This window comes from Actinoplanes sp. TBRC 11911 (assembly GCF_012933445.1).
In the GTDB taxonomy this organism is placed as follows: Bacteria; Actinomycetota; Actinomycetes; order Mycobacteriales; family Micromonosporaceae; genus Actinoplanes.
Window position 1 is genome coordinate 171,137 of the sequence record NZ_JABBNC010000008.1, and the last position, 57,671, is coordinate 228,807.

Here is a 57,671-nt window from a genome sequence, read left to right on the forward strand (position 1 = left end):
TAGCCTGTCCCCAACGGCGTGAAGGGGATGGCGATGGACCCTCGTGAAGGTGGGCTGCGACGGCTGAAGGGCGTCGCCGACGCCGCCGGACGAAAGGTCGCCGACGGCACGAGTGCCGCGAGGCAACGTGTCGCCGACGCCGCCGGCGACGCCCAGGAGAGGGTGAAGCAGTCCGCCGAGCAAGTGCGGGCGAAGGTGTCGGCGCGGTCGTCGCGCAATCGAGACAGCCCCGCCGACCTGTCCGCGCTCGGCACCGATGCGAAGGTGCTCTATTGCCGAGTGCTGGTGAGCTTGGCGCTGGTCGACGGAGTTCTCGATCCCCGCGAGATCGCGAATCTGTACCTGTTCGCATCGACGATCGGTCTCGGCGCCGAAGCGCGATCAGAATTGCGCAACGAGATAACCGAGGCGCAGCTCGACGCCGGAGCCCCCGACGTCACGATGAAGCTGTCCCGGGAATTGCACGACCTGCTCGCGGAAGACCAACGCGAGCCGGTGTTCACGGTGTTGGTGCGCGATCTGGTGCGAATCTCGCGGGCCGACCGGCATGCAGCGGACGTCGAGCGCGAGCGGATCGTGCTGGTTGCCGGACTCGTGTTCCCCGACTCGGCCGACAAGGTCGTACAGGCGACCGAACGGCTGGTGATTACCGAGGAGGGTTTCGCCTCCGGGCAGATCACTACCAGCCAGCTGGAGAGCGCTACCAAGGACATTGCCGCCAAGGCGGCCGCGTTCGGCGCCCCGGTCGCCGCGGTCAGTCTTGCCGGTAGCGTCTCCGGCCTCGGCGGGGCGGGAATCACCTCTGGTCTGGCCGCCCTGGGGTTCGGTGGCCTGCTGGGCCTGAGCGCGATGGTCACCGGGATCGGCACGGTCGTCATTCTCGGGGTCGCGGTCCATCAGGGCACGCGTTATGTGCTGGCCACCAATGAGCGTGAACGCGAGAAGCGGCGCGAACATCTGATTCAGCAGGTCATCAAGAATCACCAACAGGCGATGGCCGAGCTCACCGACGACATCGCGCGGCTCGCTCATCGGATGGAGGCCTGCCTTGGTCAGACCACGAGGAACGAAGAACGAATCGCCACGCTCCGGGCCGAGCTGGACGCCTTTCAGCTGGCCCTGATGAATCTGCAGACCAGTCAGGAGGCCTTCGAACGGCGGGAGCCACTCAGTGTCGGGTGACCAGCTTTCGGACGTTGCCGCGGTGGTGGCTTATCAGGCCGTCACGCTGACCGAACTGCGGGGCTTGTTCGACCACGTGGAATTCGACCTCCAGGATGTCCTCGAACGCGAACTACGCGTCAGCGACACCCTGGGCTCGCTCGAATCCGACCTCGACGCGATGCGAGCCGGACTCCGCGCGATGGGCGTCTCCTTACCGGCCCAGGAGACCCAGTCGAGCACAACAGAATCGAACTTCTCCCGCTACGCCGTGCCCGTCGTCCCGGCTGGCGAAGACTTCGATCAGCTCGTCAGGCTCGCCGAAGCCAGGTTGGACCGGCTGGGCATCGATCTGACCCGGGACCCGCTCCAGCAGGTTCTTCCCGGCGGCCAGATAGCTCGCAGCCTGCGCGGCTACGCCGACGAGCATGGCGACGTGCGCTGGGACAAGACGGACTGGACGGTCGTCCTCGTCGCCGGACTCCTCGCCACCCTCCTCGACGTCATCCTGGTCCGCATCCCGCGCGATTCCACGTTCCTGGGCACGAAGTACGCCGGATCGCCGCTGACCAAGTGGCTCCAGGACCGGGACCGTGCCGGCGACATTCACGCCCACTTCTTCAAGAGGTTCGAGAAGCTGGCCAAAGTGCCCTTTGACGCCTCCACCACCAAGGCCACCGGGGGCCTGGTCAGCGGCATGCGCCCGGCCGTTCATCGGCTGCAGGGCCTCGGCCACGATCCGGCAGCGGGCTTCCTCGTCGGCGTGGCGGATCTCATGCACGCCACCGGCACTTACATCGACAAGGCCGGGCAACTGGTCCAGGTCGCCACCGATGCCGCCCCGATCGACCTGATCAACGCCTTCATCACCCAGGTACGCCATCTGCTCTCGGACGTCTACACTCCGGCGGGCCTGCCGCCCCCGTTCTTCAGCCTGCTCCAGCTCGGCCAGGTCGATTCGCCGTTCGCGTTGGGCCCCTCCGGCGTCAAGGTGCCCTGGACCGACGTCTCCCGCTACATGTATACGCACGGATACGATCTGCGCCATTTCTTCACGATGGGCATCACTCCCGGCGTCGTGTCCGCGGTCATCCGCGGGTACTGGCTTCTCCAGAGCTATGCCACCGGCGGCACCGCGGAACAACGGAAGCGGGAGCACGCCAAGCTCACCTCCATGCTGCTGATGGGTCATACCATCGCCACGTCGGGCACGCTTCTGAAGACCGGACTGCTGTTCGGCATGAACCCGGCCGCCCTCAACTACAACCAGATCCTCGCCATGGCGCCCGCCACGATCGCCTGGTTCAAGGAAGCCATCGCCCGCGACCATCGCATCGATCAAGCGCTCGACAAGGAATGGAAACTGCTCCTCATCGAATCCGAGGCACATCGTGACCGCTGACGCCGAGGGTGAACGACGGAAGCGCCACGACTGGTGGGGTGTGGTCGTCGACTGTGCCGACGTCGAGCAGCTCGCCCACTTCTATGCCGAGCTGCGGGGATGGAGGATCGCGCACCTGGACGACAAGGACGGGTGCCTGGACGCCGGGGAAGGGGTGGCGTACCTCAACATCCAGTACAACAGCGATTACGTACGCCCGTCCTGGCCCGCCAAACGCGGGGAACAGCAGATGCAGCTGCACCTGGACTTCGAGGTCTCGGATCTTGCCGCCGAGACCGCCCGGGCCATCGCTCTCGGCGCGGCGCTCGCCGAATACCAGCCGCAGACCAACGTCCGGGTGCTGCTGGACCCGGCCGGCCACCCCTTCTGCCTATATACGAGCTGAGCAAACGCCCCGAACGCGCGAGGATGGCCGGCATGACACTTCCTGCTCTTCCCGAGGAGTCCTTTCAACGGGTGCTCTGCGTCGTCGCGCACCCTGACGACATGGAGTACGGCACGTCCGGGGCGGTCGCGCGCTGGACTGCGCGTGGCATCGAAGTGGGCTATCTGCTGCTCACGCGCGGCGAGGCCGGTATGCCGAACCCTCCGGAGGAAACGGCACGCCTGCGCCTCGCCGAGCAGCAGGCCGCCTGCGCCGTCGTCGGCGTGGAGCAGCTGACCGTCCTCGAGCATCCGGACGGTGTGCTCGTCTACGGTCTCGACCTGCGCCGCGACATCTGCCGGGAGATCCGCCGGTTCAAGCCGGACGTCGTGCTCGGTTCCGGCTACCAGATCGAGACGCCGTTCGGCTTCGACCAGGCCGACCATCGCGCGGCCGGGTTGGCGACCCTCGACGCGGTGCGCGACGCGGGCAACCGGTGGGTCTTCCCGGAGCAGATCGACGACGACGGCCTGGAACCGCATTCGGTGCGCTGGCTCATCTTCCCCGCCCTCGCCGGCTCCGGCGCGACCCACGGCGTCGACGTCACGGGCGAGCCGCTGCGCCGCGGTGTCGCGTCACTCGAGGCGCACGCCGCGTATCTCGCCGCGCTCCCGGGCCACCCCGCCCCGAAGGACTTCATCCCGATGTTCACCGGGATGAGCGGGAAGGCCATGGGCGTGGAGCACGCGGTCCTGTTCCGCGCCCACGACCTGCAGACACCGCCCGACCTCTTTACCCACGCGGCGCAGGACTGACTCGCGCGAGCCCGGTCGTCAAGCCAGCTCGGTCATCGGCACCGGCCGCCGGGACACGGCGTCCCCTCGACCGTCCACGGCGGCGATCCAGCGAACGCTCGGTCGGAGAAGCCCGCATGGTGAGCTGGGCAGCAGACCTTGGAGAGTTGGGGCTCGTATGTGGTTATCCAGAATGTGTAACTGTTCAGCTGGTTCCGTCGGCCGGGGAGTCCCCGTGCGAGGCGACGCCGCCAGGCCCGGGCAGGTCCCAGCTCCCCACAATGGGCGCCCCACCCGGGTGTGGGCAGTAGCGACGGCGGGGAGGCTGTGGCTCCCCACACCGCGGCCAGCCCCACCCACGTGTGGGGAGTCGCGACGGCGGGGAGTGTGCGGTTCCCCACGCCGCGGCCAGTCCCACCCACGTGTGGGGAGTCGCGACGGCGGGGAGGCTGTGGCTCCCCACACCGCGGCGACCCACAGCAGGTGTGCGGACCTGTCACGGCCGGAACGTCCCAGCTCCCCACAGCGGCGGCCCTCACAGGTCCGCCACGGAAGGCCAACGCATCGGACGGTGAGCGGCGCGAGAACCAGCTGAACAGTTCCAGAATGTGGATGCGATGGCCACATTGCGGGACGGGACGCACGAGCCGTGCGGCTGCGGCTGCTTAGTGAGCGCCGCCATTGCGGTTGAAGAAGTCGACGATGACCTCGATGGCCTCGCGCTGCACGTCGTCCACCGCGGGCACCCCGTCCGGCCCGGACTCCGGGTAGATATAGCCGTGAATGTGGTGGCTCCACGACCGCCACTCCGCGTCGGACCGTTTCTCGGCCAGCAGCTCGTACGTCAGCCGGAAAATGCCCTGCAACTCGTCTTCCGCGCGGCCCAGCACCAGAATCGGGATGTCCACCCCGTCCAGGCGCTTCGAGACCTCAAGCGGATCGGCGATCCGCGACCTGGCGTGCCCGACCGTGCGCATTTCCAGGCTTTCGATGTCGCGCAGGCCGTCCAGCGTCGTCACCTTGGCATCGTCGTCGAGCCGCAACGTCAGGAACTCGTGCGACGCCGGTTCGGCCGCCACCCCGGCCCGCAGCAGTCCCTGGTATTGCGAGCACAGCTTGAACAGCATCTCCCCCGCGTGGCTGACACCCAGATGGAACAGACGATCGGCGTCAATGTCCGGGCGCTCGGCCACATGCCGCAGGACGGCCACTTCGTCCTCGTATTCGAGCGGCGCCCGGCTCATCAAACCCATTCCCTGCCGTACGTCCGTACGTAAAGCCCCGCCGGTTTGATAGCCGAGCTCGACCTCGGTTCGATAACGCGTCCAGGCGCACGCGTAACCGGCGTCGAGCAGCACGTCGGTGATGTGCCGGAATCGGTGCACCCGGTCGCGGAGCCAGGCCATTCCGCCGCCGCCGTTCCCGTACGCGATGAAAACGAACGGATGCGGGCCGGGAGCCGGAGGCAGCCGCAGCGCGTACGGCGTATAGAGGCCGTCCAACGTCTCGGCCAGAAGGTAGTGCGCGGGCGACGACGACCCGGCGAGCTCTTCGGTCAGCACCAGATGTACGCTAGATCACTCCGCAAACGATTGCAACGACGACAGCACCGGCAGCATGCGGCCGAAACGCGCAATCGATTGCACCGATTGCGAGTGAAACGTGTGCTTGAATCGGCCGTGTGACCAGGGCGCCGAGCACACCGGACCGGCTTGTCGAGGCCGTGGAGCGGCTTCTCGACGAGCGCGACGATCTCGACCCGTCACTACGCGAGATCACCAACGCGGCGGGAGCCAATGTCGCCGCGGTCAACTACCACTTCGGGTCCAAGGACGCGCTGGTCAACGCCGTCATCGAGCGGGCTCTCACGGCACACGCCCGGGAGCAGCGCGAGGCCTTGCGTTCGCTACAGGACGGCAGCAGCCTCGAGGAGGTGGTGCGGGCGTGGATCGGGCCTGCCGTCCTGGCCGGTGACGACGGTCGCGCGCCGCTGATCCCCCGGATCGCCGCCCGCGTGATCAGCGGCGGCTCCGCCGAGCTGCGCGACCTCAGCGCGCGGACGCACGCGGCCACCTACGAGGTGGTGTTCGCGATGCTGGCCGAGCGGCTGCCCGCGCTGAGCCATGAGGAACTCGTCTTCCGGATCAACCTGGCGTCCATCGCGGTGGCCAGCATGATCGTCGGCGCGTTCGACAAGACCTCGATCGCCGGGCAGCCGCCGGTCGGCAAGGACGACAAGACCCTGGAGCGCTCGGTCGCGTTCATCGTCGGCGCGCTCAGCGCACCGGGAGCCGGCACGCTCCGCGCACCATAAAGGCACGCTCAACCCGCCGGGCACCCGGTAGGTGCGACCAGCGGCCCCACCCCCAACGCCCCCATCACCAACGCCGTGACCTGCGGATTCGTCGGCAGCTCACCATGCGACACCCGCACGGCCGGGCACACCCCTTGGATCGGCACGTTCACCGCCCCGTCCAGCCGGGCCGAGTCGGGCGGATCGACCGTCTCGTCGTTCTCGGTCCAGATCGACATCCAGGGCAGGCCGGCCGGCAACGGCGCCTCGTCCAGGTCCTTGAGCAGCGAACTGCCCGGCGCCAGCTCCCGGCACGCCTCGGGGCACGCGTCCGGGGCCAGCGCGGCACCCAGCCCGGCGATCCGCGCCCCGTGCAGCGGCGACCCCAGCGTCACGATCCGGCGGGCCACCTCGGCACCCCCGAACCGGTCGACCCACAGCCGCGTCACCACCCCGCCCGCCGAGTATCCGACCACGTCGACCGAGGCGGACCCGTCGCGCACGGCGGAGCGTACGGCCTGATCGAGGGTGTCGGCCTGGGCCACCAGGTCACCGGTGCCGTCGCCGGGAAGGGTGAGCACCTCGGCGGTGCGACCGGCGGCCTGCAGACGGGCAGCGAGCTGGGTGAGCGCGACGCGGCTGCCGCCGTACCCGGGAACCAGCAGGATCGTGCCGGGTTGCGCCTGGTCGGGGCGTACGCCCGAATCGCCGTCGCCGCCGGACAGCCGGAGGCCGAGGACGACGAGCAGCACGACGACCACGACTCCGGCAGCGCTCAGGAGCAGTAACCGCCGTCGTGGGGACACCCGCCCATCATGCCGCGCAGGACCGGTCCGTGGCGTCGATCGTGAGCTCCACCGGGATGCCCTGCTTGAGCGTCCGGCTCACCGAGCATTGCCGGTCGACGGCGATCCGCATCGCCTTGAGCACCCGCGCCCGGGTCGCGTCGTCGAGGAAGGAGAGGTCGGCCTCCAGCGTGATCTCGACCTTGTCGTACTCGGTGACGCCGCCGGTGTGCTCGGTCGTGGCGACCACCCGGGCGTCCGCTCCGGCGCGGCGGGTGACCAGTTCCTCGACCGTCACCGCGACACACGCCGCGGCCGCGAGGTGCATGAGCTCGCCGGGGCTGAAGGCGTCCGGCGCGCCGTCCCGGCCGACCCGCACCGTGGCGCCGCGCTCATTGCGGCCGGCGAACTCGTGCTCGCCGACCCGTTCGATCTCCAGCCTGCCCATGCGCAAGGAGAATACCCCGTACGGGGTGGTCCAGATGAGACGCGTCCAGCCGCCCCGCAACCGGGACGGCTGGACGCTGACTCGAAATTATTAAGGCTTCTTCTTCTGGACCGGTCCGCTCGGCTTGATCGGCAGCGTCTGGCCGTCGATCAGCTTCTGGCCGGCCTCGGCCTTGGCGACGGACGCGCTCACGTGCCAGATCTTGGCCAGCTTCTCGGCGTCGGCAGCCTGGTATCCGGCGAGCCAGAACGCTTCGAGCTTCTTGTTCTCCTTGGCCGCGGTCACGTTCGCCGGCTTCGGCGCGATCGGCAGCTTCTCATGGTTGATGATCTTCTTGCCCGCCGCGATCTTGGCGTCCGACGGGTCCTTGATCTTCCACAGCTTGGCGAACTGCTCCGCGTCCGTCCACACGTAGCCGGTGTTGAAGAACGCGTCGAGCGCCGCCGAGTCCGCCTCCACCTGCTTCGGGTCGACGGTCGGCTCGGTGTAGGGCAGCGGCTTGAACGGCAGGCCCTCGCCGGAGAGCAGCTTGCGCCCGGCGTCGGCCTTGATGACGCCGATGCTGTCGGTGGACTGCCAGGCCTTGGCCAGCGCCACCGCGTCCTCGTAGTGGTAGCCCCGGTCGAAGAACGCCTGCATCGCCACCTCGTCGCTCACCGGCGCGGCCGAGGTGGCCGGCGCCGCCGCCACGATCGAGTTACCGGCCGGAGCCGGGGTGGCGTTGTGGTTGCCCACCAGGGTGAACCCGGCGATGAGGCCGCCCGCGACGACCACTCCACCGGCGATCTGGATGCCGCGACGCCGCCACTTGTAGGAACGGGACAGCTCCTCGACCCGGGCGTAGACCGCGGCCGGGTCCGGCGTCTGGTCTTCGTGGGACTCGAACGTCTCGCTCAGACGCTCCTCGTTCTGCACGACGTCTCCTTGTTTGACGGGAAGGTTTCGTCCCCTAAGACGCGGCACCCACCCGATCTGTGCACCGCCGCTGTCGGGTAGTTGCCTGACCCGCCTGGGCGGAATGCCTATGGTGGCGGCAAGTGGATACCGGCCGGAGAGAGCCGCCGGTGAATTCGACAGCCATTTTCGCCGGCTGCGCGGCCCTTAAAGATCCTTTATTTGAGTAAGGGGGAGATGCCATGCCGCGCCTCGGTCATGGACGTGTAATCACCCAGAACGACATCGAGGACTCCCGGACCGAGCTCGCCGAGGCCGCGATTCGATCACCCGCCGCCTTCTCGATCGCCCGGCAGGTGGAGGCGCACAATTTCGATTTCCTGTTCCCCGAGTTACAGGAGGACGAGGCCAATCTTCTGCCGCAGCAGGGCAACATGCCCGAGCTGCTGAAGAACCTGGGCGCCAGCATGGTGGACGCCACCGAGGAGGACAGCCCGATCCCCGCGGCGTACACGTATTTCGGCCAGTTCGTCGATCACGACATCACCCTGGAGATCCAGCAGGGGCACGGCTCGGCCACGATGGATCAGCTGCTCGACCCGAACATGACGCCGCTGGGCGCCACCGAGATCCGTAACGCGCTCCTGAACGCGCGCACCCCCACGCTCGATCTGGACAACGTGTACGGGCTGCCGGCGCCGCACGATCCGCAAAACGGCGACAAGATGAAGCTGGGTTTCAACTCGCCCACGCAGAACGCCGGCGTGAAGCCGAACACGCTGCCGCCCGGCAAGACTCTCGACAACGACCTGCCGCGCGAGGGCCCGAACCCGGGCAACATCGAGCACGACCGCGCCGCCGTGATCGGCGACCCGCGCAACGACGAGAACACGATCATCTCGCAGCTCCAGGTCGCGTTCCTCAAGGCCCACAACGCCCTGGTCGACCAGGGTCTGCCGTTCGACATGGCCCGCCGCGCGCTGCGCCAGCACTACCAGCACGTCATCGTGTACGACTTCCTCAAGCGGGTCTGCGACCCGGCGATCGTCGACGACATCGCCGCGAACGGCAACAGCTGGTACGACCCGGCGTCGGAGCCGTTGTTCATGCCGCTGGAATTCTCGGTCGCCGGTTACCGGTTCGGTCACTCGATGGTGCGCGGCGCCTACAACTTCAACGACAATTTCAATTTCAGTGGCGAACAGGGGACGTTCCCCGCCTCGTTGGAGTTCCTTTTCACGTTCAGCGCGCTGAGCGGTCAGCTCGGCAATTTCGACACGCTCCCGCAGAACTGGATCATCCAGTGGGAGAACATCATCGGCGACTCCGGCACCAAGGCCCGGATGATCGACACCCGGCTCGCCGCGATCGGCGACAAGGCGCTGTTCGCGCTGAAGAGCCTGACCGGCCAGACCGAGCAGCCGCCCGACGCCGCCCGGCTCGCGGTGCGCAACCTGCTGCGCGGCTACCGGCTGCGGCTGCCCACCGGCCAGGCCGTGGCGCAGGCGCTCGGGCTTCCGGCGCTCAGCAAGGACGACATCCTGGCCGTGGCGGCCAACCCCGCGCAGCACAGCGCGATCGAGGCCGGCGGCTTCGAGACCCGCACGCCGCTGTGGTTCTACGTCCTGGCCGAGGCCAAGCGTAACGGCGAGGGCAAGCACCTCGGCCCGGTCGGCAGCACGCTGGTGGCCGAGGTCCTGATCGGGCTGGTGCGCCGCAGCGAGGACTCGATCCTGACCCAGCCCGGCTGGCAGCCGTACCTGCCGTCGGCTACCCCCGGCACGTTCGAGCTGGCCGACATCCTGCGGCTGGCCGGTGTGCTCGGTGGCGGGCGCGCGCCGGCGAACCCGATCAGCTACACGGTCCGCAGCGGCGACACGCTCAGCGGCATCGCGCAGGCCCAGCTCGGCGACGCGAATCGCTGGACGCAGATCTACGTGCTGAACCGCGCGATCATCCGGAACCCGAACCAGATCTCCGTCGGCCAGGTGTTCATCCTGCCGGTGAAGACGCCGGTCGGCACGATCCCGAAGGTGCACACGGTCCGCGCCGGCGACACGCTGTTCGACATCGCCGCCGCGAAGCTGGGCAACTCGAACCGCTGGCCGGACATCTGGATGGCCAACGTCACCCTCATCCCGAACCCGAACCGGCTGGTCACCGGTCAGGTCCTGGTGCTGCCCTTCTGAGGCCGATCGAGGTCTTCCGGCTCAGAGCAGGCCGAGCCGGAAGACCTCGAACCCGGTCGCGTACTTGACGCCCAAATTCGCGCCCACCTGCCGGCCGACGCTCTCCAGGAACTCGGCCGCCTCAAAACCCTGCAGACCCCTCAGGTACGCGGCGTGCGCCTCCAGCGACCGCACGCCCACGTCGAAGGTGGCCGTCGTGTCCACCGCGTGCCTCGAACGCGGGGAACCGGCCGCCCAGACCTGCTTGACCCCGCCCCACCTCTCCAGGCCCTCGTCGATCTGCTCGCGGAACACCCAGCGGTTACCGGCGTCGCGGGCGGCGTCGAGCGTGGCCCGGCCGACGTTGATGTGGTCGGCCATGTTCAGCGCGTTGCCGTCCGGGTCCCAGCTGTCCCGGAAGTTGTTGGTGATCACGATGTCCGGACGATGCTTGCGGATCAGCCGGCTCAGGTCGCGTCGCAGCGCCACCCCGTACTCGAGGACGCCGTCGGGCAGCCGCAGGAAGTCGACCTCGGAGACGCCGACGATGTCCGCGGACGCGCGCTGCTCCTCTTCGCGCAGCGGCCCGGCCTCGGCCGGGTCCATCCCGTCGATGCCCGCCTCGCCGCTGGTGACCAGCGCGTAGGCGACCTCCTTGCCCTGCGCGGTCCAGCGCGCGACGGCGGCCGCCGCACCGAACTCCATGTCGTCGGGGTGGGCCACGATGGCGAGGCCGCGCTGCCATGTCTCATCGACGTGCTCAACCATGTGCTCACCATAAACACACATGGAGGTCGGTCGTGAAGGGACAGATCGTCTATTCCCCGGCGGGGGACGAGATCGTACTGGCGGACATCGGGATCACCCAGCTGCTGGACAACGACGTCGTACGGGTCTGGGACGTCTCGCTGGAGCCCGGCGAGACCCATCCGTGGCATCTGCACCACAACCCGTACGTGGTGCTCAGCCTGCACGGCTCGGCGTGCCGGATGGACTGGCTGGACGGCAGCGAGCCGCGGTTCCTGAACGAGTACCACGGCGGCGCGGTCTACCGGCCGATCTCGCCGGTGCATCGGCTGACCAACATCGGCGAGCACTTCTACCAGAACCGCCTGGTCGAGTTGAAGGAGCTGGGTGAGCTGCGCGCCGAGCCGGCCGAGGTGGGTTCGGGTGCCCGCAGCACCCCCGGCGAACATCCGGGCCCGCGGCTCGCCGACGGCCGGCTTCCGGTCATCGAGCATTCCCACGTACGCGTGTGGATCGTCGACTCCGGCGGCGAGCTCGACCTCTCGGACCGTCCGCACGTGCTGGCCGGTCCGGAGACGGTCTTCCACCCCGGCGGCCCGCTGACCCTGCCGCGGCCGGGCGAGTGGTTCGTCGTCGAGCTGACGTACTGAACGTCACACCTCTGGCAGAGATATCTCTGCCAGAGGTATCGTCGGTTCATGCCCGACGACCTGACACCCACCGCGCGGACGATCCTCGGCTTCCTGGCGCTGCATCCGCGCAGTGGCTACGAGATCCGCGAGGCCGCCAAGCGGTCCGTGTCGTTCTTCTGGGGGCTCAGCGACGGCCAGCTCTATCCGCAGCTCAAGGTGCTCGCCGCGGCCGGTCTGATCGAGGCGGCCGGGGCGAGCGAGGGCCCGCGCGCCAAGCAGGTCTGGCAGCTCACCGAGTCCGGGCGTGCGGCGTTCCTGCAGTGGCTGCGCGAGCCGTCGGCGCCGCTGCAGACCCGCGACGAGAACCTCGTGAAGATCCTCTTCGCCGCCCAGCTCGACCCGGCCGAGGCGCTGCGGCTCGTCGCCGAGCGCCGGGCCAGCTTCCAGTGGTTCCTGGACCACCTGGACACGATCGTTCCCCGGTCGACGTGGACCGAGGCGGAGCGGTCGTCGTCCGGCCCGACCCCCGATCTCATCCGTGATTACGGCCTCGGCTTCGCCCGGTCGGCGCTCGCCTGGTGCGACAGCGTCGAGGCCACGCTCAGGAGTAAGTCATGATTCGCGTTCTGCTTGTGCTGTCCGGGTTCGTCTCGGTCGTCAACGGAGTGTTCGAGCTCGGTCCGGAGGCCCGGGGCGCGGTCCACGCGGTCGGCGTCGCGCTGATCGCCGTCGGCCTGGCCACCTGGTTTCTCGTGTGGCGGCTGGGCCGGCCGGTCGCCCACCCAGTCCGCGTGATGCTGGCCCTCACGGTCGCGATCGCCGCGGTGCGCGTCTGGCAGTACGAGCTGCTGCACACCCCGGCGATCCTGGCCGCGGTGATCCTGCCGCTCATCGTGTTACTGCGCGTGCGCAAGGCGAAGCCCCGGGCCGTCGCCGGCTTCACCGCCGTCGCCGTCACGATCGCGGCCCTGGCCGTGGTGACCGGCGCGGGCGCCGCGCTCGCTTTCTGGCCGTGCGATTTCCCGCCGCCCACCACGAGCGGCCTCAACCAGGATCAGGTCTCGGCCGAGCCGGCCGCCCGGCCCACCGGTTACCTCACCGCGACCGACGGCGCGAAACTGGCCTACTTCGCGGACGTGCCCACGGATCCGGTGGCGTCGCTGGTGTTCTACCACGGCTCCGGGGCGAACAGCTCGGCCGGATATCTCGGGCTGGGCCGCGAGCTCGCCGCCGGCTACCACGTCGCGACGTACCTGATTGACATGCGCGGTCACGGCGACTCCGACGGGCTGCGCGGGGACGCGCCGAATCAGCAGCAGATGTTCCGCGACACGCAGACCGCCGTCGATTTCGTGAAGCGGCAGCTTCCCCAGGTGCCCGAGTTCGCCGGCGGGCACTCGGCGGGCGCCGGGCTGGTCCTCAACAGCGCGAGCCGGATCGACGGCGAGGTGGCCGGATACGCCTTCCTGGCCCCGGATTTCGGCCTGCGGTCGGGCACCGAGCAGCAGGCCGACGCGTCCAACTTCGCGACCGTCTGCCAGCGGCCGCTCATCGCCGACGTGGTCACCAACGGGCTGGTCGACGCGCACAAGCCAGCTGTCGGTTTCGCGTACACCGCCGACCAGATCGGCCGGGACGGTCTCGTCGATCGGTACACGCCGACGATGGCGATCGCTCAGGACCCGTCGGACGCGGCGACGGTGCTCGGGCGTACCGGCAAGCCTGTCGGGGTTTGGATCGGCTCCGCCGATGAGGTCTTCAACCCCGCCAAAGTCCTTGCGTACGCCCGGAACGCGCCCGATGTCACGACGGCCGAGATCCCCGGGGCCGACCACCTCGGGGTCGTCGACAAAAGCGCGTCCGCCCTCGGCACGTGGCTGGACCGGCAGGCGCGGCACTAACCGGACCGCCGGTGGGGATTCACGCCGGGCCTGGCAGGCGCGAATCCCCACTCGACGGTGACGGACCGGGAGCCCCGGGGGAAGCTCCCGGTCCAGCTTCGGTCAGATCTGGTGGTTGGGCTTGAACACAGCGTTCGGGTCGAGCTGCGCCTTCAGCGACCGCAGCCGCTGCCAGGTCACGTCGTCGAAGCCGGAGCGCGTGTCCCCGGCGCCCTGGTGCAGGCCGAGATAGTGCTTGCCGCGCGAGACGCCCGCACCGACCTCGGACACGAACCGTTGCGTCTCGGCGGTCAGCGCGGCCTTGGTCTCGGGGTCGAACGCGACGCCGACGCCCAGCAGGTGGTACTGCCCGTCAAGCCACGAGGTGGCACCGCCGTCGGTGACCGGGCGGGCCAGCGCCCCGCCGAGGTGCCGCAGTTCGGCGGCGAGCAGCGTCGAGCCGGATCCGGGCCCGGCCAGCTCGAGCATCTTGTCCACTGCGGACTGCGGCAGCGAGTCGATGAGCTGCGCGACCGCGACGCCGCCCGGGACCGGCCCGTCCGGGTCCAGGTGGATCAGCGGCACCGCGGTGGCCGGCACCCGGCCCCACGTGTCCAGCTCGGGGCGGAGCTCGCGCAGCGGCGCCAGGATCCGCTCGGCCTGCGCGTCGTCGGCCAGGATCGCGCCGTCGACGATGACGAACTGGCGGCCCCTAAACGGCTCCGGGATCTCCGGCATCGGCGGGAACTGCGTGTGCCGGTACGCGCTGGTGACCGTCTCCGGCAGGTCGGCTGTCCACTCTCGCCACCGCGCCAGCACCTGCGGCGCCTCGGTGAGATCCCAGGCCAGCATTCCCGCGTACGCGTCGGCGAACGGCAACAGGTCGAACTCGATCGCCGTGACGACACCGAAGTTCCCGCCGCCGCCACGCACCGCCCAGAACAGGTCGCTCTCGTGCTCGGCGTCGGCCCGTACCAGGCTGCCGTCGGCCCGGACCAGTTCCACCGCGCGTACGTGGTTGACGGCCAGACCATACCGGCGGGCATACCAGGAGAGGCCGCCGTTGGTGAGGTATCCGACCACGCCCACGTCGCCCGCCGAGCCGTGCATGCCGGCCAGGTGGTGCGCGGCGGCGGCCTGCACGACGGGCAGCCACACGGCGCCCGCGCCGACGCGCGCGATCCGGGTGTCCGGACGGATCTCGATGTCGTCGAGCCGGGACATCCGTACCAGCACGCTGTCGCCGACGTCGCGCAACGGGTACGCGTTGTGCCCGGTGCCCACCGGCGTGACCGTCAGCCCGTTCTCGGCCGCGGCCCGCACGATCGAGCCGACCTCGTCGGCGTTCTGCGGGAAGGCGACCGCGGCGGCGAGTAGGTCGGTGCTGGCCGCCCAGACGGTACGGGCCTCGTCATACCCGTCGTCGCCGGGCAAATACACGGAAGCGGCAGCCTTGCGCAAGGCAGCCGCCGCGTTCTCGTTGCTCATCTTCGAGACTCTCTTGCCGTGATGGGTTGCCGCCCCACCCATGACCGACGGATGCGGCCTCGCTGTGTTCAGCGAAGTGACATAGGTCGCTGTTCGTGCGACGCAGTACATTGACTAACCGTGGTCGAGCAATCGCGCGGGGGGCGGCCCAGGGTTCCGGGGCTGGACGCCGCCATCATGAAGGCGACCCGGCGGCTGCTGGCCCAGCGCGGGTACGCCCAGGTCACCATCGCCGACGTCGCGACCGAGGCGGGGGTCACCCGGCCCACGATCTACCGGCGGTGGCCGGGCAAACTGCAACTCGTCTCGGACGCGCTCGAGTTCGGGCTGGCCGCCTCGCAGGCCGCGTTCGCGGAGGCGGAGACGTTCACCGAGCCGTTCGACCGGTTCCGGCAGGCGGTTCAGCACATCGATCCGTGCTTCGTGAACCCGGACGCGCTCGCTCTGCAGGGCAACTTCATGGGTGAAACGGACCGGACGCCCGAGCTCATGGACCTGCTGACGACCCACGCGGTCGAGCCGCGCGTCAGCATCCTCGAGAAGCTGCTCCGCGAACTCCAGGACGACGGCGTGATCCGCGCGGACGTCGACTGCCGCACGGTCACGACGCTGTGTTTCGGCAGCTTCTTCGGCGCCCATCTGCGCGGCGAGCGGGACCATCGCGCGCTGGACCATCGCACCGCTCTCCTGCGGCACAGCCTGACGGTGCTCGACGAGATCAAGGACCGTACTCCCGGCAAAGCGGTCGAGGAGTGGTTGAACAGGGCTTACGGACCCGGTTCGGCGACCTATTGGAACCTGGCCGCGGCGATCACCCGCGGGGTCGAGGACGGCTGGGCCGCCGACGAAGAGGTCGACGGGCCGCATTACCGCCGCAGCCTGATCCTGGAGCCGAGCGCGCAGACCCACTACTTCAGCCTCAACGCGGTCTACATCAACAGCCGCGCCGTCCTGCGTGGGCAGCGCCACATGCATCCGTACGGCGAGATCAACCTGATCGTCCCGATCTCGCCGCGCGCGCAGATCGCCGGGCCGCTCGGGTGGCGCGGCTGCGGCTGGACGGCGCCGGGGCCGGGCAGCGCGCACGCGGCCGAGGTGAAGGACGGCGCGCTGATCCTGCTGGTCTACCTGCCGGCCGGGCGGGTGTCGTACGGCTGAGGTCACCCGCGTCACATCCCGGATAACCAGCACGCACCAGGGAAAACGTCAACTTGTGAACGCACGGTTTCTGCGCTCGATGATCGCGCCGCCGCCCGCCACGCACCAGGTGGTGATCCACCGCCCGGTCGACGAGGTGTACGCGTTCTGCCGCGACCTGACCAACGTGGCCCGCTACGTGGGCGACGTCGACCGCGTCGAGCAGCTGTCGGACAAGGCCTATCGGTGGCACATCACCCCGTACGGACTGAGCATGACCGTCGTGGTGACCGGGGAGCAGCCGCCGCAACTCCTCCGGTATGCCACGCGCGGCCCGGTGCGCGGCGTCTGGGAATTCCACTTCATCTCCGACCGGCCGGGGCTCACGCTGGTCCGCGAGCAGCTGCAGATCCCGCTCGGCGGTCCCGGCCGGCTCGCGCTGGCGCTCGCCGGGAAGTTTCCGGATGCCGAGGTGCGCGACAACCTCGGCCGCATGAAGACATTGCTCGACCCCGCGAAGGAAACTGAGTGACCGCCGGCCCGATCGTGCACTGGTTCGATTTCATCTGCCCGTTCTGTTACATCGCCCAGGACCGCAACCGGATCCTGCGGTCGTCCGGCCACAAGCTGGTCGAGTTGCCGTTGCAGATCCATCCCGAGATCGGCCCGGGCGGTGCCGCGGCCCCTTCGCGCGATGGCGGGATGTATTCGTTCCTGGCCGAGCAGGCCCGGGAGGCCGGCCTGGAACTCGAGTGGTCGTCGAAAATCCCGTACTCGGCGAACGCCCTCGCCGCGGCCGAACTGGTCCGGACCACGGTTCCCGAGGCCCATCTCGCGTTCACGACAGCGGTGTTCGACGCGTACTTCGCGCACGGGCGGGACATCGAGGACCCCGCGGTGATTGCCGAATGCGGTTCGCGGGCGGGCCTGGACCCGTCGTTCGCGTATCCGTCCGCTCCGGACGCGGTGGCCGGCCTGCTGGCGTACGGCCTGGGCGAGGCCGAACGGCTGGGCGTCAACAGCACCCCGAGCTGGTTGGTCTACGGCCGGGTGGTCGGCGGGTTGTACCCGCGGGCGGCGTTCGCCGCACTGCCCTGACCGCATCGCGCCGGGGTGTGGGGAGCAGCAGCGCCCACATCGGCGCTGGTCCCCACAGCTGGCCCGCCCACGCCGCGGTGTGGGGAAGCACGACGCCCCCACCGCCGACACGCCCCACACCCCCGCCCACCCCACCGAGGCGTGGGAAAGCACGACGCCCCCACCGCCGACACGCCCCACACCCCCGCCCACCCCACCGAGGCGTGGGAAAGCACGACGCCCCCACCGCCGCAGCTCCCCACACCCCCGCCTACCCCACCGAGGTGTCGGGAAGCATGGCGGCTCGGGTGGGCGGAATTCACACACCGCCGGCCCGTGCGCCGTGGTGTGGGCAAGCGCAGCACCTGGGGCGGGCGGAATCCTCACGGCTGGGAGCGCGGCTGCCGGAGTGTCGGTGACGCCTGCTGGCCCGCGAGGCGCGTTCGTGGTGTGGGGAGCTGGGGCATTTGGCGACGGCGTGGAGGTGCGGAGTCACGCTGCGGGATCGAGGTCACCCTCCGGGCCGCAGACGACCCCGGGGCGTACACGGCTTATGATCTTGCCGCGTGATCCACAAAAGACTGTCCATAATGGTATTAGCCGGATTGATTGGCCTATCGTGGGTGATAGGCACCGCGCCGGCGTATGCCGATGAGACCACCGCCGAACCGCCGCGCATGGAGCTCGTGCTCGACGTGAGCGGGTCCATGCGGGCCGCGGACATCGACGGCGAAACCCGGATCGCGGTGGCCAAGCGCGCGTTCGGCCAGGTCGTCGACGCGTTGCCGGAGACGACGCAGCTCGGCATCCGGGTGCTCGGCGCGACCTACGGCGGGGACGACAAGAAGAAGGGCTGCGTCGACACCCAGCAGATCGTCCCGGTCGGCCCGGTGCAGCAGACCGCCGCCAAAAACGCCATCGCGTCGCTGAAGCCCACCGGTTTCACGCCGATCGGCCTGGCTCTGCGCGAGGCGGCCAAGGATCTGGGCACGGAGGGCTCGGCGCGGCGCATCGTGCTGATCACCGACGGTGAGGACACCTGTACGCCGCCGGACCCGTGCGAGGTGGCGCGCGAACTGGCCGCGCAGGGCACCAAGCTGGTCGTGGACACGCTCGGCCTGACCCCGGACGAGAAGACCCGCAAACAGCTGGTCTGCATTTCCACGGCCACCGGCGGCACGTACGCCTCGGCCACCAGCGAGCAGGAGCTGACCGACCGGGTGCAGCAACTCGTGGACCGTGCCGCGGTGCCGCCCGCGGTGACGCCCGCGACGGTGACCGGGACCGGGACCTGCGACAAGGCGCCGGTGCTGACCCCCGGGGTGTACTCCGACCGGGAGAAGATCGGCGAACACCGGTACTACAAGGTGGCGCTGCAGCCGGGACAGGAGCTGCGGGCGTCCGTCAGTGTCGCGCTGGACCGCCCACTGAACCGCGATTACGGCGTACTGCTGAAAGCGGCGACCACGAACGGCCGTGAGTTGGTCCGGGGTCTTGATGCCGGCAGCGGCCGGGCCGATGTCGTGTCGGCGGGCCTGCGCTGGTCGGCCTCGGAGACACCGGCCGCATCCGCGTCCACTGATCCGGACGACGGGCCGCAATGGTCGGACGGCTCGGACGACGACGCCGTCGCCACCGACGTGTGCCTGATCGTGAGCAACTCGTTCGCGTCCGCAACATCGGCCGGCACCCCCGGCATGCCGCTGGAGCTCAGCATCGACACCGTTGCTGCGTCGCACACGCCGGACGCTCCCGGTCTCGGCCGCGGCTGGCTGCTCCTGCTCGTCCTCGCCGTCGCCGGCCTGATCGCCGGTGTGCTCGCCGGCTGGCTGACCCGCTGGTGGGTCGCCACCTGGAGGGAGAACTGATGTATCCGGTAATCGCAGCCGCCGCCCTGTTGCTGGGTTCCACGTCGGGCAGTGCCGGGACGTCGTTCCTGACCGCCGCGGAGGTGGCACCCGACCGTCCCGCGCAGGTCGCGGCGGTCACCGGTGACTATCTGTACTGGTCCTTCAGCGCTACGGCGGGTCAGCAGCCGACCGTGTCGGCCGCGGTCACGTTGCCGCCCGCGGCGGACCGGCATGGCGCGCAGGCGTGGACGATCGAGGTCTTCGACGGCCTGCGCCGCCGGCAGCCCTGCGTGGCCGGTGAGCAGAGCCCGGTGGTGACGGCCGATGCCACGGACGTCACGCTGGGTTGCAGTCTCCGGCAGGTACGGTCGTGGGCCGAACCGTCGGACGGCGATCCGCTGCCCGGTACGTATTTCGTGCGCCTGTCCTCGACCGAGATGCCCGAGCAGGATCTGGGCCTGCCGGTGAAGGTGAATCTGTCGCTGGTCGCGCCCAAGGGGGACACGGGCGGTGATCAGGGCACGCTGGCCGCTCCGCTGAACCAGATCAACCGGCCGGGGTCCGTGGTGGCGGATGCGCCGGCGCCGGAGGCTTCGGCGGCGCCCGAGACGGATTCGTCGTCGTCGTTCCTTCCGGATTTCTCGTCGCGGTGGATCTGGACCACCGGTGGTGGTGTGCTCGCTGCCGTGGCTGGACTGACGGGGTTCTCGTTCACGCGGCGGCGGGTGCGCCGGGCTTGAGGTTTCGCGCCGCCCCGGAGGAATCCGGGGCGGCGCGCCGGTAAATGTGGGCACTATTGTGCTCGCTCGTGGACAAGGTGAAGATCTCGGACACCGGCGAAGAATCGGGTGGCGGGACCGAGGTGGCCGATGACAAGGTCGAAGCGTCGGATGAGTCATCCAATGTGGAGACGCCGGTCGATGCCGGGGCTGCGCCGGAGAATCCGGTGGATGGTGGAACTGCGGCTGAGGTTGAGGTCGATGACGACACCGGCGAGACCGCTGAGGCCGAGCCGAGTGTTGACGATCCCGATGATGTCGAGCCGAGCGTTGACGATCCCGATGATGTCGAGCCGAGCGTTGACGATCCTGACGATGTCGAGCCGACTGCCGACGATGCCGGCGATGGCGAGGCGGGCGCCGACGTCGTTGCTGTCGACGCGGATCGGGCTGATTCTGGTGGGCCGGTTGACGCTGATGAGGCGTGGGAGCCGGACGAGGCCGAATTCGAAGTCGCGGATTATGAGGCGAGCGACGCCGCCTATGCGCACGCGCCCACCAGCGCCGAGGCCCACCTCGTGGCGGAACATCCGGACGACGCCGGGGCGGGCCGGCGGAGCGAGTTTCTCTGGTGGCTGCTCACTCCCCTGTCGGTCTTGGTGATCGCTCCCGTGCTCGCCGCCAGCACGTCGTTCCTGGTGGCGCTGAACGACACCGGCTATCCGGCGATCTGCCGGGACGCGGCCCCGGACAACAGGTGTGAGGAGGTCGTGCTGCGGATGGCGGGGCAGCACACCATCGCATTCGCAATCGGGTGGCTGGCATTGTGGGCGTTGCCGTGGCGCCGTAGCGTACGCCCGTACCGGATCGGCCTGGCCATTCTTATCGTGCTGATTCTGCTGGCCGCGCCGCTGCGGCTGCTCGCGAGCGTCGACTACCACGCCTGACCTTTTCGCTCGGCGTCGAAGGTTATCCACAGAAGAACTTTGGTCGGATGCCCCCGCGAGACGGAGCCCGTAGGCTACGCAACGTGAGCCAATTCGTCGATGGAGTCGTCGCCACCGCCGCGCGTGCGGCCACCGGGATGGTGACCGGTGAGCCCGGGGTTCCCAGCCGTCGCACGTGGAGTGAGCTGCATGCTCTTTCCCGGCGTATGGCCGGCGCCCTGGTCGCGGGTGGACTGCGCCCGGGCCAGGCCGTGGCGGTGCTGGCCGGTATGCCCGTCGAGATCGCGCCGGTCGCGCAGGCGATCTGGCTGGCCGGCGGCAGCATGACGATGTTGCATCAGCCCACCCCACGGACGGATCTGCGCGTCTGGCGCGACGACACGCTGCGTGTGCTCCGGATGATCGACGCCCGTGCGGTCGTCGTCGGCGAGCCTTTCGAGGCGATGGTCGAGGTGCTCGAGGCGTACGGGATAAGCACCCACCGGCCCGGCGACCTGGCCGCCGGCCCCGACCACCCACCGGTCGAGCCCGACGAGTCGGACGTGGCATTGCTGCAGCTCACGAGCGGTTCGACGGCCGAGCCCAAGGCCGTGCGGATCACCCACCGCACGCTGTATGCGAACCTGCACGACACGGCGCGGCATCTGCGCTGCGACGAGGCCGGGGTGATGGTGTCCTGGCTGCCGATGTTCCACGACATGGGCATGGTCGGTTGCCTGCTGTTACCGATGCTCACCGGCATGGAGCTGGTCAGCGTGACGCCCGGTGACTTCCTGCGACGCCCGGTGATGTGGGCCGAGCTGATCAGCAAGTACGGCGGCACGATCACCAGCGCCCCGAACTTCGCCTGGGCCGTGCTGGCCCGTCAGATGGCCCGCCTCGATCCCGGCTCGCTCGATTTGTCCACCTTGACCGTCGCGGCCAACGGCGCCGAGCCGATCGACTCGTCCACCATGAGCGCTTTCCTCGAGCTGGGCGCCACGTTCGGGCTGCGCCCGGAGGCGGTGAACTGCTGCTACGGCGCCGCCGAGAGCACCCTGGTCATCTCGATGTCGGAGATGACCGACTCGATGCTGCTCGACGTCGTGGACGCCGCCGAGCTGGAGAAGAACCAGCTGGCCCTCCCCGCGGCGGACGGCGGCAACGTCCGGCGCCTGCCGAAGCTGGGCCGCCCGTTCCCCACCGTCGAGGTGCGCGTGGTCGACGACGACGGCAAGCCTTTGGACGAGCGCCACGTGGGCCGCATCCAGCTCCGCGGCGACTCGATAACCGACGGCTACATCACCCCCGACGGCTACGAGAGCGCCCGCGACGACGAGGGCTGGCTCGACATCGGCGACGAGGGCTACCTGCTGGAGGACGGCCAGATCGTCGTCTGCGGCCGCCGCAAGGACGTCATCATCATGGGCGGCCGCAACATCTACCCCACCGACATAGAGCGCGCCGCCACCTCGGTCCCCGGCGTCCGCGACGGCAACGCGGTGGCAGTCCGCCTTCTACCCGAGGAGGGCGGCCCCCGCGAGTCCTTCGCCCTGCTGGTCGAATCCCGAGCCGCCGGCGACGAGACGGCCGAGGCCCAGATCCGCCGCGAGGTAACCGCCCGCGTGGTCTCCGAGATCGAAGCCCGCCCGTCCCAGGTCCGCGTCCTCCCCCCAGGCACGCTCCCCAAGACCCCGTCAGGCAAGCTACGCCGAGCCGCAGCCCGCACCCTCCTCGACTAGCCGAGTCAGCAGCCCCAGGCGAATCAGCCGCCCAGGCGAATCAGCCGCCCAGGCGAATCAGCCGCCCAGGCGAATCAGTGGCCGCAGACGAATCAGCGATCTGATAGCCGCCCGTCCGCCAGCCCCCGCCCCCCCCACATATCCGACATTTCATTGAGATTTATCGGATCGGCTCGGCTGCTGGACGGGTGGGCTCGGCGCGCACCCGCGGCGCTTCCATTCTGTGAGACGGGTGACCGGCTGCTGAGACCCGCGCCCACATGGTGGCCCCACTGTCCGCAATGTAGAACTAACGTCCATTGTAGATGTTACTTTTGTCACGCAGTGAGGCTTTCGCCCGGCAGATTTTGCCGGCCGAATGTGAACCTTGGAGAGTTATGGCTCGTATGTGGGCGCAACTCTCCAAGGTTCACAAAAATCCACGATGTGACCGCGGTGTCCACATAGCGGGACCGCCCAGCCGCGAACGAATCGCCACAGCGCCACAGCTCTGACACCACCGCGCAACTGCCACACCGTGACCAGGTCACTCACCACCTACCACCACCGACGGCGAGGCGGCGACGCCGAGGCGCGGTGGGGTGGCGACGCCACGACGGCGACGCCGAGGCGCGGTGGGATGGCGACGCCACGACGGCGACGCCGAGGCATGGTGGGATGGCGACGCCACGACGGCGACGCCGAGGCATGGCGGGGTGGCGATGCCAAGGCGTGGGGAACAGCAGGGTGATCGCTCACCTCGGCCACCACTCAGCTTTGAGTGAGAAAACGCCCAGGCGTGAGGTGCTGAGCGCAAGGCGGCACGGTTCGCTCGCTTAACCCACCACCCAGATCCGCCCGCTGAACGCGAAAGACAAAAGACCGACCACAGCGCGGCAGCCGGATCACTCAGCGCAAGGGGAGCCGGGAAGCCCGACCGTGCAGCCAGAGGCGAGTAAGCCAACGCCCAGCCGGCGCGTGACACCACGCGAGGTGGGGGGACGAGGGTGCCCCATCACGGCATAAAAGCGCTCCACCAAGCCGTGATGGGGCACCCTCGTCCCCCCACCGTAGAAGCGCAAGAAAGCCCAACCCGCCAAAGCGCAAGAAAGCCCAACCCGCGAAGCCTAAGAAAGCCCAACTCACGGAGCGTGAGAAAGCTCAACCCGCGAAGCGCACCAAAGCTCAACCCGCGAAGCGCACGAAAGCCGACGCCACCAACTGGGAGAACTCAGCGGAGCGTAGACCCACGCGGCGGCGTGCGCGTTCCGTACAGACGCTCCGCGTAGTCGCCGTACGCCTTTGGGGCCGCCTCGGCGACCGCCTCGCGGATTTCTGACGGGAGATTGTTCAACGAATCCTGGACCGCCAGCGGATCCCCCTCGTACATCACCAACCCCATCACCAGCGGCAAGCTCTCCGGCGGCATCTGGCTCAAACCCGCGTCGAACGTCGCATCCCACTCGTCGCCGCTGATGTGCCTCTCGATGATCGGCAGGATCGACTCCACCTCCTCCCCCAGGTGCCCGCCCAGCACCGGCAACAACTCGTCGAGGGTTCGGGACACCGCGTCGCGGTTCTCGCTCGTCGGGTCGACTCGCCAGGCCGCGATCTCCTTCGTCAGGTTCTCGAGGCTCGCGGCGATGCGTTCGTGCTGGTTTTCCATGCCGTGGACCAGCGGGCGCACCTCCTCCGGGGCGCGATCCAGCAGCCTGGGCCAGATCCCGACATCCTCGGCCTGGTGGTGGTGATGAAGCCCGAAGCTCATCATGCCGATGTGCTCGGCGACGAGCGCCGCACGTTCGCGGTCTCCGTCCGATACCCCTTTGACCAGGTCAGGCATCAGGAAGAACTCGCGCACGAACCCCTTGTGCACCATCGCCATCTCCCGGGTCATCGCCCCGGGCTCTTTTGTTCCGGCCATCATTGCTCCCCAAATCAACTGCCATCCGGTGCACGAACGCGTCGGCGCGCCGCCGAGTTCAGGTGATCAACAATCAGTGACCGGGTTCATGAACGGCGGCCGGCAGGCGACACGGCGCCCGGCGGGTGACACGGGAGACAGGCGGGCGACACGCGAGACAGGCAGGCGACACGCGAGACGGGCGAGTCCCGCCTCGGCGCGGCCGGGGCGGGACTCGGGGGTGAAACGACGATCAGTGCAGCAGCACCGGTGCCTCGTCGAGTGTCGTGCCGGGCTCTCCGGTCTTCGGGGGCTCCTTCTTCTTCGGGAGGAACGCGATCGGGATGAACGTGCACAACACGAGCACGAAGCCGACCCAGAACGTGGTCGAGTACGAGTCGGCCACGAACTGCAGGCCCCGCTGGATGATGTCCGGTGGGACCGGGAGCGGGGTGGTGTGGCTGGCGATCGCCGCGCCCGCCTCGGTGATCGGCTCGCCGGTCTTCGGGTTGGTCAGGCCGGGGATCGGCGCGGAGCCGTTGAGCTGGCTGGTGAGGATCACCGACATGACGGCCGTGCCGATCGAGCCGCCGATCTGCTGCTGGATGTTCACCAGGGTCGAGCCGCGGGCCACGTCGTCGTGGTGCAGCGTGCGCAGCGCCGAGGTCATCAGCGGCATCATCGTGCCGCCCATGCCCAGGCCCATCACGAACAGCGAACCGCACAGCAGCACGTACGAGGTATCGACCCCGACCTGGGTGAACGTGAAGAAGCCGGCGGCGATCAACGCCATCGCGAACGGCACGGTGCGGCCCACCGGAACCTTGTCGGCGAGCATGCCGGCGACCGGCATGGTCAGCATCGCACCGAGACCCTGCGGGGCCATCAGCAGACCGGCGTGCAGCGTGCTCTCGCCGCGTGCCTGGATGAAATAGCTCGGGAAGAGCAGGCCGGCGCCCATGAACGCGATCACGAACACGAACAGCGACAGCGACGCGATCGTCAGGCGCTTGTTCTTATACAGCCGCAGGTCGAGCAGCGGGTGCCGGGGGCGGAACGAATAGAACACGAAACCGATCACCAGCAGCGCGCCGATCAGCATCGTCACCCACACCTTGGTGGCGGTGATGGTGCCGGTCTCCGGCAGCGACGAGACGCCGAACAGGAACAACGCCAGACCGGGCGAGAGCATCAGCATGCCGATGAAGTCGAACGACTCGGACGGATGCGGGTTGTCCTTCGGCAGGGCGAAGTAGGCGTAGACGAGCCCGACCGCACCGATCGGCAAGTTGATCAGGAACACCCAGTGCCAGCTGGCCGCCTCGATCAGCCAGCCGCCCAGGATGGGGCCGGCGATCGGGCCGAGCAGCATCGGGACGCCGAGCACGGCCATGAGCCGGCCGATGCGCTCGGGGCCGGCCGCGCGGGTCATGATCGTCATGCCGAGCGGCATCAGCATGCCGCCGCCGAGGCCCTGCAGCACCCGGTACCCGACGAGCTGCTCGATGGATCCGGCGGTGGCGCACAGCGCGGACCCGAGGGTGAACAGCAGCAACGCGAGCATGTAGAGGCGCTTGGTGCCGAAGCGGTCGGCGGCCCAGCCACTGAGCGGGATCACCGTGGCCAGCGCCAGCGTGTACCCGGTCATCGTCCAGGCGACCTGCGCGTACGTGGCGTCGAACTCGCTCTGGAAGGTCGGTAGGGCGACGCTGACGACGGTGATGTCGAGGATCGACATGATCGCGCCGAGAACCACCACTCCGGCGATCTTCAGCACAGCGGCGTCCAGTTTGTTAGGTGGCGCTGTGGCTTGATCAGTCACAAGAGGTCCCCCGGTCGATTGATTCGGCAAGCGATTCATCCTGCCACCCCTGGCCTACCTGGGGCATCCCGTTTTCGTTCCTCGTGCGAATCGACCTGGGCAGCGGTGGGCTCCGGAGCCCAATCCTCATCCGGCCGCCGCGCCTGCGCTGAGGATGCCGCCCATGAACAACCAGAAGAACAGGATGATCTCGGGGACCAGTCCGACATAGCCCGTGACCAGCCCGGCGATCGCCATGCCACGACCGGCCTTCGCCCCGCTGCGGGTGTCGGCGAGCCCGATGTGGCCGAGGATCACCGCGGCGACGCAGGGCAGCGCCAACAGGCACCAGCCGGCCACCAGACCCACGATGCCCAGCACCAGCGCCCAGACCGCGACGGTCGAGTTCGGCCGGACCGGCGTCACCATGATCGTCGGCTGGACATAGGGAGCCACGTACGCCGGGGCGGGCGGCCCGCCGTACGCGGGCACCCGATAGGGCGACGTGGGCGGCGCACTGTATGGCTCGGTCGGCGGCGTGTACGGCTCGACCGGCGGCATCCCGTACGGCTGGGTCGGCGGCACGCTGAACGAGCGGGTGGGCGGCACACCGTCCGGCTCCTGCGGCGGCGGCGCGTACGGGTCGGGCGGCGGATAGGTCATGGCGTGCTCCGAAACGGACCGGTCAGGACTGGTGCGGCCGGGTCCCAGTCCCAGAAACCCGGCCGCATAGCACCCAACCGTCTCAGCCCCGCCCAGGCAGTGGCCCGAATCGGCGGATCGGCCTCGGCCGATCGGTCGTGCGAGCGGGTCAGGGCGCCGCGATGAACCGCTGCGTCCCGACGACCGACAGCAACCGCAGTGCCTCGTCGGACGGCGAGCCCGGGTCGGCGGTGTAGATGACCATCCGCTGGTCGCGGTCGCTGATGTCGAGCACGTCGCAGTTGACCGTCACCGGCCCGACCGCCGGATGCTGGAACGTCTTGCGCAGGGTGGGTTCGGCGTGCACCTCGTGCGCGGCCCACAACGTGGCGAACCCCGGCGAACCGGCCAGCAGATCGCTCACCAGCGCCGCCAGCGACGGGTCCTCCGGGTAGCGCGCCGCCGCGGCCCGCAGCTGCTGGGCGACGCTGCGCCGGAAGACGTCCGCGTCGGACACCCCGTACAGCGGCTGGGGTCCGAGGAACGCGCGCCGGGCCAGGTTGCGCTCGCGTGGCGGCACCGCCGAGAAGTCCTCCATCAGTGCCGCGGCGAGGTCGTTCCAGGCGAGCACGTCGTAGGTCGCGGACACCACGCACGCCGCCGCCTGGGGCAGCCGGTCGAGCAGGTCGAGGATGCTCCGCCGGACCTCGCGCTGCGGTCCCGGCGGCGGGCCGGGCGGGGCGCCGGCCAGGTGGTGCAGATGGTCGCGTTCGGCGTCGTCGAGGCGCAGCGCGCGGACCAGCCCGGCGAGCACCTCGCGGGACGGGTGCGGCCCGCGGGCCTGTTCCAGGCGCGTGTAGTACTCGGCCGAGATGTACGCGAGCTGCGCCACCTCCTCGCGGCGCAGCCCCGGGGTGCGGCGGCGCTGCCCGGCGGGCAGCCCCACGTCGGCCGGGGTGATCCGCTCGCGCCGGCTGCGCAGGAAGACGGCCAGCTCACGCTTGTTCATGACACCCAGTCTGCTCGCCCGGCGACGGTCGTAGCCAGGTACCGGCGATGCCTGGATACCCCCGTACGGCCGCAACAGGCTGGCCGCATGACAAACACATTTCTGCTGCCCGGCAAGGTCGCGTTCGTCTCCGGCGCGGGCCGGGGCATCGGCGCCGCCGCCGCCCGGTTGTTCGCGGACGAGGGCGCCAAGGTGCTGTTAGCGGCGCGCTCCGAGGGTGAGCTCAAGACGGTGACCGACGAGATCCGGGCGGCCGGCGGCACCGCCGAGTACGTGCTGGCCGACCTGGCCGACCCGGACGCGATCCGAGCCGCTGTCGAGCGGGCGGTCGAGCTGTTCGGCCGGCTCGACGTGGCCTTCAACAACGGCGCGACGAACCAGCCGCCCGGCCCGATGGACACGTTGCCGGACGTGGACTTCGACCAGCTCTACGCGGTGAACCTGCGGGCCGTCTGGGTGGCGATGAACGCCCAGGTCAACGCCATCCGGGCGACCGCCGGCGCGGGCGCGATCGTGAACAACTCGAGTGTCGGAAGCCTGCGGGCGAACCCGGCGCTGCCCGCATACGGCGCGATGAAGCGGGCGGTCAACAGCCTGACCGAGTCGGCCGCCGTCACGTACGGCCCGGACCGCATCCGGGTCAACGCCATCGCCCCCGGCAACACCGCCACCGAGATGATCCGCCGGTGGGAGGAGCACTCTCCCGGCCTGACCGAACGGCTGGTCGCGATGTCCCCGCTGCGTCGCCAGGCACAGCCCGCCGAGATCGCCGAGGCCGCCGCGTGGCTGCTCAGCGACCGCGCGTCCTTCGTCACCGGAACGGTCCTGCGCGTGGACGGCGGCGGAGGCGCCTAACCCCGGCGGAACACCCCGGCCAGCGCCTCCAGTTCACGCATCAGCCGTTCCGTACGGTCGGCACCGAACGCGGCCGAGACCTCGGCGTGGTGCTCGGCCGCGCGCCGGTCCAACCGGGACACCAGCGAACGGCCCAGATCGGAGAGATAGACGGCGACGCGGCGACGGTCCTCGGTGTCCTGCCGCCGATACACCAAAGCGTCCTCGACCAGCCGGTCGACGGCCTTGGTGAGGGTGGGATGTGGCATCAGGACCGCCTCCGCGAGGTCGGTCATCGAGTGGCCGTGACCGTCGGACAGCGCCCGCAGGATGCGCCCCTGCTCGATGGTGACGCCCTCGGCGGACAACCCGGCGGCGAGCTGCCGGCTGACCTCCCGCTCGGCCTCGCTCAGCAGGTACGACAGGTGTGCGCGCAGTCCCGTCGAGGTCAATGCGGCCGCCCCCTTTGCGGTGTGCTTGACAGCGAAGATACTCGGCGCATGCTCGACGACGTCGTTCTCGTCACCGATCCGCTGGAGGCCCGCCTGCTCGCGCCCCGGCCGGACGAGGCGGTCCGGGTGGGTGTCGTGGTGCCGACCTCGGGCACGCTCGGGCTGCTCGCACCGTCCGCTCTGAACTGTGCGTCGCTGGCCGCCGCCGAGCTGAACGCGGCCGGTGGGATCCTGGGCCGCCCGGTCGAGCTGGTGCTGATCGACGGCGGCCGCCGGCCCGAGGCCGTGGCCCGGGACGTCGCCGGCCTGCTCGGTTGCGGAGCTCTCAGCGCCCTCGTCGGCACCCACGCGAGCGATGTCCGCCTCGCGCTGGCCGACACGATCAAGGGCACCATCCCGTACGTCTATACGCCGCCGTACGAAGGTGGGGAGCGCACCCCGGGTGTCTTTCTGCTGGGCGAGACACCCGGGCGGCAGCTCCGGGCGGCGTTCCGCGGCGGTGAGCACTGCCGCCGGTGGCTGCTGCTCGGTAACGACTACGTGTGGCCGCGCCGGGTGCACGCGGCGGCCCGGCGGCAGCTCGGCGACCGGGTCATCGGCGAGCGCCTGGTCCCGCGCGGCGCGGCCGACCCGGAGCAGCTGATCCGCGACGTCATCACCGTCCGGGCCGACGCGATCCTGCTCAGCCTGGTGGGCAGCGACCTGGTCGGTTTCAATCGCGCTTTCGCCGAGCAACCCCAGGCCCACCATGTCGTACGCGTGTGCGCCGCCCTCGAGGAGAACGGCCTGCTCGGCGCCGGCGGCGACAGCACGGGGCTGCTGCACGCCGCGATGGGCTACTTCGCCGCGCTGGCCACCGACGCCGCCCTGGCCTTCGCCGAGCGCTACACGGCGCGGTTCGGACCGGACGCGCCGGTGCTCAACGGGCACGGTCAGGGGGCGTACGACGGAATGCTCTTGATCGCGGCGCTGGCCCGCAAGGCCGGCAGCCTGGCCGCGCCGGTGATGGACGCGGTGGCCGAGGGCACCCGCGTCGACGGCGGCCGCGGCCCGTTCGTGCTGCGCGACCGCCACGCGATCCAGCCGGTGTACCTGGCCCGCGCGAACGGACTGGAGTTCGAGGTCATCGACGGCGGGCCCCCGGCAGGCGGCGCCGGCTGACCGCGATCAGCCCGGCGGCGACCAGCAGCAGGCCGAGGGCGGCCGTGCCGAGCGCGTCGGGTCCGGTGACCGGCAGGACGGCGGGCCGCGTGGGGCTCGTCGGCGGTTTCCTGATGGGCTTCGGCAGCGGACCGGCTTCGACGGTGACGGTCGGCGTGTACTCGGCGGTGACTTTCTGCCCGTACGCGTCGGTGACCTGGAACGTGACCGCGGGGGCCGTCCCGGTGTAGCCGGCGACCGGGGTGAACGTGATGACCGCCGGCTCGGTGGCCGCGGCCGTGTGGAAGGCGGCCACGCTCATCAGGGCCGCCGACGGCGTGACCACCCGGTAGGTGCCCACATCCGGCACGCTCACCTCGGTGGCCGGATGGCCGTTCGCGTCGAGAAGCATGACGGTCCCGCCCTCGGGCAACGCGATCGTCGTGGACTGGCGGGCCGCACCGCTGGTCGCGCGCGGCACCGTCACCGGCGGCGGCGGGGCTGTCACATGCGCCGTGTAGTGGCTCGTCACCGCGTTGCCGTCGGCGTCGGTGACCGTGAAGGTGATCGGTTGAGCGTTGCCCGCGAAGCCCAGCACCGGCTCGAAGGTGATGACACCGGTGTCCGGGTCGAGCGTGTAGGTGCCCTGCCCGTCGATGGTGACGGTGTCGGCAGGTTCGCCGCCGTCCACCAGGCTGACGCTGCCACCGGCCGGGACGGTGACGTCGGTACTCTGCGGTGTGGTGCCTTGGCCGGTGCTGGAGACCGCCGCCGTGACGATCACGGCCAGACGGGTGGTTGCCGTGCCGCCACGCCCGTCGGCGACGGTGATGTTCGCGGTGCTCTCCCCCGCAGTCGTGGCGATGCCCGCGAAGGAGCCGTCGCCGGCGAGGGTGATGCCGTCCGGCAGACCGCCGGCCGTCAAAGTGAACGTGAGCGGGTCGTTGTCCGGGTCGGTGGCGGCCAGCGCCGTCAGGGCCGCGCCCGCGGTGACGCTCTGGCTGGTGTTGGCGGCGGCGGCCGTGAAGGCGGGTGCCTGGTTGGCCGGGGCGGGGGCGGTGTAGGTGTAGCGGTCCGCGGCGCGAAGGGCCGAGGTGCCCGCGCCGGTGGTGACCGTGACGTCGACCGCCCCGGGCGGTGCCGCGGGCGCGACCGCGGTGATCCTGGTTCTGCCGTCCACCGTGTACGAGGTGGCGGCCCTGGTGCCGAACATGACCGCGGTCGCGTCGCTCAGCCACGTTCCGGCGATCACGACGCTGGTGCCACCGGCCGTGCCGCCGCCGGCCGGGCTGACCGCGGTGACCGCCGGGACGGGAACCGCGACCTGGACCGTGAGCTGGGCGCTCGCGGTGCCGCCTCGCCCGTCGGCGACCTCGATGGTCGCCATGTACATGTCCGGGGTGGTGGCGGTGCCGGCAAAGGTGCCGTCGCCGTTGAGGGTGATGCCGTCCGGCAGCGTCCCGCCGGTGCGGCTGTAGGTGAGCGGGTCGCCGTCCGGATCGTTCGCTGTCACGGCGGCCAGCCCCTGCCCCGCGACGACGGTCTGGCTGGACGCCGACGTGAACGACGGCGGCTGGTTCGGCACGGCGTAGGTGAACTCGTCGCCGCCTACGATCGCCGAGGTGCCGCCGGCAGTGGTGACCCGGACGTCCACCGCACCCGCGGCGTGCGCGGGTGCCGTGACAGTGATCTCGGTTCCGCTGTCGACGTGGAACATGGTCGCGGCGGTGCCGCCGAACGAGACGGCCGTCGCGCCATTGAAGTCACTGCCGACGATGGTGACGCTGGTCCCGCCCGCGGTGCTGCCGCCGGCCGGATTGAGCGAGGCCACGGCTGGCGGCGTGACGAAGGTGAACCGGCCGGCGTTGCCCGTGGGCGAGCTGCCCCCGCCGTTGGTGACCTGGACGTCCACGGTGCCGGGCGGCATCGCGGGCGTGACAGCTGTGATGCTCGTGGCGTTGTCGATCGTGAACGACGTCGCGGTGGTGCCGCCGAAGGTGACGTTCAACGGTGCGGTGAAGCCGGTCCCGGTGATCGTCACGGAAGTGCCGCCCGCGGTGCCGCCACTGGTCGCGCTGAGCATGGCGACCGTGGGCGGGGTGACGTAGGTGAACTGGTCGGCAGTGCTGGTCGCCGAGGTCCCGCCGGTCGTGGTCACCCGGACGTCGACCGTGCCCGCCGGACCCGGGGGCACCGGCGCGGTGATCTTCGTGTCGTTGTTGACGATGAAATGCGCCTGCGTCGACCCGAAAGTAACCGCAGTGACGTTACGGAAACCCGTCCCGATGATCTTGACACTGGTCGGACCCGTCGTACTACCAAAAGCCGGATCGACCGACGTCACCGTCGGGGCGTCAACGTAGGTGAACTGGTCAGTCACGCCGTCCGCCGACGTGCCACCCGGCGTCGTCACCCGGACATCCACCGTCCCCGTGCCGCCAGGCGAGACCGCCGTGAGGCTCGTGCCGCTGATAAAGGTGACCGACGCAGCGGTGGTGGCGCCGAAGGACACCGCCGAGTCAGCGGTGAACCCCGTCCCGGCGATGGTGACGGTGGTCCCGCCGGACGCGGGACCCATGGTCGTGCCGATCGACGTGACCACCGGCGCCGGGAGATAGAGGAACGGGACTATGCCGCCTGAAGTGCCACCGGGAGTCGTCACCTGCACGTTCGCCATGCCGGTGCCGGCCGGCGTGACGGCAGTGATAGTGGTGGAGCTGATGACCGTGGATGACGCCGCGGCCACGCCCCCGAATGTCACCGCGCTGCCGGGGACGAACTCCGTCCCGAAAATCGTCACGGTCGTCCCGCCGGACAGGGGCCCGGTGATGGGGTCGATCATGGCGACGGTCGGGGGTGGGAAGTAGGTGAATTGGTCGTCGGCGCTGACCGGCGACGTGCCGCCGGGCGTTTTGACCCGGACATCCACCGTTCCCGAGCCCGCCGGCGCGGGGACCGTGATCTGCGTCGGGCTGTCCACGCTGAACACCGTCACCGAGGTGGGCCCGAAGTCGACCGCGGTGGCACCGGTCAGCGCGGTTCCGGTGATCACGACGGACGTCCCGCCGCCGTTCGGCCCCCGCGCCGGGCTGATCTTGGTAATCGAGGGCGGTGGAGGCGGCGCCACGTATTCGAACTCGTCGCCGCTGGTCGTCGAGGTGCCGCCGACGGTGGTGACCGTGACACCGACCGGGCCCAGCGAGCCGGCCGGTACGACCGCCTTGATGGTCGAGTCGTCCTCGATGGTGAACGATGTCGCCGCGGTGCCGCCGAAGGACACGGCGGACGCCCCGGTGAACGGGCCGCCGACAATCTTCACGCTGGTGCCGCCGGTCGTGCTCCCGGCGAACGGGTCGAGCACGGTGACAACCGGCCGGGCGACGTAGGTGAAGACATCGGCGCTGGCGATGGCCGACCGGACGAAGTCGGTGGTGACCCGGACGTCCGCCGGTCCCACCCAGCCGGGCGGTGACACGGCCGTGATGCTGGTGGCGCTGGTGAAGGTGACCGATGCCGCCGCGGTACCGGCGAAGGTGACCGTGGACCCGGCATTGAACCCCGTCCCGGTGATCGTCACCGCGGTTCCGCCCGCGGCCGGGCCCTTGGTGGGACTGAGCCCGGTGACGGTCGGACCGGGTACGTACGTGTATTGGCCCGCCGGAACGACGGTGGACGTGCCGCCGTTGGCGTTCGTGACGGTGACGTCGACCGTGCCCACCGAGCCTGCCGGTGACAAGGCGGTGATCCGGGTGTCGCTGAGAACGCTGTAGCCCGCCGACACACCGCCGAACTTGACGGCGGTCAGTGTGCCGCCGCTCATGAATCCCGTCCCGTTGATCGTGACGCTCGTCGAGCCGGCCGTGGTGCCGCCGGCCGGGCTGAGCGAGGTGATCGCCGGCTGGACGCCGTAGGTGTACGTGTTGGCGGCGGTAACGGCTGATGTCCCGCCGTTGGGGGTGGTCACCCTGATGTTCACCGAGCCGGAGCCGGACGGCGAGGAGGCGGTGATCTGCGTGTTGCTGTTGACCGTGAACTGAGCCGCGGTGCCGTCGAAGCTGACCGAGTTGGCAGTGCCGCCCGCGGTGAAGCCCGTCCCGGTGATGATGACGGTCGTCCCACCGGTCGTGCGCCCGCCGGTGGGATTCAGTGCGGTGACCGTCGGTGCGCCGATGTAGGTGAAGCGGTCGAGGATGCTGGTGCCCGACGTACCACCGGGCGCGATGACGGTGACGTCAATACTGCCGACGGTGCCCGGCGGCGAAACGGCCGTGAGGGAGGTATCGCTGGAGACGCTGACCGACGTGCCGTTGTTGGCGCCGAACTTGACGCCGGTCGCGCCGGTGAAACCCACGCCCCCCATGGTCACCGTGGTTCCGCCGTTCACGCTGCCGCGATTCGGGGTGACCGAGGTGACCGCCGCAGAGACGCTGTAGGTGTACTGATCGGCGGTGCTGGTCGCCGAGGAGACGCCGCCGGCCGTGACGGTGATGTCTACCGTGCCGAGCGATCCCGAGGGCGCGACGGCGGTCATCGTCGTGCTGTCCACATAGGTGGAGCTGGTCGCGAGGGTCCCCCCGAAATTGACGACCGACCCGCTCGTGAACGAGCTTCCGGTGATCGTGACGGTGTTCCCGCCGGCCAGCGGACCGCGCGCGGGGCTGACCGAGGTCACCGTGGGTGCCGGTGCCGGGGCGACGAACCGGAACTCGTCGGCGCTCGTGTTGGTCGAGGCGAACCCGGTGACTGAGCTGAAGGCGGTGATGTGCACGATCCCGGGTGGACCGCCAGGAGAGATGGCAGTGATGCGGGTGTCGGTATTGACGGACCCGCGGTGAACGACCGCCAAGACGTTGCCGAATTTGATATTCGCCGCAAGCAGATACTGTCCGTTAATCGTGATCAACTCGCCGCCGCCGGTGCTCCCGACGCTGGAACTCAGTGAGGTGATCACGGGCGAGACAATTGCAGCCTGGGCACCCTTCGCGGACTTCCCGTGCCCATCGGCCGGCGCCGCGGCGGCCGGCGCCGCCGGCACGGCGAGCACCAACAGCGCCAGCAGGGAACCTCGCGCCCGCGCGGTGAAAAAGCCGAACAGCACGTAAATCCCCCGATAAGTACATAAGTCATCAGTAACGCCATGCTACGGCTTAAGTTCACTTATCACGGTGGAAGTGACGAAACCGGACGCACCACCCACCCATGCATCGATACTCACTAACCCCTTTCCTAAGAAACCTTTTCTCATTCAAGCTTTTGGATTAACGTGCGCCCAGGCAGCCAACAAGGGGGCGCGCGATGACTCAACCGGACACGGCCGATCTCAAGAAATACGGCTACCGCCAGGAGCTCAGCCGGTCACTCAGCTTCACCGATCTGCTGATCTACGGGCTCATCTTCATGGTGCCGATCGCACCGTTCGGCATCTTCGGCAGCGTCTTCAACGGCTCCGGCGGCATGGTCGCGCTGGCGTACGTCATCGGCATGGTGGCGCTGATGTTCACCGCGCTGTCCTACTCGCAGATGGTCCGCGCCTTCCCGATGGCCGGCTCGGTCTACACCTACACCGGCCGCGGCATCGCCCCACCCGTCGGCTTCCTCGCCGGCTGGGTCATCCTGCTCGACTACGTGCTCGTCCCGGGCCTGCTCTACCTGGTCGCCAGCGTCGCCATGCACTCGCTGGTGTCCAGCATCCCGGTCTGGCTGTGGCTGTGCGGCTTCGTCATCCTCAACACGATCGTCAACTACCTGGGCATCAAGATGACCGCCCGGGTCAACAAGATCATGTTGCTGGCCGAGCTGGTGGTGCTGGCGATCTTCCTGATCGTCGGGATCGTCGCGCTGGCCAACGGCAAGGGCAACGACTTCTCCTGGAGCAGCCCGTTCTACAACGCCGACACGTTCTCCTGGTCGGTCGTCTTCGGCGCGGTCTCCATCGCGGTGCTGTCGTTCCTCGGCTTCGACGGCATCTCGATGCTCGCCGAGGAGAGCCGCGAGGACGCCCGCCAGATCGGCCGGGCCATGGTCGGCGCGCTGCTGCTCGCCGGTCTGCTGTTCATCGTGCAGACCTGGGTGGCGTCGCTGCTCGTGCCGGACGTTCCGGGCCTGCTGGCCAACGGCGACCCGGACGGCACCGCCTTCTACAACGCGGCCGACGTCGCCGGCGGCGCCTGGCTGTCCAAGCTCACCGCGCTGGCCACCGCCATCGCCTGGGGATTCGCCAACTCTCTGGTAGCCCAGGCCGCGACAAGCCGTCTCCTGTACGCCATGGCCCGCGACCGCCAGATGCCCAAGTTCCTGAGCCGCATCAACGAAAAACACAAGGTGCCCGCGAACGCGACCCTGCTCGTGGCGGCCGTCTCGCTGGGCCTCGGCCTCTACATGTCGTCCCGTGACGACGGCATCTCGCTGCTGTCCCAGCTGGTCAACTTCGGCGCCATGACCGCGTTCCTCGCGCTGCACGTCGCGGTGGTCGTGCACTACGTGATTCGGCAGGGCAGCCGCGACTGGCTGCGGCACCTCATCAGCCCGGCGATCGGGTTCCTTATCCTGCTGTACGTGGTGATCAACGCGGACGTCGCGGCGCAGCGGCTCGGGTTCGTCTGGCTCGGCATCGGCGTGATCATCCTGATCAGCTTCTACGTCACCGGCCGCAAACCCGAGCTGGCCGGGATGGGAGCCGAGGTAAGCGAGGAGACCGCCCGATGACCGAAGTCGTCACCTACCGTCCTACGCCCGACGAGTTGTCGTACACGTTCGGCGGCCGGGAGCCGGTCCGCACCGTCAAGCCCGGCACGATCCTCGAGCTGTCCACCGAGGACTGCTTCGGCGGCCGGGTGCGCGGCGTCGACGACCTGCCCTCGGTGGTGTGCGAGTTCCCGTACCTGAATCCGGTCACCGGCCCGGTGCACATCGAGGGCGCCGAGCCGGGCGACACCCTGGCCGTGCACTTCGTCGAGATCGTGCCGGCCCGGGACTGGGCCGTCTCGTCGACGTTCCCGCACTTCGGGGCGCTGACCGGCACGCACACCACGGCGACGCTGCAGCCGCCGCTGGACGAGCTGGTGTGGCGCTACGACGTCGACGTCGCCGCCGGCACCATCCGGTACCACGCGCGGCGCAGCGACTTCAGCGTGGAGATGCCGCTCGACCCGATGCACGGCACCGCCGGGGTGGCGCCGGCCTCGTTCGAGAGCCGGATGACCATCGTGCCGGACGTGCACGGCGGCAACATGGACACCCCGGAGCTGCGGGCCGGGGTGACCGCCTACTTCGGTGTCAACGTGCCGGGTGCGTTGTTCGCCCTCGGCGACGGGCACTGCCGGCAGGGTGACGGCGAGGTCACCGGCACCGGCGTGGAGGCGGCCATGAACACGGTGGTGATCGTCGACGTGATCAAGGGACAGTTCGCCGCCACGCCACGGTTCGAGACCGACGAGTCGCTCATGTCGGCGGGCTCGGCACGGCCGCTCGAGGACGCGTACCGGATGAGCCAGCACGACCTGGTGACCTGGACCGCGGACCTGGCCGGGCTGGACACGCTGGACGCGTACCAGCTGCTCGGCCAGGTGGGTGAGGCGCCGATCGGCAACGTGTGCGACCCGAACTACACGGTCCTCGCCAAGGTCGCCAAGCGATACCTGGGCGGGGCCACGGCGTACGAGGGAATGCATGAAAGGCTGCGCACGACGGCCCGGGACTATCTGTCGAATCGTTAAAGAGTCTTCACAGATAGAGTGATCTGTATGTAGCGTCAGGCTCATGTATAGACGACTATCTGTACTGCTAGCCGGGGCGGCGCTGCCCCTGGCGCTGATCTCGGCGCCGGCCCAAGCGTCGCACCCGGCGATCCAGCTGGGCAGTGTGCTGCCCGCACCGACCGAGGTGCACCCGAGCAACACCACCTTCCGGCTCGACTCCCACACCGTCATCGAGGCGCCCCGGTCCGCGCGCAACGTCGCCGACCAGCTCGCGAAAGCACTGCGCCCGGCCACCGGCTACCGCCTGCCCGTCGTCGACCGCGCCCCGCACGGCGCGCCGGCCATCTCGCTGGAGACCGGGCACGCCGGCGCGCGCCTCGGCTCCGAGGGCTACCAGCTCGACGTGCGCAAGTCCGGCGTGAGCATCCGGGCCAACGCGAACGCCGGCCTGTTCCACGGCGTCCAGACCCTGCGCCAGCTCCTGCCCGCCGCCATCGACGCGTCACGCAGGCAGCACGCGGACTGGACCGTCGCGGGCGGCCAGATCGTCGACGTCCCGCGCTTCGGCTTCCGCGGCGCGTTCCTCGACGAGGCCCGCCACTTCCACACCCCCGGCGAGATCAAGCGCTACATCGACGACATCAGCCGCTTCAAAATCAACTCGCTGCATCTGCACCTCGCCGACGACCAGGGCTGGCGCATCCAGATCGACTCGTGGCCCAAGCTGACCAAGATCAGTGGAGGCGCGGGCACCGGCGTCGACGGCGTGGGCGGCGGCTACCTGACCAAGGCGCAATACAAAGACATCGTCAGGTACGCCGCGGACCGGTACGTCACGATCATCCCGGAGATCGACATGCCGGGACACGTGAACGCCGCCCAGGTGGCCTACCCCGAGCTGACCTGTGACGGGGTGGCGCCGGAACCGCGCACCGACACCGACGTCGGGTACAGCTCGCTGTGCATCGGCAAGGAGATCACCTACAAGTTCGTCGAGGACGTGATCCGGGAACTGGCCGCGATCACGCCCGGCCCGTACCTGCACATCGGCGGCGACGAGGCGCACGCGACCACGCCGGCCGACTACGTGACGTTCCAGCAGCGGGTGCTGCCGCTCGTGAAGAAGTACGGCAAGACCGCGTACGGCTGGAATGAGATCTCCCGCGCGCCGGCCGCGACGAAGGCGGTGGCGCAGTACTGGAGCACCGACACGTCCAACGCCGATGTCGCGGCGGCGGTCGCCAACGGCATGAAGGTCGTCATGTCGCCGGCCAACAAGGCGTACCTCGACATGAAGTACGACCGCAACACCGTGCTCGGGCTGTCCTGGGCCGGTTTCATCGAGGTCCGCACGGCGTACGACTGGGATCCCGGCACGCTGGTGACCGGCGTGCCCGAGTCCGCGGTCCTCGGCGTCGAAGCTCCACTGTGGTCGGAGACGCTGCGCGACATCGGCGACATCGAGTTCATGGCGTTCCCCCGGCTGCCCGCGATCGCGGAACTCGGCTGGTCCTCCGCGGACGACCACGACTGGGAGTCGTTCCGGGCACGCCTCGGGGCGTACGGGCCGCGCTGGGTCCAGCAGGGGGTGGACTTCTATCGATCGCCACAGATCGACTGGGCGTCGTAGCCATTGACGATCGTGCACCCGGGCACCTAGGTTGCGGTGAGAATTCCCTTCTGTGGATGGAGTTTCCGGTGCGACGCTCCCCCTTTCTCGCGATTCTCACCGCGGCCGCCCTCGTGGTCACGACCGCGTGCGGTTCCGATGACAGCGACAAACCAGCCGCCTCGAGCGGGCCCGACAAGGTCACCACCGGCGTCATCGCGATCGTCGACGTGGCGCCGATCTACCTCGGCAAGGAAAAAGGCTTCTTCAGCAAACGCGACATCGACCTCACGCTGACACCCGCTCAGGGCGGCGCGGCCATCGTGCCCGCCGTCCTGAGCGGCGAATACCAGTTCGGCTTCAGCAACTCGATCTCGCTGCTGCTCGCCAAACAGAAGAACGTGCCGCTGAAGGTGGTGGCGAACGGCAACAACTCGACCGGCCAGGACGGCAACGACTTCGCCGGCCTGTTCGTCAAGGCGGACAGCCCGATCAAGTCACCCAAGGACCTGGCCGGCAAGACGGTCGCCGCGAACACGTTGAACAACATCGTCGACACCAGCGTCCGGGCCTCGATCAAGAAGGACGGCGGGGACGCGTCGAAGGTGAAGTTCGCCGAGCTCGCGTTCCCCGACCAGGTGCCGGCGCTGCAGGGCGGACGCGTCGACGCGATCTTCGTGGTCGAGCCGTTCCAGCAGGCGGCGGTCGCGGCCGGCTTCCGCAAGATCGCGTCGAGCTACGTGGACGTGGCGCCCGACCTGACGGTCGCCATGTACTTCACCTCGCAGAAGCTGCTCGCCGACGATCCGGACCTGGTCAACCGCTTCACCGAGGCGATGAAGGAATCCCTCACGTACGCCGACGCCCACCCCGACGAGGTGCGCACCATCCTCGGCTCGTACACGAAGATCGCCCCGGACGTCCGGGAGAAGCTGGTCCTGCCGAAGTTCCCGGCCGACATCAACCGGCAGTCGATCGACACGCTCGCTGATCTGGCGGTGGCGGACGGCCTGCTCCCGGCGAAGCCCGACATATCCTCCCTGCTCCCCTCCTGACGCTCGTGCCGCCTCGGCTCCGGGCCGAGGCGGCTCAGCGCGTACCCGATCGCCCGCCACACACCCCGCAGGGCATCCTAGGATCCTGGAATGCAGGGCCGGGGCCGAAAACGAACGCTCGTTCGCGAAGGATCGCGTCCGGGGACGTCACCATTCACGGGTGACCATTTTCACCGCAAGCAACGGTTTGCGGCGGCAAGCTCTATGCGCGTGCAAGCATTTGAGGCATGACGATCGCGTACGAGGCGCGCCGATCCACGCTGGGAGACTTTCTCCGCCGGCGGCGCGAAGGGTTGTCTCCCGAGGAGGCCGGTATCACCGCCCTGGACCGGCGGCGCACCCCGGGGCTACGGCGAGACGAGGTGGCCGAGCGGGCCAACATGTCCGTCGTCTACTACGAGCGGCTGGAACGCGGGCGCGGGCCGATGCCGTCGCCGGCCATGCTCGGCAGCATCGCCAAGGCACTGCGGCTGAACGCCGAGGAGAGCGACTACATGTACAGCCTGGTCGGGCAGCAGGCGCCGATCGGCGACCGGCGCGACGAGCCGGCCCACCCGGACCTGCTGGCGGCCATGGACGCCATGGCGCCGACGGTGATCGCCACGATCACCGACGAGCTCGCCACCGTGCTGGTGCAGAACGCGATGAGCACCGAGCTACTCGGCCCGATGGCCGGCGTCGAGGGGCCCGGGGCGAACATGCTCTGGCGCTGGTTCACCGAGCCGGGCTGGCGCGACTGGATGGAACCGGCCGACAACCACGACAACACGAGCCGGTACATGGCGGCGGAATTGCGCGCCACGCTGGCACGCCGGTGCGAGGACGCGGGCGCGCTCGCGTTTCTGCGGCGGCTGCTGGCGGCGAGCGACGAATTCCGCCGGATCTGGGACGATCACGACGTGGCCAGCGTGCGGTGCGCGTACAAGCGGATCGAGCACCCGCTGGTCGGCCCGATCGAGCTCGAGGTGACGATGGTGCTGAGCCCGATGTCGAGCCAGCGCCTGGTCGTCATGCAACCGCGCCGCGACGACCGGGATTCCGGCGCGCGGCTGGTCCAGCTCCACGCCCAGCTCACCTGACTCGTACTACTGATACGTGGTTGTCCGGGGTGGACACGCCTACCTTTCGATACGTGACTCAAGCAATCAAACCCCCCAAGATCGGTATCATCCTCGGCAGCACCCGCCCCGGCCGTAAGGGCGAGGGCGTCGCCAAGTGGGTCTACGACCTCGCGTCGAAGCGTGACGACGCCCAGTTCGAGCTGGTCGACCTGCTCGACTGGCCGCTCCCCCACCTGGACGAGGCGGTCCCGCCGTCCTACGGGCAGTACGCGAACGACCACACCAAGGACTGGTCGAAGAAGATCGCCGAGTTCGACGGCTACATCTTCGTCACCCCGGAGTACAACCGCAGCACCTCCGGCGTTCTCAAGAACGCCATCGACTTCCTGTACAACGAGTGGAACAACAAGGCCGCCTCGTTCGTCAGCTACGGCTTCGTCGCCGGCGGAGCGCGCGCCGTGGAGCACCTGCGCCTGATGATGGCCGAGCTGCAGATCGCCGACGTGCGTACCCAGGTGATCGTCAGCCTGGTGAACGACTTCGAGAACTTCACCGACTTCCAGCCGAAGGCGCACCACGAGAACGACCTGAACACCCAGCTCGACCAGCTGATCACCTGGTCGAAGGCGCTGCAGGCGGTGCGCGCCGCCGCCTGATCCGGCGGCGGTCAGACGGGCCCTCTCGCGGGAGGGCCCGTTCGCCGTCTCAGCTCGGCCATCGCGGCCTGCGACATCGCGTCCGGGCACGGGATCATCACGTGCAGCGTCTGGTCCGGGTCGTCGGTGACGCGGACCGCCTCGACGTTCAGGTGCATCGGGCCGGCCTCGGGATGCTTGAGGAATATCGGCCCGGTCATGCTGCGCGCCACCGTGCCGCGCGACCAGATCTCGCGGAACACCTCGCTGCGCCGGTACAGCTCGTCGATCAGCGCGATGGTCTTCGGGTCGTGCAGGTAGCGGCCCAGATCCATCCGGAGCATGCCGATCAGGCACTGGGCGGTGCCGGGCCAGTCCGGCTGGATCTCGCGGACCCGCTCGCCCAGCACCGCCCATCGGACGCCGTTGCGGTCCCGCGCCGGCAGCGCCGGGAAGTCGTCGACGAGCAGCCGGGCCATCGGGTTGACGGCGAGGACGTCGGTGCGGCGCCCGAACAGGATCGCGGGCAGTCCGAGGAACGACTCCATCAGCCGGAACGTGCCGGGGCGAACCGTCTGGACCGCGGACTCCCGGGCCGCGCGGGGGCGGTTGTCCAGCCGGGCCAGGTCGTACATGTGCTCGCGTTCCAGGTCGTCGAGCCCGAGGACGTCGCCGAGCGCGTGCAGCACGTTGCCGCTCGGCGTGATCCGCCGGGTGCCCTGCTCCAGCTTGACGTAGTAGTCGACGCTCACCCCGACGAGCCGGGCCATCTCCTCACGCCGCAGCCCGGGCACGCGGCGCGCGATCGCGTCCGGGGCGGTGTGCCGGGGAGTCAGCGACGCGCGCCTGCGCCGGAGGAAATCCCCGAGCGTGAGCTCATGAGGTGCCACACGACCACGTTGCCCCGCGCGCACGATCGCGCCGAGTCCTTCACCGGGATCACGGCCGCGGCCGCGTACGCGCCGTTCCGGTACCGCCGGCCGGCGAATCGAAGACCCCGGAAGGGGACCCTCCCGGGTAGGACTCGCGTGCCTGGGTTCCGGCCACCGTGCTACGCCGTAGGAGCGGGCGCGAACCCCTGATTCCCTTGTTCCCGAGATGACGAACGCAACGGTCCCGCTCGCCCTGGTGTCGGACAACGCCATCGTCCGCAGCGGCCTCGCGCACGTGCTCGCCTCGGCGCCGGGCGTGCGCGTCGGCGGGTGGGTGGACAGCATCACCGCGTTGCCCGCCGACGACCCGCCCGCGCTGCTCGTGCTCGACCTGTACGCGCAGCGCGCCGCCCGCCTGGCGCCGGACTTCTGGGAGCTGCGGCCGCCGGACAGCCGGATCATCGCGTTGTGCCGGCCGGACGCGCCGCCGAACCTGCCGGTCGCGTTGCGCGGCGGCGTGCGCGCGCTGCTGACCCGCGAGTCGAGCGCGGCCGAGCTGCTGGCGGCGGTCCAGACCGTACGCCACGGGGGTCTGCACGTCGGTGCCGAGCTGCTCGGTGCGTTGCTCAGCCAGATCGCCCCGGAGCCGCGCAAACGCGAGCGGGAGCTGACCGCGCGGGAGGTCGAGACGTTGCGGTGGCTCGCGAGCGGTCTCACCCAGGCGCAGATCGGCGCGCGGATGGGACTCGCCGACGGAACCGTGAGTACGTACGTCAAACGGTTGCGCCTCAAACTCGAGGCCGGCACCAAACCGGAGCTGATCCGCCGTGGGATCGAACTCGGGCACCTCAGCGCGTGACCGGCGCCCGCACCACCGCGTACCGGGCCGGCAGCCGCTGGATCGGCCCGCCCGGCGTCAGCGGCACGCCGTACATCTCGGTGGTGCCGTGCTGCAGGATGCGCCACGGCGGCGACGGGAAGGTGGCGCCGAGGTCGGTCTCGGTGAAGCGTCGCGGCGGGCGCACCCCGGAGCGCACCAGCCGGTCGACCACCCGGGGCAGGCCGGTCAGCCGGGCGCCCTGGGCGTACAGCAGGTCCAGCGGGTCACCGGCGTGGTCGGTCTCGCACAGGTACAGCGAACCGCGGCCGCCGAGCAGGTCCGCGATGTTCGCGGCGGCGGCCCGGCGGGCCGCGTCGTCGAGCAGGTGCAGCACGCCGCGCAGGCGCACGTTCGCGTCGCCCAGTTCGGCGTGCAGGCTCGCGCCCAGTCCGGGTTCGGTGATGTCGGCGACCCGGAAATCGCCCGGGCCGGCGTGCGCGATCGCGGCCGCGGAACCGTCCACTCCCACCACTCGCGGGGACAGCTCGGCGAGGTGGGTGGTGTGCCGGCCGGAACCACAACCCAGATCCACGATCGGCAGACTCAGATCGGCGTACCGGCGCAAGGTCGTGGTCAGCAGCTCGCGCTCGGCCGGCTCGTCGGTCTCCCAGAGGACCTCGCCGTCGCTCCCGATGCCCTGCCAATACCGTTCCCACGCACGGTTCTGGGCGCGCGGCGCACCGAGCGAAAGCCACATCAACCGGGGAATCAGCGTGTATTTGCGCCAGCTCATGGGGTCGAGTAAGCCAGAGACGAACGCCGATGTCACCGGCCGGATGGTCATTTCTCTAACCGGCTAGTTCGAAGTCGAACTTCATCACTTTACACACCGATACAACTGCTGACAATCAAATTCCCACCGAGCGGGTACGCTTTCCCGCGTGACCGCACCCCGATGGCTGACGGACGAGCAGCAGCACACCTGGGCCGGATTCCTGGCTGTGCACACGGCCCTCACCAAGCGGGTCGAACAACAGCTACGCATCGACGCCGGCCTGTCCCACTCGCAGTACGAGGTGCTCGTCCGCCTGTCCGCCGCGCCGGACGGCAAGCTCCGGATGACCGAGCTCGCCGGCGTCGCGCGCACGTCCAAGAGCGGCCTGACCTACCAGGTCGACCAGTTGGAGAGCGCCGGCCTGGTGCGGCGCAGCGCGGCGCCCGGCGACGACCGCGGCTGGTTCGCGGCGCTGACCCCGGCGGGCCGGCGGCTGCTCGACGAGACCGGCCCCGCGCACGCCGAGCTGGTCCGCACCCTGTTCGTCGACGTCCTCACCGAGGCACAGTTCGCCGGCCTGACCGAGGCGATCAAGGCGATCCGGACCGGGCTCAACGTCTGAGCTCGCGATCCGGGCCGGGGCTCAACGTCTGAGCTCGCGATCCGGGCCGGGCTCAACGTCTGAGCTCGCGCAGGATCGCCGCGACCGAGCGGTCCACGTCGTCCTCGTCGGTCGACCAGTTGGTCACCGAGATCCGCATCGCCTGCTCCCCCTGCCACGTGGTGCCGCTGGGCCAGCACGTCCCCTCGGCCTGGACCCGCTCGATGATCGCCGGCGCATCGTCGCGGCCGGGGAAGCCGACCAGGACCTGGTTCAGCGGCACGTCGTTGAGCACCCGGACGCCGTCGGCCGCGGCCAGCCGCTCGGCGAACCGGCGGGCCAGCGCGCAGCTGCGCTCGATCAGCTCGGCGACCCCGTCGCGGCCGAGCGCGCGCAGCGCGGCGTAGACCGGAAAGCCGCGGGCCCGGCGGGACAACTCCGGCACCATGTCCATCGGGTCCCGGACGCCCTCGTCGCCGTGCGCGAGATAGGCCGAGCGCATGCGCAGCGCCGCCCGGTGGGCCCGCTCGTCCGCGACGAAGACCAGACCGCAGTCGTACGGGACGTTGAGCCATTTGTGCGCGTCGGTGGCCCAGGAGTCGGCCCGCTCCGCCCCGGCCAGCAGGTGCCGGCGGGCAGGCGCGGCGGCCGCCCACAGCCCGAACGCGCCGTCCACGTGCACCCACGCGCCGCGCTCCCGGGCCGCGCCGACGATCTCCTCGAACGGGTCGAAGGACCCGGTGTTGATCTCGCCGGCCTGCACGCACACGATGGTCGGCCCGTCGACCGTCACCGCCTCCGGCCGCATCCGGCCGCGCTCGTCGGCCGGCACCGGCACGATCGCGTCGTCGCCGAGCCCGAGCACCCGCACGGCACGGTCGACGGTGCCGTGCCGGTGCTCGCCGACCAGCACCCGCACCGGCGGCGCGCCGCGCAGCCCGCGCGCGCTCACGTCCCAGCCCGCGCGGCGCAGCACCTCGTCGCGGGCCGCGAGCAGCGCCGTCAGGTTCGCCATCTGGCCGCCGGTCACCAGTCCGAAGGAGGCCGCGGCCGGAAGCCCGAACAGCTCCTTCAGCCAGCCGCCGGCCACCTCCTCCACCGCCGCGGCCGCCGGGGTCAGGTGCGCCAGGCCGGCGTTCTGATCCCAGGCCGAGGTGAGCCAGTCGGCGCCGAGCGCGGCCGGCATCGACCCGCCGATCACGAACCCGAAGAACCGGCCGCTGGTGCTGCGGGTCAGTCCGGGCGTCGCCGTCGCGGCCAGCGCGGCCAGCACGCTCCGGGTGTCCGCGCCCTGCTCCGGTAACGGCCCGCCGAGCCGCCGCAGCATCTCCGCGGCGTCCACCCGGGCGCCGACCGGCTGCTCCGGCGTGCCGGCCAGATAATTCAGGGCTTCCCGGTACGCCTCGCCGAGCGCATCGGCCCACTCCACGTTCCGCATGTGCCCGATCCTCCCGCACGTGGAAAGTTTTTTCGCGCAATCCACTGTGCACCTCGCCCTTCGTGGTTGTTTGCGGCGGGGAGCACGTAACCGACGTCACGGGCCTCGCTCTGGTGCGGCACCGGCCGCGATGCGAACGTGAAGCCAGGAGCGCGTCCGGGCGCCTGGGGGCCGGAGCGCGGATCGCAAGAGGGGGAACGCATGCCACGGATCAACTCGAACGACGGTACCGAGATCTACTACAAGGACTGGGGGTCGGGCCAGCCCATCGTGTTCAGCCACGGCTGGCCGCTGTCGTCGGACGACTGGGACACCCAGATGATGTTCTTCCTGCAGCAGGGCTACCGGGTGGTGGCGGCCGACCGCCGCGGCCACGGGCGCTCCGAGCAGGTCGCCGACGGGCACGACATGGATCACTACGCGGACGACCTGGCGGCCGTGGTCAACCATCTCGACCTGCACGACGCCATTCACGTGGGGCACTCGACCGGCGGCGGCGAGGTCACCCGCTACATCGCCCGGCACGGCGAGAGCCGGGTCGCGCGGGCCGTGCTGATCAGCTCGGTTCCGCCGATCATGGTGCAGACCGAGGCAAACCCGGAGGGTCTGCCGAAGAAGGTCTTCGACGACTTCCAGGTACAGGTGGCGAACAACCGGTCCGGGTTCTACCGCGACCTCGCCGCCGGCCCGTTCTACGGGTTCAACCGGCCCGGCGTCGAGGCGTCCGAGGCCATCATCGAGAACTGGTGGCGGCAGGGCATGATGGGCGGCGCGAAGGCCCACTACGACGGGATCGTGGCCTTCTCGCAGACCGACTTCACCGCCGACCTCAAGAAGATCTCGGTCCCGGTGCTGGTCATGCACGGCGACGACGACCAGATCGTGCCGTACGCCGACGCGGGCCCGAAGTCGGCCAAGCTCGTCCAGAACGGGACGCTCAAGACTTATCCGGGCTTCCCGCACGGCATGCCCACCACGCAGCACGACACCATCAACCGTGACCTGCTGGAATGGTTCCGTTCCTGAGACGCACCGACGCAAGGGTGGCCCGTGCCCGCACGGGCCACCCTTCGATTCCGGGAAGCTGTCACATCACGTTCAGATCTCGTCCTCCCTGCAGTGGACGCGGGACGCCTAACGTCCCTTCGTTAATCACTGCTACCTGGGAGGTTCGGGTAAGTGTCCCGTGCCCAATTTCGACGGATAGCCGCCGGTGCGCTGTCACTGTCCACGGTGGGCGTAGCCGCCTCGCTGTTCGCCACCCCGGCGAACGCCAACCCGGCCGGTGACGGCCTGGTCATCAGCGAGGCGTACGTCAACGGTGGATCCATCGGTGCGAGCTTTCTGAACAAATTCATCGAGCTGTTCAACCCGACGTCAAGCGCGATCAACCTGAGCGGCGACTCGCTGCAGTACCGCGCCCCGACCAGCACCGTCGTCCCGAGTGGATCGCAGGTGTTCGCCCTGTCCGGGACGGTGGCCGCGCACGGTCACTTCCTCATCCAGCTGCCCGGCAACGGCGCCGCCTCGAACCCGGGCGCGCCGCTTCCGGCCGCCGACCTGAGCACCGGCGGCAGCGTCAACCCCGGCGCGGGCGGCGGCACATTATTCATCGCCAGCGGCACGTCCGGCGTTCTGCCGACCGACCCCGCGGTCATCGACAAGATCGGCTGGGGCACCAGCAACTCGCCCGAGAAGACCGCGGCGACCGGCAACTCGCTGGTGCTCAGCTACCAGCGCGCGGCGACCGGCGCGGACACCGACGACAACTCCGCGGACTTCACGGTCGCCACGCCCGTCCCGCAGAACGCGGCCGGTGACGGCGGCGTCACCACCGTCACGGTGACCAATCCCGGCACCCAGAACGGCGTGCAGGGAACGGCCGTCGCGCCGGTCACCCTCCGGGCGTCGGGCGGCTCCGGGGCGTACACGTGGCAAGCAAGCGGCCTGCCGACCGGCCTGACCCTCTCGGACGCCGGGGTGATCTCGGGGACGCCGGCGCAGGCCGGCACCTCGACGGTGACCGTCACCGCGACCGACGGCGACGGCGCCACCGGCTCGGCGACCTTCACCTTCCAGGTCTCCGGCCCGGCGCAGGACCTCAGCATCGCGCAGATCCAGGGCACCGACACCGACACCTCCCCGTACGCCGGGCAGACCGTGACCACCGAAGGTGTGGTGACCGCGGCCTACCCGTCCGGCGGCTTCAGCGGCTTCTTCGTCGAGACCCCGGGTCCGGACACCACGCCCGGCGCCTCGGACGGCGTCTTCGTGTTCGGCTCGATCTCGGCCGCCGCGGTGAGCGTCGGCGAGAGCGTCCGGGTCACCGGCAAGGTGTCCGAGTTCCAGGGCGAGACCGAGATCAGCACCCCCACGGTGAGCAAGCTGGACTCCCCGCTGCCGGCCGTCACGCCGCGCACGCTGCCGTGGTCGCAGCTGGACACCGACGCGGAGAAGGAGGCGCACGAGGGCGAGCTGCTCACCCCGCAGGGCGCCTTCACCGTCAGCGACAACTACGACGCCAACTTCTACGGCTCGTTCACGCTCGCGGCCGGCACCACGCCGCTGCGCCAGCCCACCGACGCCGGCAAGGCGGGCAGCCCCGCCGCCGTCGCCACGACCGCGGACAACGCCGCGCGGATGGTCACGCTGGACGACGGGTCGAGCACCAACTTCTCGACCGCCGCGAACAGCGCGACGCCGCTGCCGTGGCTGACCACCACCAACCCGGTGAGCGTCGGCGCCACGGTGAGCTTCCACCAGCCGGTGGTGCTCGACTACCGGTTCTCGCTGTGGAACTTCCAGCCGCGCGCCCAGGTCGCCGACGACGGTGCGGCGGTCGCGACGTTCAGCGACCGGCGTTCGGCCAACGAGCACCCGGACACGCTGAGCGGCACCAAGCTGGCGACGTTCAACGTGGAGAACTACTTCCCGATGACCGGCGAGCGGTACGTGTCCGCCGGGCTCGGCACCTGCTCGTACTACAACGACCGCGCGGGTAACCACATCGCGGTCAACACCTGCACGGGTGCCGACGGCCACGCCCCGGGCCCGCGCGGCGCCGCGGACGCGACCTCGTTCGCCCGTCAGCAGTCGAAGATCGTCACCGGCATCAACCGGCTCGACGCGAGTGTCGTGTCGCTCGAGGAGATCGAGAACTCGGCGTGGTTCGGCGAGCCGCGCGACACCGCGCTCTCCGGGCTGGTGGACGCGCTGAACACGGCCGCCGGTGCCAAGGTCTGGGCGTACGTGCCGTCGCCCGCGGCCTCGGCGCTGCCGCCGCTGGATCACCAGGACGTGATCCGGACGGCGTTCATCTACAAGCCGGCCGACATCACCCCCGTCGGGGTGTCCGCCGTGCTGACCACCTCGTCGGACGACGGCGAGCCGTTCTCCATCGCCCGCGAGCCGCTGGCGCAGGGCTTCAAGAAGGCCGGGGCGGCCGACTCGGACGCGTTCCTGGTCGTGGCCAACCACTGGAAGTCGAAGGGTGCGGGCGCGCCGCTCTACCCCGGCGACGAGGAGGACACGTCCTCGCCGGCCGTGGACCAGGGCGCCTACAACGCCACCCGGGTGCGTGAGGCGCAGGACACCATGGCGTTCGCCTCGCAGTCCGCGGCGGCCCTCGGCACGAACCGCATCTTCCTGGTGGGCGACTTCAACTCGTACACCCACGAGGACCCCATGGAGACCCTGTACGCCGGTGGCTACACCGACCTGGGCAGCAAGTACCGCACGTCGGAGTGGACGTACTCGTTCAACAGCCTGGAGGGTTCGCTCGACCACGTGCTGGCGAACGGTCCCGCCCTGGCGATGGCGACGGGTGCCGACATCTGGCAGATCAACGCCCAGGAAGCGGTGGCGTACGCGTACAGCCGCTACAACTACAACGCGACGCTGCTGTTCAACGGCGCCGACCCGTTCGCGGCCTCCGACCACGACCCGGTGCTGGTGGGCCTGACCCTGCCGTCGACCCCGGCGTGGTCCGCCACGAAGATCTACAACACCGGCGACGTGGTCTCCTACCAGGGCGGCACGTGGCGCGCCCTGTGGTGGACCCAGAACCAGAAGCCGGGCGACCCGTACGGCGCGTGGGAGCAGCTCGCCACCGCCCCGGACGGCACCACCCTGTGGACGGCGTCGCGCATCTTCAACACCGGCGACGTGGTCTCCTACCAGGGCAAGAGGTACGTGGCCCAGTGGTGGACCCGCAACCAGGCCCCGGGCGACCCGTGGGGCCCCTGGAAGCCGGCCGCCTAGTGAGGTTTGAGGTCGCCTCCGGCACCCACCGGGGGCGGCCTCGCCGTCAGCTCAACAGCTCCACGGCCTCGTGAGTCGCTGTGGCGATCCGTTTGCGGCCGGGTGGTCCCGCTATGTGGACACCGCGGTCACATCGTGGATTTTTGTGAACCTTGGAAAGTTGCGCCCACATACGAGCCATAACTCTCCAAGGTTCACATTCGGCCGGAGAAAGCTGCCGGGCGAAAGCCTCGTTACGTGACAAAAGTATTCTCTACAATGGACGTTTATCCCACATTGCGGACGGTGGGTCCATGATGCGGGCGCGGGTCTCAGCAGGCGGTCGCCCGTCTCACGGAATGGAAGCGCCGCGCGGCCGCGCGCCAAGCTTGCCTGTCCGGCGGCCCAGCCGATCGGAAAAATATCACGAAATGTCGGATATGTGGGGATAGGCGGGGGCTCGCGGACGGACGGCGATCAGATCGCTGACGTACGCGCCGGCGAACGGGCTGTTGACATATCGTTTAAATCGGGAAAAAGCGGAGGGCGCCGCTTTGATGGCCATCCGCGGTAGCGCCTGGGCCTCAGCGGCTGGTGCGGAGCGCGGACGGGGACGTGCCGTAGCGGGCCTGGAACAGCCTGGTGAAGTGGGCCTGGCTGGGGAAGCCCCAGTGGGCCGCCACCGCCGCGATGCTCCGGTGGCGGAACATCGGGTCGGTCAGCTCGCGGTGCGCCCCCTCCAGCCGCCGCAGGCGGATGAACTCGGTGACCGTGTACGGCTCGTTCTCGAACAGGCGGTGCAGCGTTCGCGGCGCCAGGTGCACGGCGGCGGCGACCCGGGCGTGGGTCAGGTCCGGGTCGGTCAGGTGCGTGCGGGCGTACCCGAGAACCTGGGAACGCAGAGCGTCAGCCGCCATGTCGTACTGGGGCAGCTCGGTCGCGCCGACGGTGCCGGCGATCAGGTGCAGGGCCGCTTCGCCGACCCGGTCGGCCGCGGCGCCGCGCATGGCCGGGCCCTGGCGGATGGCGGCCGAGACGAAGCCGGAGAGCACGGCTCCCGGGCCGGCGTCGATCCGGATGGGGCGGCTCATCACGTTCCGCAGGACCTGGCGTGGCACGGCGAGCGCCGCGCCGTCCACCGCCAGCACGACGCAGCTCCAGGGGTGTTCCAGCAGCACGTCGACCCGGTCCGCCGCGTCGTGGATCGCCATCGAGCCCGGCTCCAGCGGAAGCCGTTCGCCGTGCAGGTCGAGGACGCCGCTGCCGTCGACCGGGATGCAGATCCGCACGATTCCCTTGGGTTGGCGCCGGGCCGCCGGAGCGTTGAAGCGGAGTACCTGCGGCGACCCGCTGAGCCGGTACGCGGACAGCGATCCGAGCGCGGTGCGCCGCAGGGTGCCGATCGGTGCCCGGTCACCGATCGGGTCCGGGACCAGCCAGCCGAGCGCGGTGCCGATGTCGGCAGACCATGTCATACCTGCTACGACGCGTACTCAGGCCCTGAGTTCACTTTTTGAGGCCGCCTCCGGTTCTGCTCGGAGGCGGCCTCCCCCGTGTCCTCACTCGTGCCGAACGGTAGTGCGGTCAGGGCGTTCGATTTTGCCTGTTCGCGCCGCGTGGTTTGCCCGAGCGCGCCGCGTCGCAGCGAGGACGGCGCTACCCCGTACCGGGCCTGGAAAGCCCTGGTGAAGTGGGCTTGGCTGGCAAATCCCCAGCGGGCGGCGATGCCCGCGACGGTGAGATGGCGCAGCCGCGGGTCGGCCAGCTCACCGTGGGCCGCGGCCAGCCGCCGCAGCCGGACGTACTCGGTGACGGTGTGAGCTTCGTCCTCGAACAGGCGATGCAGGGTGCGCGGCGCCATGTGGTGGGCGGCGGCGATCCGGGAGTGGGTCAGGCCGGGATCGGTCAAGTGGGCACGAACGTAACCAAGCACCCGGATCCGCTGGGCGTCCGCCGCCGCGTCGGTCTCCGGCGGCTCGCTCGCGCCGAGCAGACCGGCGATGAGATACAGCCCGGCCTCGCCGATCGGTCCGGCCGCCGTGCTCATCGGCCCCGCGCCGGCGCGGATCACGGCCGACAGGTAGCCCGCCAGGACGCCGCCCGGGCCGTCGTCGAGCGGGTATGTGCGGCGCAGCGACCGCCGCAGGACTTCCCGCGGCAGCGGAAGGGCGTCGCGTTCGACGGTGAGCACCATGGTCCGCCACGACCCTTTCAGCACCACGTCGAACGGGCGCCCGGCCTCGGAGACCAGCAGCTGACCGGGCATCACGCGCACCTGGGAGTCGTTCTGGCAGACGATGCCGTAGCCGTCCAGCACGACGGAGATCCGCAGCAGATCCGCGGGTTCCTGCCGGGCCGAGCGGGCGCTGCGCCGTAACGACTGTGGCGTGCCGCTCAACCGGTACGCCTGCAACGGCCCGAGCACCGTGCGCGCCAGCGTGCCCGACGGAGAGCCGTCCCCGACCGTGCCCGGCACCAGACGGCCGAATTCCCGCAGCGCCTCCGACCAATCACACATGGCAGTAAGACGTATCGGAGGAGCCGAGGTTCAGATGGATCTCCCGCTAGCCGACGGCCTCGCCCCACCGCGCGGAGAGCCCGGCCGCGGATAGCGTCTGGGGCACCCCCCACGGGTTGTCGTCGCGCAGCGGCTCCGGCAGCAGCGCCGGCGGGCAGTCCTGATACGTGACCGGGCGCAGGAAGCGGGCGATCGCCGCCGTGCCGACCGAGGTCGTCGTCGGGTTGGTGGTGGCCGGGAAGGGCCCGCCGTGCTGCATCGCGGGCGTCACCGCGACGCCGGTGGGCCAGCCGTTGAACAGCAGCCGCCCGGTGCGCTCGCGCAGCACCTCGACGACATCGCGCAGCCACGGCGAGTCCTCGTCCTGTCCGATGTGGACGCCAGCGGCCAGCGAGCCCTCCACGAGCACCTCGAGGTCCTCGGCCAGGCCCTCCGACGGGTCGTATCGCACCACTATGGACAGTGGCCCGAACGCCTCGGCCAGCAACGTGTCCCGGTGCCGGGCCAGATTCGCGAGGTCCGTCTCGACCAGGGTGGGTGCGGCGCCGCCATCATCCAGGGTTCCTTCGAGCAGCACCCGTACGCCTGGGGTACCGAGCACCTCCGTACGGCGGCGCGAGTACCCACCGACGATGCCCGGATGCAGCAGTGGCTGCGAGCCGATCCCGGCGAACGCCTCCCGCGGGTCGAACGAGCCCGGCACGAACAGCAGTCCCGGTTTCGTGCACAGCTGACCGGCCGAACCGGTGACGCTGGCGGCGTACCCGGCCGCGATCTGCGACGCGCGCTCGGCCGCCGCGGCCTCCGTTATCACGACCGGGTTGAGGCTGCCGAGCTCGCCGTAGAACGGGATCGGCCGCGGGCGCTCGGCCGCGATCCGCGCCAGGATCTGCCCGGCCTGCAACGAGCCGGTGAAGCTGGCCGCGGCGATCCGGTCGTCGCGCAGCGCCTCGACGCCCTCGTCCTGGCCGTGGATCAGCCCCAGGACGTCCGCGGGCATCCCGGATGCGACCAGTGCGCCACGCATGATGTCGGCGGTCATGTCGGAGAGCTTCGGGTGGCCGGGGTGCGCCTTCACCAGCACCGGGCATCCCGCCGCCAGCGCCGACGCGGTGTCGCCGCCGGCCACCGAGAAGGCGAACGGGAAGTTGCTGGCGGCGAAGTTCAGCACCGGTCCGAGGGGCACCAGGTAACGGCGTAGATCGGGACGTGGGCCGAGGACGAAGTCCGGGTCGGCGGGGTCGAGGCGTACGTCCAAAAACGCACCCGCGGCCGCGACCTCAGCGAAAAGCCGGAGCTGCACGGTGGTTCGTCGCAGTTCGCCGCACAGCCGTCCCTCGGCCAGGCCGGTCTCCGCCTGCGCTTGCGGGACCAGCTCGCCGGCCGCGTCGTCCAGCGCGTCGGCGATCGCCACCAGCGCGCGCCCCCGCCGGCGTGGTTCGGCCGATCCCCACGCCGGGGCGAGGGCCGCGATGCTTTCTAGACTCATGAGAATCCTCAGAACTGGAAACCGGTCGGGTACGGGTCGGTGGGGTCCAGCATGTACTGGCCGAGGCCGGTGACCCAGGCGCGGCCGGTGATGGCGGGCACGACCGCGGGCAGCCCGGCAACGGTGGTCTCGCCCAGCAGCCGCCCGGTGAAGCGGCTGCCGATGAACGACTCGTTGACGAATTCGTCGCCGATCGCGAGCGCGCCGCGCGCCCAGAGCTCGGCCATCCGCGCGGACGTGCCGGTGCCGCAAGGCGACCGGTCGAACCAGCCGGGATGAATGGCCATCGCGTGCCGGGAATGGCGGGCCGTCGAGCCCGGCGCGATGAACTCGACGTGATGGCAGTGGTCCACGCCGTCGATCTCCGGATGCTTGGGCGGGTCCTGGTCGTTGATGGCCCGCATGATGGCCAGACCAGCGTCGACGATGTCGCGCTGGCGCGCCCGGTCGAACGGCAGCCGCACCGCGTCCAGGTCGACCATGGCGTAGAAGTTGCCGCCGAACGCGAGGCTGTACGGCACCGTCCCCAGGCCCGGCACGTCGATCTCGTGGTCCAGCCGGTCGCAGTAGGCCGGCACGTTCTCCAGCGTCACCGCGTCCGCGTGCCCGTCGCTGACCTGAACGGTCGCCACCACCAGGCCGGCCGGGGTGTCCAGCCGGATCGTGGTCACCGGCTCGGTCACCACGACCATGCCAGTTTCGACCAGCACCGTGGCGACCCCGATGGTGCCGTGGCCGCACATCGGTAACAGGCCGGACACTTCGATGTAGACGACGCCGAAATCCGCGTCCGGGCGGGTGGCCGGCTGCAGGATCGCGCCGCTCATCGCCGCATGGCCGCGGGGCTCGTTCATCAGCAGTTCCCGTACGCCGTCGAGATGCTCCATGAAGTACAGGCGCTTCTCGTTCATCGTGCTGCCGGGGATCGTCCCGATGCCGCCGGTGATGACGCGGGTGGGCATGCCTTCGGTGTGCGAGTCCACCGCGGAGTAGAGCCGGGATGCGCGCATGGTCAGGCCGCCGCGGTCTCGTACTTCTCGAGGGCGTCGATCGCCCGTTGCGTCTCGGCCCGCACCCGCCGTTCGTTCTCGGCGCTGAGCGGTCCGCGCGGCGGCCGGCAGGGTCCGCCGTACCGCCCCACCATGTCCATGCTGAGCTTGATGGCCTGCACGAACTCGGTCCGCGAATCCCAGCGGAACACCGGCACGAGATTCTGGTACAGCTCGCGGGCGGTGTTGTAGTCACCCTCGTGCATGAGCTCGTAGAGGCGGACCGACTCGGCCGGGAACGCGTTCGGGAAGCCGGCGAACCAGCCGACCGCGCCGTCGATCATCAGCTCGAACAGGACGTCGTCGGCGCCGGCCACCACGTCGATGTCACACCGCTCGCGGATCTCGAACAGCCGGCGCACGTCGCCGCTGAACTCCTTGACGGCGACCACGTTGTCGATCTGGGCGATCTCGGCCACCAGCGAGGGGACTAGATCCACCTTCGTGTCGTACGGGTTGTTGTAAATCATCATCGGCAGCCCGGCCCCGGCGATCCGCCGGTAATGCTCGACGACCTCGCGGTCGCTGGCCCGGTACATGGTGGGCGGCAGCGCGAGCACGCCGTCGGCCCCGTCCTCGGCGGCCAGGTCGGCCCAGTGCCGCGCCTGATGCCAGCCCGGACCGTGCACCCCCGCGACGACGACCCCACGCCCGTCGACCGCCTCCACGGCGACCTGCACGACGCGGCGGCGCTCCTCGTCGGTCAGCGACGAATACTCACCGAGCGATCCGTTGGGTCCCACGCCGCGGCAGCCGTTGCGGATCAGCCAGTCGCAGTGCTCGGCGTACCGGTCGTAGTCGACAGCGAGTCCCGCCGGGGCGTTGCGGTCCTCGCGATAAGGGAGGGCGGCGGCCACGATGACGCCGCGCAGGTCTTGGGTGTTCCGGCTCATGGCGACCCTTCTTCGTGTGGTGTGGCTTCGTGTGGTGTGGCTTCGTGTTGTGCGGCCAGCTCGCCGAGGCGCACCAGGGCCGCGATGGGCCGTGTCTGGGTGCGTCCGGGGTCGAGCAGGCCACCGGTGGCCTGGGTGAGGAGCTCTTCGACGGTGCGCCCACAGACGCGGCCTTGGCAGACGCCGAGGCCGGCCCGCGTGCTGAGCTTGAGGGACCGCAGTCCACGGGACTCGGTCTCGCGGGCGGCCCGGGTCAGGTCGCCGAGGGTGACTTCTTCGCAGCGGCAGACGACGGTGTCCGGGGTGAGCCAGGAGGTCCAGCCGGGGCGGATGCCGTGCGCGTTCTCGAGGCGCCGGGGGAAGGGGCTGGTTTGTTCGCCGGTGGGTGCCGGGCCTTCGCGGCCGTTGCCGCGGCCTTGCGGCGCGCCGGTGTTTCCAGCGCTCGCGGTGATCCCTACGCCGGTGATCGCCGGGGCGGCGGTTCGAGCGCTCGCGGCGCCTTCGGCAGGGCGCCCGGCGGCGGCTGTTCCGGCGATCGCGCCCTCGGTCAGGGCGAGGCCGGCACCGCCGATGCCGGTGATCTCACCGGCCGCGAAGACGCCGTCGACGCTGGTGCGGCCGTTCGCGTCGATGGCGACGGTGCCGTCGCTCCG

Annotated in this window: 49 protein-coding genes (1 of these 49 cut by a window edge); 28 read left to right on the forward strand and 21 right to left on the reverse strand. The window is 69.9% G+C overall.

Annotated elements, in window-relative coordinates; translation table 11 throughout:
• Window positions 1-18 precede the first annotated feature (18 nt).
• Genes HH310_RS14425 through HH310_RS14440 form a run of 4 tightly spaced genes read left to right on the forward strand, consistent with a single transcriptional unit; the run spans window position 19 to window position 3,742 of the window.
• The gene (locus HH310_RS14425) at window positions 19-1,182 is read left to right on the forward strand and encodes a TerB family tellurite resistance protein (RefSeq protein WP_211192129.1); all 1,164 of its coding nucleotides are present in this window, start codon (window positions 19-21) and stop codon (window positions 1,180-1,182) included.
• Window positions 1,172-2,563, forward strand: coding sequence for a hypothetical protein (locus tag HH310_RS14430; RefSeq protein WP_169176022.1), 1,392 nt, complete (start codon window positions 1,172-1,174; stop codon window positions 2,561-2,563). Before HH310_RS14425 ends, HH310_RS14430 begins: the two co-directional genes overlap by 11 nt.
• The gene (locus HH310_RS14435; RefSeq protein ID WP_312034067.1) at window positions 2,553-2,948 is read left to right on the forward strand and encodes a VOC family protein; all 396 of its coding nucleotides are present in this window, start codon (window positions 2,553-2,555) and stop codon (window positions 2,946-2,948) included. The genes HH310_RS14430 and HH310_RS14435 overlap by 11 nt, the downstream gene beginning before the upstream one ends.
• A gap of 32 nt (window positions 2,949-2,980) precedes the next feature.
• Window positions 2,981-3,742: a PIG-L deacetylase family protein gene (locus HH310_RS14440; protein WP_211192130.1), complete on the forward strand. Its 762-nt coding sequence runs from the start codon at window positions 2,981-2,983 to the stop codon at window positions 3,740-3,742.
• A 644-nt stretch (window positions 3,743-4,386) separates the two neighbouring features.
• Here HH310_RS14440 and HH310_RS14445 read toward each other — a convergent pair.
• On the reverse strand, window positions 4,387-5,283 hold the full coding sequence (locus HH310_RS14445) for a S9 family peptidase (protein WP_169176024.1): 897 nt from the start codon (window positions 5,281-5,283) through the stop codon (window positions 4,387-4,389).
• 119 nt (window positions 5,284-5,402) lie between these two features.
• Here HH310_RS14445 and HH310_RS14450 point away from each other — a divergent pair, with 119 nt between their 5' ends.
• On the forward strand, window positions 5,403-6,035 hold the full coding sequence (locus HH310_RS14450) for a TetR family transcriptional regulator (RefSeq protein WP_169176025.1): 633 nt from the start codon (window positions 5,403-5,405) through the stop codon (window positions 6,033-6,035).
• Between the two features lie 8 nt (window positions 6,036-6,043).
• Here the strand turns inward: HH310_RS14450 and HH310_RS14455 are convergent, their stop codons facing one another.
• From HH310_RS14455 to HH310_RS14465, 3 genes are all read right to left on the reverse strand, one after another.
• Window positions 6,044-6,820, reverse strand: a complete 777-nt coding sequence (locus HH310_RS14455) for a lipase (protein WP_312034068.1) — start codon at window positions 6,818-6,820, stop codon at window positions 6,044-6,046.
• 7 nt (window positions 6,821-6,827) lie between these two features.
• Window positions 6,828-7,247 carry an OsmC family protein gene (locus HH310_RS14460; RefSeq protein WP_169176026.1) on the reverse strand — a complete coding sequence of 140 codons (420 nt, stop codon included), beginning with the start codon at window positions 7,245-7,247 and terminating at the stop codon, window positions 6,828-6,830.
• Between the two features lie 90 nt (window positions 7,248-7,337).
• Window positions 7,338-8,162 (reverse strand): hypothetical protein, encoded by an 825-nt coding sequence (locus tag HH310_RS14465; RefSeq protein ID WP_169176027.1) that lies wholly within the window; start codon window positions 8,160-8,162, stop codon window positions 7,338-7,340.
• 221 nt (window positions 8,163-8,383) lie between these two features.
• Here HH310_RS14465 and HH310_RS14470 point away from each other — a divergent pair, with 221 nt between their 5' ends.
• On the forward strand, window positions 8,384-10,330 hold the full coding sequence (locus HH310_RS14470; protein ID WP_169176028.1) for a LysM peptidoglycan-binding domain-containing protein: 1,947 nt from the start codon (window positions 8,384-8,386) through the stop codon (window positions 10,328-10,330).
• 21 nt (window positions 10,331-10,351) lie between these two features.
• Here HH310_RS14470 and HH310_RS14475 read toward each other — a convergent pair whose 3' ends face one another.
• Window positions 10,352-11,077, reverse strand: a complete 726-nt coding sequence (locus HH310_RS14475; RefSeq protein WP_169176029.1) for a PIG-L deacetylase family protein — start codon at window positions 11,075-11,077, stop codon at window positions 10,352-10,354.
• 32 nt (window positions 11,078-11,109) lie between these two features.
• Here HH310_RS14475 and HH310_RS43155 point away from each other — a divergent pair, with 32 nt between their 5' ends.
• From HH310_RS43155 to HH310_RS14490, 3 genes are read left to right on the forward strand one after another with little or no spacing between them, the layout of a single operon-like run.
• Window positions 11,110-11,706, forward strand: coding sequence for a hypothetical protein (locus tag HH310_RS43155; protein WP_211192131.1), 597 nt, complete (start codon window positions 11,110-11,112; stop codon window positions 11,704-11,706).
• A gap of 48 nt (window positions 11,707-11,754) precedes the next feature.
• Window positions 11,755-12,306: a PadR family transcriptional regulator gene (locus HH310_RS14485; RefSeq protein WP_169176030.1), complete on the forward strand. Its 552-nt coding sequence runs from the start codon at window positions 11,755-11,757 to the stop codon at window positions 12,304-12,306.
• On the forward strand, window positions 12,303-13,589 hold the full coding sequence (locus HH310_RS14490; protein ID WP_169176031.1) for an alpha/beta fold hydrolase: 1,287 nt from the start codon (window positions 12,303-12,305) through the stop codon (window positions 13,587-13,589). Before HH310_RS14485 ends, HH310_RS14490 begins: the two co-directional genes overlap by 4 nt.
• 102 nt (window positions 13,590-13,691) lie before the next feature.
• Here the strand turns inward: HH310_RS14490 and HH310_RS14495 are convergent, their stop codons facing one another.
• Entirely contained in the window at window positions 13,692-15,056 is a 1,365-nt protein-coding gene (locus HH310_RS14495; RefSeq protein WP_169176032.1) for an FAD-binding oxidoreductase, read from the reverse strand.
• A 120-nt stretch (window positions 15,057-15,176) separates the two neighbouring features.
• Between HH310_RS14495 and HH310_RS43160 the strand changes: the two genes are divergently transcribed.
• The 7 genes from HH310_RS43160 to HH310_RS14535 all read left to right on the forward strand — a co-directional run bounded on the left by HH310_RS43160 (window position 15,177) and on the right by HH310_RS14535 (window position 22,507).
• Window positions 15,177-16,214, forward strand: a complete 1,038-nt coding sequence (locus tag HH310_RS43160) for a DUF4863 family protein (protein ID WP_211192132.1) — start codon at window positions 15,177-15,179, stop codon at window positions 16,212-16,214.
• A 55-nt stretch (window positions 16,215-16,269) separates the two neighbouring features.
• Window positions 16,270-16,725: an SRPBCC family protein gene (locus tag HH310_RS14510; RefSeq protein ID WP_169176033.1), complete on the forward strand. Its 456-nt coding sequence runs from the start codon at window positions 16,270-16,272 to the stop codon at window positions 16,723-16,725.
• A complete protein-coding gene (locus HH310_RS14515) occupies window positions 16,722-17,291 on the forward strand; it encodes a DsbA family protein (protein ID WP_169176034.1) in 570 nt (189 codons plus the stop codon). Before HH310_RS14510 ends, HH310_RS14515 begins: the two co-directional genes overlap by 4 nt.
• A 545-nt stretch (window positions 17,292-17,836) precedes the next feature.
• Window positions 17,837-19,138, forward strand: a complete 1,302-nt coding sequence (locus tag HH310_RS14520; RefSeq protein WP_396027516.1) for a VWA domain-containing protein — start codon at window positions 17,837-17,839, stop codon at window positions 19,136-19,138.
• Window positions 19,138-19,860, forward strand: coding sequence for a peptidase (locus HH310_RS14525; protein ID WP_169176036.1), 723 nt, complete (start codon window positions 19,138-19,140; stop codon window positions 19,858-19,860). Before HH310_RS14520 ends, HH310_RS14525 begins: the two co-directional genes overlap by 1 nt.
• A gap of 68 nt (window positions 19,861-19,928) precedes the next feature.
• Window positions 19,929-20,786 (forward strand): hypothetical protein, encoded by an 858-nt coding sequence (locus HH310_RS14530; RefSeq protein ID WP_169176037.1) that lies wholly within the window; start codon window positions 19,929-19,931, stop codon window positions 20,784-20,786.
• Window positions 20,787-20,869: 83 nt separating this feature from the next.
• Entirely contained in the window at window positions 20,870-22,507 is a 1,638-nt protein-coding gene (locus HH310_RS14535) for a fatty acyl-AMP ligase (RefSeq protein ID WP_169176038.1), read from the forward strand.
• Between the two features lie 1,210 nt (window positions 22,508-23,717).
• Here HH310_RS14535 and HH310_RS14540 read toward each other — a convergent pair.
• From HH310_RS14540 to HH310_RS14555, 4 genes are all read right to left on the reverse strand, one after another.
• Window positions 23,718-24,383 carry a hemerythrin domain-containing protein gene (locus HH310_RS14540; RefSeq protein ID WP_169176039.1) on the reverse strand — a complete coding sequence of 222 codons (666 nt, stop codon included), beginning with the start codon at window positions 24,381-24,383 and terminating at the stop codon, window positions 23,718-23,720.
• A gap of 259 nt (window positions 24,384-24,642) precedes the next feature.
• Complete coding sequence (locus HH310_RS14545) at window positions 24,643-26,211, reverse strand: DHA2 family efflux MFS transporter permease subunit (RefSeq protein ID WP_396027517.1); 1,569 nt, start codon at window positions 26,209-26,211, stop codon at window positions 24,643-24,645.
• 126 nt (window positions 26,212-26,337) lie between these two features.
• A complete protein-coding gene (locus HH310_RS14550; protein WP_169176041.1) occupies window positions 26,338-26,853 on the reverse strand; it encodes a DUF4190 domain-containing protein in 516 nt (171 codons plus the stop codon).
• 148 nt (window positions 26,854-27,001) lie between these two features.
• Complete coding sequence (locus tag HH310_RS14555; protein WP_169176042.1) at window positions 27,002-27,841, reverse strand: helix-turn-helix transcriptional regulator; 840 nt, start codon at window positions 27,839-27,841, stop codon at window positions 27,002-27,004.
• An 87-nt stretch (window positions 27,842-27,928) separates the two neighbouring features.
• Here HH310_RS14555 and HH310_RS14560 point away from each other — a divergent pair, with 87 nt between their 5' ends.
• Window positions 27,929-28,696 (forward strand): SDR family NAD(P)-dependent oxidoreductase, encoded by a 768-nt coding sequence (locus tag HH310_RS14560; RefSeq protein WP_169176043.1) that lies wholly within the window; start codon window positions 27,929-27,931, stop codon window positions 28,694-28,696.
• On the opposite strand, the gene HH310_RS14565 is transcribed toward HH310_RS14560, so the two are convergent.
• Window positions 28,693-29,127 carry a MarR family winged helix-turn-helix transcriptional regulator gene (locus tag HH310_RS14565; RefSeq protein ID WP_169176044.1) on the reverse strand — a complete coding sequence of 145 codons (435 nt, stop codon included), beginning with the start codon at window positions 29,125-29,127 and terminating at the stop codon, window positions 28,693-28,695. The genes HH310_RS14560 and HH310_RS14565 overlap by 4 nt on opposite strands.
• Window positions 29,128-29,175: 48 nt before the next feature.
• On the opposite strand from HH310_RS14565, the gene HH310_RS14570 reads away from it, so the two are divergent.
• Window positions 29,176-30,288, forward strand: coding sequence for a substrate-binding domain-containing protein (locus tag HH310_RS14570; RefSeq protein ID WP_169176045.1), 1,113 nt, complete (start codon window positions 29,176-29,178; stop codon window positions 30,286-30,288).
• Here HH310_RS14570 and HH310_RS14575 read toward each other — a convergent pair.
• Window positions 30,251-35,365: an IPT/TIG domain-containing protein gene (locus HH310_RS14575; protein WP_169176046.1), complete on the reverse strand. Its 5,115-nt coding sequence runs from the start codon at window positions 35,363-35,365 to the stop codon at window positions 30,251-30,253. The genes HH310_RS14570 and HH310_RS14575 overlap by 38 nt on opposite strands.
• 197 nt (window positions 35,366-35,562) lie before the next feature.
• On the opposite strand from HH310_RS14575, the gene HH310_RS14580 reads away from it, so the two are divergent.
• The 6 genes from HH310_RS14580 (at window position 35,563) to HH310_RS14605 (ending at window position 42,345) form a co-directional block, all read left to right on the forward strand.
• On the forward strand, window positions 35,563-36,972 hold the full coding sequence (locus HH310_RS14580) for an APC family permease (protein WP_169176047.1): 1,410 nt from the start codon (window positions 35,563-35,565) through the stop codon (window positions 36,970-36,972).
• The gene (locus HH310_RS14585) at window positions 36,969-37,982 is read left to right on the forward strand and encodes an acetamidase/formamidase family protein (RefSeq protein WP_169176048.1); all 1,014 of its coding nucleotides are present in this window, start codon (window positions 36,969-36,971) and stop codon (window positions 37,980-37,982) included. Before HH310_RS14580 ends, HH310_RS14585 begins: the two co-directional genes overlap by 4 nt.
• A 43-nt stretch (window positions 37,983-38,025) precedes the next feature.
• Entirely contained in the window at window positions 38,026-39,594 is a 1,569-nt protein-coding gene (locus HH310_RS14590; RefSeq protein WP_169176049.1) for a beta-N-acetylhexosaminidase, read from the forward strand.
• Between the two features lie 68 nt (window positions 39,595-39,662).
• The gene (locus HH310_RS14595) at window positions 39,663-40,628 is read left to right on the forward strand and encodes an ABC transporter substrate-binding protein (protein ID WP_312034069.1); all 966 of its coding nucleotides are present in this window, start codon (window positions 39,663-39,665) and stop codon (window positions 40,626-40,628) included.
• 227 nt (window positions 40,629-40,855) lie between these two features.
• Window positions 40,856-41,707 (forward strand): helix-turn-helix transcriptional regulator, encoded by an 852-nt coding sequence (locus HH310_RS14600; RefSeq protein WP_169176051.1) that lies wholly within the window; start codon window positions 40,856-40,858, stop codon window positions 41,705-41,707.
• 53 nt (window positions 41,708-41,760) lie between these two features.
• Window positions 41,761-42,345, forward strand: coding sequence for an NAD(P)H-dependent oxidoreductase (locus HH310_RS14605; protein WP_312034070.1), 585 nt, complete (start codon window positions 41,761-41,763; stop codon window positions 42,343-42,345).
• Window positions 42,346-42,356: 11 nt separating this feature from the next.
• On the opposite strand, the gene HH310_RS14610 is transcribed toward HH310_RS14605, so the two are convergent.
• Window positions 42,357-43,214: a helix-turn-helix transcriptional regulator gene (locus HH310_RS14610; RefSeq protein WP_169176052.1), complete on the reverse strand. Its 858-nt coding sequence runs from the start codon at window positions 43,212-43,214 to the stop codon at window positions 42,357-42,359.
• 208 nt (window positions 43,215-43,422) lie between these two features.
• Here HH310_RS14610 and HH310_RS14615 point away from each other — a divergent pair, with 208 nt between their 5' ends.
• Window positions 43,423-44,055, forward strand: a complete 633-nt coding sequence (locus tag HH310_RS14615) for a response regulator transcription factor (protein WP_169176053.1) — start codon at window positions 43,423-43,425, stop codon at window positions 44,053-44,055.
• Here HH310_RS14615 and HH310_RS14620 read toward each other — a convergent pair.
• Complete coding sequence (locus tag HH310_RS14620) at window positions 44,045-44,809, reverse strand: class I SAM-dependent methyltransferase (RefSeq protein ID WP_169176054.1); 765 nt, start codon at window positions 44,807-44,809, stop codon at window positions 44,045-44,047. The genes HH310_RS14615 and HH310_RS14620 overlap by 11 nt on opposite strands.
• Before the next feature lie 148 nt (window positions 44,810-44,957).
• On the opposite strand from HH310_RS14620, the gene HH310_RS14625 reads away from it, so the two are divergent.
• A complete protein-coding gene (locus HH310_RS14625) occupies window positions 44,958-45,413 on the forward strand; it encodes a MarR family winged helix-turn-helix transcriptional regulator (RefSeq protein ID WP_169176055.1) in 456 nt (151 codons plus the stop codon).
• Window positions 45,414-45,465: 52 nt separating this feature from the next.
• Here HH310_RS14625 and HH310_RS14630 read toward each other — a convergent pair whose 3' ends face one another.
• Complete coding sequence (locus HH310_RS14630) at window positions 45,466-46,830, reverse strand: pyridoxal-dependent decarboxylase (protein ID WP_169176056.1); 1,365 nt, start codon at window positions 46,828-46,830, stop codon at window positions 45,466-45,468.
• Between the two features lie 201 nt (window positions 46,831-47,031).
• Between HH310_RS14630 and HH310_RS14635 the strand changes: the two genes are divergently transcribed.
• Window positions 47,032-47,856, forward strand: coding sequence for an alpha/beta fold hydrolase (locus HH310_RS14635; protein ID WP_169176057.1), 825 nt, complete (start codon window positions 47,032-47,034; stop codon window positions 47,854-47,856).
• A gap of 153 nt (window positions 47,857-48,009) precedes the next feature.
• Window positions 48,010-51,090, forward strand: a complete 3,081-nt coding sequence (locus HH310_RS14640; RefSeq protein ID WP_169176058.1) for an ExeM/NucH family extracellular endonuclease — start codon at window positions 48,010-48,012, stop codon at window positions 51,088-51,090.
• A 563-nt stretch (window positions 51,091-51,653) separates the two neighbouring features.
• On the opposite strand, the gene HH310_RS14645 is transcribed toward HH310_RS14640, so the two are convergent.
• The 6 genes in view from HH310_RS14645 to HH310_RS14670 are tightly spaced (at most 46 nt apart) and all read right to left on the reverse strand, a layout consistent with a single transcriptional unit that may run on beyond the window.
• The gene (locus HH310_RS14645; protein ID WP_169176059.1) at window positions 51,654-52,544 is read right to left on the reverse strand and encodes an AraC family transcriptional regulator; all 891 of its coding nucleotides are present in this window, start codon (window positions 52,542-52,544) and stop codon (window positions 51,654-51,656) included.
• Between the two features lie 5 nt (window positions 52,545-52,549).
• Window positions 52,550-53,587, reverse strand: a complete 1,038-nt coding sequence (locus HH310_RS14650) for a helix-turn-helix domain-containing protein (protein WP_169176060.1) — start codon at window positions 53,585-53,587, stop codon at window positions 52,550-52,552.
• A gap of 46 nt (window positions 53,588-53,633) precedes the next feature.
• Window positions 53,634-55,076: an aldehyde dehydrogenase (NADP(+)) gene (locus tag HH310_RS14655; protein WP_169176061.1), complete on the reverse strand. Its 1,443-nt coding sequence runs from the start codon at window positions 55,074-55,076 to the stop codon at window positions 53,634-53,636.
• Window positions 55,077-55,084: 8 nt separating this feature from the next.
• Window positions 55,085-56,086, reverse strand: coding sequence for a proline racemase family protein (locus tag HH310_RS14660; RefSeq protein WP_169176062.1), 1,002 nt, complete (start codon window positions 56,084-56,086; stop codon window positions 55,085-55,087).
• A 2-nt stretch (window positions 56,087-56,088) separates the two neighbouring features.
• Window positions 56,089-57,018, reverse strand: a complete 930-nt coding sequence (locus tag HH310_RS14665) for a dihydrodipicolinate synthase family protein (protein WP_169176063.1) — start codon at window positions 57,016-57,018, stop codon at window positions 56,089-56,091.
• Window positions 57,015-57,671 carry the 3' portion of an NAD(P)/FAD-dependent oxidoreductase gene (locus HH310_RS14670; RefSeq protein ID WP_169176064.1) on the reverse strand. It continues 882 nt past the right edge of the window, so the window shows 657 of its 1,539 coding nt (coding positions 883-1,539); its start codon lies beyond the right edge, outside the window; the stop codon is at window positions 57,015-57,017. Before HH310_RS14670 ends, HH310_RS14665 begins: the two co-directional genes overlap by 4 nt.

Bases quoted from the DNA above. Each gene is read 5' to 3' on its own strand.
- HH310_RS14440 (WP_211192130.1), top strand. From the start codon at position 2,981: ATGACACTTCCTGCTCTTCCCGAGGAGTCCTTTCAACGGGTGCTCTGC.
- HH310_RS14460 (WP_169176026.1), bottom strand. From the start codon at position 7,247: ATGGGCAGGCTGGAGATCGAACGGGTCGGCGAGCACGAGTTCGCCGGC.
- HH310_RS14470 (WP_169176028.1), top strand. From the start codon at position 8,384: ATGCCGCGCCTCGGTCATGGACGTGTAATCACCCAGAACGACATCGAG.
- HH310_RS14475 (WP_169176029.1), bottom strand. From the start codon at position 11,077: ATGGTTGAGCACGTCGATGAGACATGGCAGCGCGGCCTCGCCATCGTG.
- HH310_RS14485 (WP_169176030.1), top strand. From the start codon at position 11,755: ATGCCCGACGACCTGACACCCACCGCGCGGACGATCCTCGGCTTCCTG.
- HH310_RS14490 (WP_169176031.1), top strand. From the start codon at position 12,303: ATGATTCGCGTTCTGCTTGTGCTGTCCGGGTTCGTCTCGGTCGTCAAC.
- HH310_RS14495 (WP_169176032.1), bottom strand. From the start codon at position 15,056: ATGAGCAACGAGAACGCGGCGGCTGCCTTGCGCAAGGCTGCCGCTTCC.
- HH310_RS14525 (WP_169176036.1), top strand. From the start codon at position 19,138: ATGTATCCGGTAATCGCAGCCGCCGCCCTGTTGCTGGGTTCCACGTCG.
- HH310_RS14540 (WP_169176039.1), bottom strand. From the start codon at position 24,383: ATGACCCGGGAGATGGCGATGGTGCACAAGGGGTTCGTGCGCGAGTTC.
- HH310_RS14550 (WP_169176041.1), bottom strand. From the start codon at position 26,853: ATGACCTATCCGCCGCCCGACCCGTACGCGCCGCCGCCGCAGGAGCCG.
- HH310_RS14555 (WP_169176042.1), bottom strand. From the start codon at position 27,841: ATGAACAAGCGTGAGCTGGCCGTCTTCCTGCGCAGCCGGCGCGAGCGG.
- HH310_RS14560 (WP_169176043.1), top strand. From the start codon at position 27,929: ATGACAAACACATTTCTGCTGCCCGGCAAGGTCGCGTTCGTCTCCGGC.
- HH310_RS14570 (WP_169176045.1), top strand. From the start codon at position 29,176: ATGCTCGACGACGTCGTTCTCGTCACCGATCCGCTGGAGGCCCGCCTG.
- HH310_RS14580 (WP_169176047.1), top strand. From the start codon at position 35,563: ATGACTCAACCGGACACGGCCGATCTCAAGAAATACGGCTACCGCCAG.
- HH310_RS14585 (WP_169176048.1), top strand. From the start codon at position 36,969: ATGACCGAAGTCGTCACCTACCGTCCTACGCCCGACGAGTTGTCGTAC.
- HH310_RS14590 (WP_169176049.1), top strand. From the start codon at position 38,026: ATGTATAGACGACTATCTGTACTGCTAGCCGGGGCGGCGCTGCCCCTG.
- HH310_RS14600 (WP_169176051.1), top strand. From the start codon at position 40,856: ATGACGATCGCGTACGAGGCGCGCCGATCCACGCTGGGAGACTTTCTC.
- HH310_RS14615 (WP_169176053.1), top strand. From the start codon at position 43,423: ATGACGAACGCAACGGTCCCGCTCGCCCTGGTGTCGGACAACGCCATC.
- HH310_RS14620 (WP_169176054.1), bottom strand. From the start codon at position 44,809: ATGAGCTGGCGCAAATACACGCTGATTCCCCGGTTGATGTGGCTTTCG.
- HH310_RS14630 (WP_169176056.1), bottom strand. From the start codon at position 46,830: ATGCGGAACGTGGAGTGGGCCGATGCGCTCGGCGAGGCGTACCGGGAA.
- HH310_RS14635 (WP_169176057.1), top strand. From the start codon at position 47,032: ATGCCACGGATCAACTCGAACGACGGTACCGAGATCTACTACAAGGAC.
- HH310_RS14645 (WP_169176059.1), bottom strand. From the start codon at position 52,544: ATGACATGGTCTGCCGACATCGGCACCGCGCTCGGCTGGCTGGTCCCG.
- HH310_RS14650 (WP_169176060.1), bottom strand. From the start codon at position 53,587: ATGTGTGATTGGTCGGAGGCGCTGCGGGAATTCGGCCGTCTGGTGCCG.
- HH310_RS14655 (WP_169176061.1), bottom strand. From the start codon at position 55,076: ATGAGTCTAGAAAGCATCGCGGCCCTCGCCCCGGCGTGGGGATCGGCC.
- HH310_RS14660 (WP_169176062.1), bottom strand. From the start codon at position 56,086: ATGCGCGCATCCCGGCTCTACTCCGCGGTGGACTCGCACACCGAAGGC.
- HH310_RS14665 (WP_169176063.1), bottom strand. From the start codon at position 57,018: ATGAGCCGGAACACCCAAGACCTGCGCGGCGTCATCGTGGCCGCCGCC.